Annotated in this window: 51 protein-coding genes and 1 pseudogene (1 of these 52 only partly in view); 12 read left to right on the forward strand and 40 right to left on the reverse strand. The window is 62.7% G+C overall.

All coding sequences use genetic code 11. From position 1 onward, the window contains the following. Nucleotides 1–1,065 precede the first annotated feature (1,065 nt). The gene (locus U5805_RS13970) at nt 1,066–1,224 is read right to left on the reverse strand and encodes a hypothetical protein (protein ID WP_322104068.1); all 159 of its coding nucleotides are present in this window, start codon (nt 1,222–1,224) and stop codon (nt 1,066–1,068) included. A gap of 36 nt (nt 1,225–1,260) precedes the next feature. After that, nucleotides 1,261–1,782 carry a nuclear transport factor 2 family protein gene (locus U5805_RS13975; protein ID WP_322104069.1) on the reverse strand — a complete coding sequence of 174 codons (522 nt, stop codon included), beginning with the start codon at nt 1,780–1,782 and terminating at the stop codon, nt 1,261–1,263. A 126-nt stretch (nt 1,783–1,908) separates the two neighbouring features. On the opposite strand from U5805_RS13975, the gene U5805_RS13980 reads away from it, so the two are divergent. Then, nucleotides 1,909–2,658, forward strand: coding sequence for a GntR family transcriptional regulator (locus U5805_RS13980; protein ID WP_322104070.1), 750 nt, complete (start codon nt 1,909–1,911; stop codon nt 2,656–2,658). Between the two features lie 9 nt (nt 2,659–2,667). Here U5805_RS13980 and U5805_RS31805 read toward each other — a convergent pair. From U5805_RS31805 to U5805_RS13990, 3 genes and pseudogenes are all read right to left on the reverse strand, one after another. Next, nucleotides 2,668–3,006 (reverse strand): annotated as a pseudogene (locus U5805_RS31805) (pirin family protein); the annotation flags it as partial. A gap of 105 nt (nt 3,007–3,111) precedes the next feature. Next, nucleotides 3,112–4,368 carry a hypothetical protein gene (locus U5805_RS13985; RefSeq protein ID WP_322104071.1) on the reverse strand — a complete coding sequence of 419 codons (1,257 nt, stop codon included), beginning with the start codon at nt 4,366–4,368 and terminating at the stop codon, nt 3,112–3,114. A gap of 97 nt (nt 4,369–4,465) precedes the next feature. After that, a complete protein-coding gene (locus tag U5805_RS13990) occupies nt 4,466–4,984 on the reverse strand; it encodes a nuclear transport factor 2 family protein (RefSeq protein WP_322104072.1) in 519 nt (172 codons plus the stop codon). A gap of 108 nt (nt 4,985–5,092) precedes the next feature. Between U5805_RS13990 and U5805_RS13995 the strand changes: the two genes are divergently transcribed. Further along, entirely contained in the window at nt 5,093–6,007 is a 915-nt protein-coding gene (locus U5805_RS13995; protein ID WP_322104073.1) for a LysR family transcriptional regulator, read from the forward strand. A gap of 631 nt (nt 6,008–6,638) precedes the next feature. Here the strand turns inward: U5805_RS13995 and U5805_RS14000 are convergent. After that, a complete protein-coding gene (locus U5805_RS14000; RefSeq protein WP_322104074.1) occupies nt 6,639–7,976 on the reverse strand; it encodes an MFS transporter in 1,338 nt (445 codons plus the stop codon). Between the two features lie 66 nt (nt 7,977–8,042). Next, on the reverse strand, nt 8,043–9,164 hold the full coding sequence (locus U5805_RS14005) for an FAD-dependent monooxygenase (RefSeq protein WP_322104075.1): 1,122 nt from the start codon (nt 9,162–9,164) through the stop codon (nt 8,043–8,045). A gap of 143 nt (nt 9,165–9,307) precedes the next feature. On the opposite strand from U5805_RS14005, the gene U5805_RS14010 reads away from it, so the two are divergent. Then, on the forward strand, nt 9,308–9,844 hold the full coding sequence (locus U5805_RS14010; protein WP_322104076.1) for a helix-turn-helix domain-containing protein: 537 nt from the start codon (nt 9,308–9,310) through the stop codon (nt 9,842–9,844). Between the two features lie 98 nt (nt 9,845–9,942). Further along, nucleotides 9,943–10,395 carry a MarR family winged helix-turn-helix transcriptional regulator gene (locus U5805_RS14015; protein ID WP_322104077.1) on the forward strand — a complete coding sequence of 151 codons (453 nt, stop codon included), beginning with the start codon at nt 9,943–9,945 and terminating at the stop codon, nt 10,393–10,395. 25 nt (nt 10,396–10,420) lie between these two features. On the opposite strand, the gene U5805_RS14020 is transcribed toward U5805_RS14015, so the two are convergent. The 3 genes from U5805_RS14020 to U5805_RS14030 all read right to left on the reverse strand — a co-directional run bounded on the left by U5805_RS14020 (nt 10,421) and on the right by U5805_RS14030 (nt 12,759). Continuing rightward, nucleotides 10,421–11,233, reverse strand: coding sequence for a helix-turn-helix transcriptional regulator (locus U5805_RS14020; RefSeq protein WP_322104078.1), 813 nt, complete (start codon nt 11,231–11,233; stop codon nt 10,421–10,423). Then, entirely contained in the window at nt 11,233–11,868 is a 636-nt protein-coding gene (locus U5805_RS14025) for a glutathione S-transferase family protein (RefSeq protein WP_322104079.1), read from the reverse strand. The genes U5805_RS14020 and U5805_RS14025 overlap by 1 nt, the downstream gene beginning before the upstream one ends. A 186-nt stretch (nt 11,869–12,054) precedes the next feature. Beyond that, a complete protein-coding gene (locus tag U5805_RS14030) occupies nt 12,055–12,759 on the reverse strand; it encodes a TetR/AcrR family transcriptional regulator (protein WP_322104080.1) in 705 nt (234 codons plus the stop codon). Between the two features lie 82 nt (nt 12,760–12,841). Here U5805_RS14030 and U5805_RS14035 point away from each other — a divergent pair, with 82 nt between their 5' ends. After that, nucleotides 12,842–13,582 (forward strand): 3-oxoacyl-ACP reductase family protein, encoded by a 741-nt coding sequence (locus U5805_RS14035; RefSeq protein ID WP_322104081.1) that lies wholly within the window; start codon nt 12,842–12,844, stop codon nt 13,580–13,582. A 348-nt stretch (nt 13,583–13,930) separates the two neighbouring features. On the opposite strand, the gene U5805_RS14040 is transcribed toward U5805_RS14035, so the two are convergent. Beyond that, nucleotides 13,931–14,572 (reverse strand): TetR/AcrR family transcriptional regulator, encoded by a 642-nt coding sequence (locus tag U5805_RS14040; RefSeq protein ID WP_322104082.1) that lies wholly within the window; start codon nt 14,570–14,572, stop codon nt 13,931–13,933. A 72-nt stretch (nt 14,573–14,644) separates the two neighbouring features. On the opposite strand from U5805_RS14040, the gene U5805_RS14045 reads away from it, so the two are divergent. Beyond that, entirely contained in the window at nt 14,645–15,373 is a 729-nt protein-coding gene (locus U5805_RS14045) for an SDR family oxidoreductase (protein ID WP_322104083.1), read from the forward strand. Nucleotides 15,374–15,775: 402 nt separating this feature from the next. Here U5805_RS14045 and U5805_RS14050 read toward each other — a convergent pair whose 3' ends face one another. From U5805_RS14050 to guaB, 4 genes are all read right to left on the reverse strand, one after another. Further along, nucleotides 15,776–17,101: a tyrosine-type recombinase/integrase gene (locus tag U5805_RS14050; protein WP_322104084.1), complete on the reverse strand. Its 1,326-nt coding sequence runs from the start codon at nt 17,099–17,101 to the stop codon at nt 15,776–15,778. Nucleotides 17,102–17,323: 222 nt separating this feature from the next. Further along, a complete protein-coding gene (gene guaA / locus U5805_RS14055) occupies nt 17,324–18,907 on the reverse strand; it encodes a glutamine-hydrolyzing GMP synthase (RefSeq protein ID WP_322104085.1) in 1,584 nt (527 codons plus the stop codon). Between the two features lie 208 nt (nt 18,908–19,115). Further along, nucleotides 19,116–19,835 carry a hypothetical protein gene (locus tag U5805_RS14060; protein WP_322104086.1) on the reverse strand — a complete coding sequence of 240 codons (720 nt, stop codon included), beginning with the start codon at nt 19,833–19,835 and terminating at the stop codon, nt 19,116–19,118. 6 nt (nt 19,836–19,841) lie between these two features. Continuing rightward, nucleotides 19,842–21,302 carry an IMP dehydrogenase gene (gene guaB / locus U5805_RS14065; RefSeq protein ID WP_322104087.1) on the reverse strand — a complete coding sequence of 487 codons (1,461 nt, stop codon included), beginning with the start codon at nt 21,300–21,302 and terminating at the stop codon, nt 19,842–19,844. A 342-nt stretch (nt 21,303–21,644) separates the two neighbouring features. On the opposite strand from guaB, the gene U5805_RS14070 reads away from it, so the two are divergent. After that, nucleotides 21,645–22,730, forward strand: a complete 1,086-nt coding sequence (locus U5805_RS14070; RefSeq protein ID WP_322104088.1) for a DMT family transporter — start codon at nt 21,645–21,647, stop codon at nt 22,728–22,730. Nucleotides 22,731–22,932: 202 nt separating this feature from the next. On the opposite strand, the gene U5805_RS14075 is transcribed toward U5805_RS14070, so the two are convergent. Then, nucleotides 22,933–23,265 carry an RnfH family protein gene (locus U5805_RS14075; RefSeq protein ID WP_322104089.1) on the reverse strand — a complete coding sequence of 111 codons (333 nt, stop codon included), beginning with the start codon at nt 23,263–23,265 and terminating at the stop codon, nt 22,933–22,935. Then, on the reverse strand, nt 23,262–23,699 hold the full coding sequence (locus U5805_RS14080; RefSeq protein WP_322104090.1) for a type II toxin-antitoxin system RatA family toxin: 438 nt from the start codon (nt 23,697–23,699) through the stop codon (nt 23,262–23,264). Before U5805_RS14080 ends, U5805_RS14075 begins: the two co-directional genes overlap by 4 nt. 102 nt (nt 23,700–23,801) lie before the next feature. Between U5805_RS14080 and smpB the strand changes: the two genes are divergently transcribed. Continuing rightward, the gene (gene smpB / locus U5805_RS14085) at nt 23,802–24,248 is read left to right on the forward strand and encodes an SsrA-binding protein SmpB (RefSeq protein WP_322104091.1); all 447 of its coding nucleotides are present in this window, start codon (nt 23,802–23,804) and stop codon (nt 24,246–24,248) included. 88 nt (nt 24,249–24,336) lie between these two features. Here the strand turns inward: smpB and U5805_RS14090 are convergent, their stop codons facing one another. The 3 genes from U5805_RS14090 to ppsA all read right to left on the reverse strand — a co-directional run bounded on the left by U5805_RS14090 (nt 24,337) and on the right by ppsA (nt 28,399). Then, on the reverse strand, nt 24,337–25,302 hold the full coding sequence (locus tag U5805_RS14090) for a stomatin-like protein (protein WP_322104092.1): 966 nt from the start codon (nt 25,300–25,302) through the stop codon (nt 24,337–24,339). A gap of 53 nt (nt 25,303–25,355) precedes the next feature. Next, complete coding sequence (locus U5805_RS14095) at nt 25,356–25,826, reverse strand: NfeD family protein (protein WP_322104093.1); 471 nt, start codon at nt 25,824–25,826, stop codon at nt 25,356–25,358. A gap of 173 nt (nt 25,827–25,999) precedes the next feature. Beyond that, a complete protein-coding gene (gene ppsA, locus U5805_RS14100; RefSeq protein WP_322104094.1) occupies nt 26,000–28,399 on the reverse strand; it encodes a phosphoenolpyruvate synthase in 2,400 nt (799 codons plus the stop codon). A gap of 400 nt (nt 28,400–28,799) precedes the next feature. Between ppsA and U5805_RS14105 the strand changes: the two genes are divergently transcribed. Next, on the forward strand, nt 28,800–29,615 hold the full coding sequence (locus U5805_RS14105; protein WP_322104095.1) for a pyruvate, water dikinase regulatory protein: 816 nt from the start codon (nt 28,800–28,802) through the stop codon (nt 29,613–29,615). A 79-nt stretch (nt 29,616–29,694) separates the two neighbouring features. Here U5805_RS14105 and U5805_RS14110 read toward each other — a convergent pair whose 3' ends face one another. The 16 genes from U5805_RS14110 to rpsB form a co-directional block, all read right to left on the reverse strand. Next, a complete protein-coding gene (locus U5805_RS14110; RefSeq protein ID WP_322104096.1) occupies nt 29,695–30,477 on the reverse strand; it encodes an RNA methyltransferase in 783 nt (260 codons plus the stop codon). Nucleotides 30,478–30,583: 106 nt separating this feature from the next. Next, nucleotides 30,584–31,366 (reverse strand): ribonuclease HII, encoded by a 783-nt coding sequence (rnhB, locus tag U5805_RS14115; RefSeq protein WP_322104097.1) that lies wholly within the window; start codon nt 31,364–31,366, stop codon nt 30,584–30,586. Then, complete coding sequence (lpxB, locus tag U5805_RS14120) at nt 31,363–32,532, reverse strand: lipid-A-disaccharide synthase (RefSeq protein ID WP_322104098.1); 1,170 nt, start codon at nt 32,530–32,532, stop codon at nt 31,363–31,365. Before lpxB ends, rnhB begins: the two co-directional genes overlap by 4 nt. A 3-nt stretch (nt 32,533–32,535) precedes the next feature. After that, complete coding sequence (gene lpxA, locus U5805_RS14125; RefSeq protein ID WP_322104099.1) at nt 32,536–33,324, reverse strand: acyl-ACP--UDP-N-acetylglucosamine O-acyltransferase; 789 nt, start codon at nt 33,322–33,324, stop codon at nt 32,536–32,538. A gap of 78 nt (nt 33,325–33,402) precedes the next feature. Beyond that, the gene (fabZ, locus tag U5805_RS14130) at nt 33,403–33,867 is read right to left on the reverse strand and encodes a 3-hydroxyacyl-ACP dehydratase FabZ (RefSeq protein ID WP_158949760.1); all 465 of its coding nucleotides are present in this window, start codon (nt 33,865–33,867) and stop codon (nt 33,403–33,405) included. A 322-nt stretch (nt 33,868–34,189) separates the two neighbouring features. Then, nucleotides 34,190–35,266 carry a UDP-3-O-(3-hydroxymyristoyl)glucosamine N-acyltransferase gene (gene lpxD / locus U5805_RS14135; protein WP_322104100.1) on the reverse strand — a complete coding sequence of 359 codons (1,077 nt, stop codon included), beginning with the start codon at nt 35,264–35,266 and terminating at the stop codon, nt 34,190–34,192. Nucleotides 35,267–35,293: 27 nt separating this feature from the next. After that, nucleotides 35,294–35,836, reverse strand: a complete 543-nt coding sequence (locus U5805_RS14140) for an OmpH family outer membrane protein (RefSeq protein ID WP_322104151.1) — start codon at nt 35,834–35,836, stop codon at nt 35,294–35,296. 83 nt (nt 35,837–35,919) lie between these two features. After that, nucleotides 35,920–38,226, reverse strand: a complete 2,307-nt coding sequence (gene bamA / locus U5805_RS14145; protein ID WP_322104101.1) for an outer membrane protein assembly factor BamA — start codon at nt 38,224–38,226, stop codon at nt 35,920–35,922. Nucleotides 38,227–38,297: 71 nt separating this feature from the next. Next, the gene (rseP, locus tag U5805_RS14150; protein ID WP_322104102.1) at nt 38,298–39,686 is read right to left on the reverse strand and encodes an RIP metalloprotease RseP; all 1,389 of its coding nucleotides are present in this window, start codon (nt 39,684–39,686) and stop codon (nt 38,298–38,300) included. A 103-nt stretch (nt 39,687–39,789) separates the two neighbouring features. Then, nucleotides 39,790–40,971: a 1-deoxy-D-xylulose-5-phosphate reductoisomerase gene (locus tag U5805_RS14155; RefSeq protein ID WP_322104103.1), complete on the reverse strand. Its 1,182-nt coding sequence runs from the start codon at nt 40,969–40,971 to the stop codon at nt 39,790–39,792. Between the two features lie 38 nt (nt 40,972–41,009). After that, entirely contained in the window at nt 41,010–41,819 is an 810-nt protein-coding gene (locus U5805_RS14160; protein ID WP_322104104.1) for a phosphatidate cytidylyltransferase, read from the reverse strand. Beyond that, nucleotides 41,813–42,595: a polyprenyl diphosphate synthase gene (gene uppS, locus U5805_RS14165; RefSeq protein ID WP_322104105.1), complete on the reverse strand. Its 783-nt coding sequence runs from the start codon at nt 42,593–42,595 to the stop codon at nt 41,813–41,815. Before uppS ends, U5805_RS14160 begins: the two co-directional genes overlap by 7 nt. A 60-nt stretch (nt 42,596–42,655) precedes the next feature. Then, nucleotides 42,656–43,216: a ribosome recycling factor gene (frr, locus tag U5805_RS14170; protein ID WP_322104106.1), complete on the reverse strand. Its 561-nt coding sequence runs from the start codon at nt 43,214–43,216 to the stop codon at nt 42,656–42,658. Between the two features lie 94 nt (nt 43,217–43,310). Beyond that, nucleotides 43,311–44,027: a UMP kinase gene (gene pyrH / locus U5805_RS14175; RefSeq protein WP_028204061.1), complete on the reverse strand. Its 717-nt coding sequence runs from the start codon at nt 44,025–44,027 to the stop codon at nt 43,311–43,313. 254 nt (nt 44,028–44,281) lie between these two features. Further along, nucleotides 44,282–45,163 (reverse strand): translation elongation factor Ts, encoded by an 882-nt coding sequence (tsf, locus tag U5805_RS14180; RefSeq protein WP_322104107.1) that lies wholly within the window; start codon nt 45,161–45,163, stop codon nt 44,282–44,284. 202 nt (nt 45,164–45,365) lie between these two features. Next, nucleotides 45,366–46,121 carry a 30S ribosomal protein S2 gene (gene rpsB, locus U5805_RS14185; RefSeq protein ID WP_322104108.1) on the reverse strand — a complete coding sequence of 252 codons (756 nt, stop codon included), beginning with the start codon at nt 46,119–46,121 and terminating at the stop codon, nt 45,366–45,368. A gap of 619 nt (nt 46,122–46,740) precedes the next feature. Between rpsB and map the strand changes: the two genes are divergently transcribed. From map to U5805_RS14200, 3 genes are all read left to right on the forward strand, one after another. Next, entirely contained in the window at nt 46,741–47,562 is an 822-nt protein-coding gene (gene map / locus U5805_RS14190) for a type I methionyl aminopeptidase (protein WP_322104109.1), read from the forward strand. 296 nt (nt 47,563–47,858) lie between these two features. Next, nucleotides 47,859–50,438 carry a [protein-PII] uridylyltransferase gene (locus U5805_RS14195; protein ID WP_322104110.1) on the forward strand — a complete coding sequence of 860 codons (2,580 nt, stop codon included), beginning with the start codon at nt 47,859–47,861 and terminating at the stop codon, nt 50,436–50,438. Between the two features lie 22 nt (nt 50,439–50,460). After that, the gene (locus U5805_RS14200) at nt 50,461–52,443 is read left to right on the forward strand and encodes a pseudouridine synthase (protein WP_322104111.1); all 1,983 of its coding nucleotides are present in this window, start codon (nt 50,461–50,463) and stop codon (nt 52,441–52,443) included. A gap of 81 nt (nt 52,444–52,524) precedes the next feature. Here U5805_RS14200 and def read toward each other — a convergent pair whose 3' ends face one another. The 4 genes from def to smc form a co-directional block, all read right to left on the reverse strand. Next, nucleotides 52,525–53,058, reverse strand: coding sequence for a peptide deformylase (gene def, locus U5805_RS14205; RefSeq protein ID WP_322104112.1), 534 nt, complete (start codon nt 53,056–53,058; stop codon nt 52,525–52,527). Continuing rightward, the gene (gene ligA, locus U5805_RS14210; RefSeq protein WP_322104113.1) at nt 53,055–55,106 is read right to left on the reverse strand and encodes an NAD-dependent DNA ligase LigA; all 2,052 of its coding nucleotides are present in this window, start codon (nt 55,104–55,106) and stop codon (nt 53,055–53,057) included. Before ligA ends, def begins: the two co-directional genes overlap by 4 nt. 349 nt (nt 55,107–55,455) lie before the next feature. Further along, nucleotides 55,456–56,745: a cell division protein ZipA C-terminal FtsZ-binding domain-containing protein gene (locus tag U5805_RS14215; protein ID WP_322104114.1), complete on the reverse strand. Its 1,290-nt coding sequence runs from the start codon at nt 56,743–56,745 to the stop codon at nt 55,456–55,458. A 153-nt stretch (nt 56,746–56,898) separates the two neighbouring features. Continuing rightward, nucleotides 56,899–57,409 carry the 3' portion of a chromosome segregation protein SMC gene (smc, locus tag U5805_RS14220; RefSeq protein ID WP_322104152.1) on the reverse strand. 3,008 nt of this gene lie beyond the right edge of the window, so the window shows 511 of its 3,519 coding nt (coding positions 3,009–3,519); its start codon lies beyond the right edge, outside the window; it ends in the stop codon at nt 56,899–56,901.

Genomic DNA, 57,409 nt, shown 5'->3' on the forward strand with positions numbered 1-57,409 from the left:
TTTGCAACGAACCATGCCGCACGTAATGCGGTGTTCAACTTTCTAAAGACACCTTCATTTTATAAAGTATAAATACTTTATAAACTAGGGATAACCCGCAGATCGTATCCGTCTGCCGGAGCGATTAAGGGAGACGTTGACAGCACCCACCAAAGCATGGGCAGCCACCGCTCGTCTCATTACAACCGTGGACTGGCCGTCCTTGCTGCATCGGATGACCGCCTTGTGAGCGAGATCGTGCGGAAGTACTACCGCTAGTGGGCATCTCGCTAGCGTCAGGCAGCATGGCCGGGCGGTCAAAATGATGGGCGTGGCGCAACGTCCCCGTCAGAGCGCACAAGTCGCACGGGGCGCTTCATCCGATTCTTTCTCACAGTATCGCGGGCGTTCAGACAGCCTCTCGCCGTGACGCCCACCGTTGCTGCGCAGACGAGTCGCACCGCACGTACGCTGGTTTCAGGCAAGAGGCAAGTCCAGTAGAACGGTGATCGAACAAGTGCGGCCACCCTTGAGAAGCGCGAGACATTTCTCGGCAAATAGAGCACAAAAGGAAAATTAGGGACGGTTCACTGGGGCGCATTATGCAATCGCTGCATAGCTACTGACACCGACGCGTACAGAAATGAAGAACAATTGTTCGCGAACGTCGCCGGTCACCTACTGCGAGAGATGTCAGGAGATCGTCACGATGAGCGGCGATATCATCACCGCGTGTCACGATTCGCTTCCACCCAGACTAACTGAAGCGCCGCCGCTCGGAACACCAACTCACGTCGTTGCGCCCTTTCGTGCGAAGCTGGCGGAGAGGATCGTTACAGGTGTTGGTGTAAGGCGTTCCCAATCGAATATCCTTTCGCGCGACACGACCGCCATGCCATGAAACGCGGAGTTCGTCGGACCTACGACCGCCGAGTACAACTCGTCCGAGAAGCGCAACGCTGCTGCGAGCCGCTCACCAGGGAACCTGATGGACCGCCGGGGTGACTTAGCGACGACACGATGTCGTCATGATTTATCCAGAGGCAATTGAACGGAATACTCAGCTCGCTGGTAAATCGGCTGTCGTCAGACACACGTGCTTGCAGCTGTCGCGTCGCGGCCATCCTCTGCCGGATCGATAGCCGTTTGCAGCGATTTTGCAGGCCGTTGGGAAATGCCGACGACGCGGACGGCTTGTGCAGCGCGCGCCACCAATCCGTCAGTCAGCGACAACAAAGTAGTCATTCGAGATTCGTGCGACGGTCAACTTCGGGTCGCGGCCTACCTGGAGACTGCGTCGTGTAGCAACGCGCGCGCGGGCTCGCTACCATCCAGGGGGTACAGCTTGCGGGCCTTGATTCGCCACCCTTCGGCTGTGCGCACGACGTGCCACTGGTTAGCAAGGACGCGGAAGATCCGATGTCCGCGAGAAAGTCCGTGGTTGGCCAATTCCACCTCATTACCCTGGCTGTCAAACTGCACAAGCATCAGGTACGAAGTCACCCAAGCCTCGTCGCCTTCCAATTCGATATGCGGAAGATTACCGAAGTGGGCCAATCCGCCGTCGAGGGCTGCCCGGTGAGCGTCGCTTTCCACTAGTGCCACCAATTGATCGCGGCCTACAGCGCCTGGCGCCGCAGGGCCCCGATCAAAGACCGCGTCCTCGGTGTACACCTTGGGGAAAAACGGTCCATATCCCGTATCAGCACTAAGGGGATGCGAGGCGATCAGATTGTAAATAGCGAGCTTGTCTTCAACGACAGTTAGACGCCGCTCCAATGAGGAAGAAATTTCGTGTGCCACGGTTGCCCCAGTTGCATAAAGCTGAGATTTTTATAAACTATAGCTATCTTTATAATCTCGTGCAAGTCAGTGCGATGCAAGTAGGGTTTCGCCCTTGAACCTGGTCCGTGTGGAAAAATTGAGAACATGAGCAAGCCCCGTCCTGAACTGTCCGTCGAGAAAGCCAGCCGTACTTCTCGCTCCTTGGGCCCTACCGGCCCTGCAAATATTCAACCTAAAGTGACACAGGCGGACAAAGCAACACAGATGATCTTCGACGATATCCTCCGCGATCGCCTTAAACCCGGCGAACGCCTCACGCCGGAGGCGCTCAGTGAGCGCTACAGCCTGGGGCTCAGCCCCGTGCGCGAAGCGTTGATACGGCTCTCTGTTGAGAAACTGGTTCAAGGTGGGGGCTACCGCGGCTTCGAGGTGCCCGAGATCAGCATTGACGAATTGATGGACATAGCGAATGTTCGTGCCGAACTTTCCTGCCTCGCCTTGCGTGAGTCCATGCGACGCGGGGACGAACGCTGGGAAGCAGGAATCATCGCTGCCTATCACATGATCGATCGGATTCCCGAGGCGCTGCGTGCCAGGCCGCAGGATTATGCGAATGCCTGGGAAGAACGAAACTGGGTCTTCCACGATGCACTAGAAGGTGCAAGCGGCTCGCCATGGCTTAATCATTTCATCTCGTTACTGGCCGTGCATAGCAAGCGGTACCGCAGTCGATTCTTCGACTACCAAAAGGATGCACTGCTGGCCCAGCAGGAACACCGTGCGCTGATGGATGCCGTTCTGACACGGGATGCGGACCGCGCATGCCAGTTGATGACGGAACATGTTCTCGGGCGTGTTCGAACATTCAGGAAGCTGATGCAGCGCAGCGAGTGACCAACGGGGCTACATGCGCCTCCCGTCACAATTCGGGGTACTCACAGGGTTGCGGATCCAACTCTCAAGCGGGCTCATTGCACCAGACAATGGCCCGACCTCGACCACCGCTGCCTCGTCATCGTCTTCCTTCCCGGACCCGCCCACAGCAGTTGTGCGCACCAAAATGAACGGTGCATCACCTGCCGCGAGCCGGTCCCGGTAGCCCATGCTGTCGCGGTTTCCGACGCTACCTTTGAGCAGGTAACTCACGACCTCGATACCCGCATGCGGATGTTGCCGGCCGCCAATTCCACGCTTACCCTGATGACGGTAGTGAACAACGAAGACAAACGGCTTACTTTCATCTGCTGCGTCTGTGGTAAGGCGTGCAGCAGACGCATATCACCATCATCGACGATCACTTCAGCCGGCCCGATGCGGGTGAGTAGGCGTCACGAACTCCCTGTGCGATCAGATTTTTTCGAAATCGCCACCAGCCATCATGCCTCCGTCAATGCGCAGTGTCTCGATGCGACCGTGCATTTCCAGCGCATTGACGCCCTGCCCGTGGGTGACCAGGCCGCCCGCGATCTCCACCTGGCGCGCCGAGCCTCCCGGCTTGATGCTCAACGCGATAGCTGAAAGCGTGACGACCACGCCTTTGACCAGCGAGTCGCCCGTACCGCCATAGGTCTCGATGCCGCGGCGTACCGCGATCCGGCCCACCGGCTGGCTGATCTGAATTCCCACGGCACCATCGGCATGCGTCACTACACGATCGAACTCGGCCGATTGCACGGTACCGGTATAGACGTTGAATCCGCGCGCGCCCTGGCCGAACGTCTCGATGGCGGCGTTGACCTGCAACACATTCACCGTGCCAAAATTGACGAAGCCAATGCCGCTAGGACCGTAGGAGGTGATCTTGTCCTCCGCGACCCAGCGATCCACCGTGCCCCAATTGTCCAGCACCATGTCGTTAGGTCCGTAGGTGGTCACCGGCCCGAGGTTGCGCACGCTGTCCACGAACGTGCCGTACACCGTGAACACACCGCCAGTGATGCGGTCCGGCGTGCCGGGCTTGATGCCGCCATCGCTAAAGACCTCACCGGTTTCAAGCCGACGCACCACCAGTCGGCCGCCCACGTCGCCCGCTCCGCTGACGAAGATGCCACTGCCGCGTACAGGTGCACCGGCACGGCCCGCCGACAAGCCGGTCAGGTCTGCGGTGATGGTGACGGCAGAGTCGGTCTGCTGGTTCCAGAGCGTAAAGGCGCCGGGTATGACTTCCACGCCGTAACCCTTGGGTCGTTCCTCGTAACTGCGTGCATCGGCTGCCTTGATGTTAATGTCATGGGCTTCGACATGGCCGCCACGCACTTTCTCACGTGCGAGCACTTGCACCACACCCGTAACGTCCAGATCGCGCATTGCCAGACGGCCAAGACTGTCGACGGTCGTGTCGTTGAAAATCGCGCGCCGACCCGGGTCGGTGACCAGGCGCAGATTTTCGACCTGGTTGTCTGCTGAAAGCTGCAGGCCGTCCTGGCCCGACATGAAATGCATCGATGCCCTTTGACTATCTCCGATCAGATTCTGGCCCGGGCGAAGACGTAGCGTCGGCAGGCCGTCCAGGTTCGCTACTAAGATGATGTGCACGACAGCGGCATCAGCCACCGCCGCAAGCAGTTCTTCATTCGTGGAAACCTGACGTTGTTCGGCACCCATACACTGTTCCCGATAAGTGAAACAAAAAAGAAGCGTAAATTCAGAAAACCATGGAGAAACAATCTCAACAGATAAGCCGTTCCTTACCCAACTTCGCTCAACCTTCTCCCTGCACCGGATCGGTGTTGAACGTATAGAGGACGATCTTCCAGACCCCGTCGATTTTGTGCAGCACAAACACTTCGCGGTTCAAATCCAGCACACGCTTGCCGTTCTCAACCACGGCGGCGCCTTTGTGATGATGCGTACGAACAACGGCCGTATCGCCATATACATTGATCGCGTCGTATGAAAATACCGTGGTGAATTTCGCGATCCTGAACAGCGCGTCATAGCCATGGGTCTTTTGCTGGCGCGTCGCATAGGTGCGCTTGTCGTTCCATTCCGCCACGCTGTCTTCCGCAAACAGATTCAGGATCGTGGCGGTGTCTCCGGCATTGAGTGCCGTCTCATAGCGATGAACGACATCGTAAACCTGCTGTTGTACTGCTCGCTCGGCGGGGTCCTGAGCATAAGGCAGCGCTTCCTCTGCGGCTGCATGTACGCCTGCAACGCCACTAAACGAAAGGACAAACACCAAAGCTGCCTTGACAGGCATGAAACGAAAAGCCTTCACGGACCACTCTCCTGAGAAATTTTGGGGAAACGTCCGGCGTAGCATAAGGAAAGAGTGCAATACTATAAACAGATAAAATCTTGATGGACTCTATCTGGAAAATAGATAATGTTGGACTCCCTCAGCCTGGACCAGCTTCGTGTTTTCATAGCGATCGCCGACTACGGCAGCTTCTCGGCGGCGGCGCGGCGGCTGTACCGTGCGCAGTCGGCAGTGAGCAATGCTGTTCTCAATCTGGAAAGCGTACTGGGCGTCAAGTTGTTCGACCGAAGCGGCTGGAGACCTCAGTTGACCGACCACGGGCACGCTCTGCTGGTCGATGCACGAGCCGTGCTCGCGCGCGCCGATCAACTCAAAGCCCGTGCGCTCGGTCTAACGCAGGGACTTGAGGCTGAGTTATCCGTCGTCGTGGATGTCATGTTTCCGACGATGCAGCTTTTGGATCTGGCGACACGCTTCCGGCACGCATTCCCTGACGTGCTCCTGCGCCTCTGTGTCGAAGTGTTGGGCGGCGTACCCGAGCGTGTTCTCTCAGGCGAATACGATCTGGGCATCCAGGGATCATTACCCGACATAACACCGGAACTGACCGGTCACGTCTTGCCCGAAATCGCTCTGACGCCCGTCGCCGCACCGGACCATCCATTGTCGTCCCAACGAAAAATCACGAATGACATGCTAAGGGAACATACGCAGATCGTTCTGACAGACCATAGTGGGCGAACGAAGGGACGTACCTTCTCCGTTTTCTCGGATCTCCGGATTCTCACTGCCGATCTGGGCTCGAAGCGTGCGATGCTGCTTGCAAATCTGGGCTGGGGGTTCATGCCTCGCAGCTTCGTGGAGGACGATCTGAGCAGCGCCCGGTTGAGCGAACTCGATCTGGCAGAGCGTCAACCACGTACCAGGAGCATGCCTTTAATCGCCGTCCACCGAACCGACATCTCCCTTGGTCCCGCGAGAAAATGGGTACTTGAGATGCTGCTGACCACGGACAAGAAACCGACTTTGCGACGCTCTTAAAAGTTTCTCAACAAAGTCAGTCCGCGATTTCGCGCCGACTTCCTATGTGGTATTGCCTCCGCCTACCTTCCTAGAGTCTGTTGCCCTAACCGCTGCTCGATTACCGGTTTCCACGTCTGTTGTTCAGGATTGAAACGGACCGAACAAATCGGGCAGGTCAGGTTAGCTGGCCGCTTACCTTGCCACACGCTCCCTCGTGGATCCATTGAAAGACGAAAACACTAGGGCAGCGTATCGACAACGCATCACGCAGCGGCACAGTCTCTGGACAATCCCGAAGTTTCACTTCCCGGAAAAATCACCGGGAGGTAAGTGGCGCGTTGCGATTGGCAGTGGCAGCCTTTCGCGAATAAATCCCGGCGCTTTTCCTGCGATTCGCCAGTGCATTCCCGGCGCATGTCGTGAACCTAAACTACTGCTCCTCGGCGAGACAAAACCAAACGGCTTCAGCTACGCTGCCGACGCCTGTATCTCTTGCGCCGGTTCGGCCTTCCTCATGCAAAGGGCCAAGAAGTTCCTGAAATGCCGTGTGAGCTTTATGACGGAGTAAGACTAGAAGCAGATCGACGCAATTTCCCAGTGCCGATTCGCGTGTCCTACGGCGCGCGACGGTCCTCGGCGTTGATGCAAATTATTTTGTTGTTGGGAGCCGAGATGGTTTGAGGCCAACAGCGATCAGGACCACTGCCGTCACCGTGATGAGTACGTCCACGGCCAGCGCGAGATGAATACCGCGCAGGAGGTCCGCACGAATGGCCATCGCGGCGGCCAGGGCCGGGATGCCGATGGTGGATGCAACGCGCTGGCTCGTTGTCATCAGGCCAGAGGCAAATCCTTTGCTGGCCTCGGGGACTTCCGAGGTAGCGGCCACAGTCGCTGCCACAACCGCCGTGATATGACCGAAGAACCCAACAAACAACGCCGGGATCAACAGCCACATCGAGTTCGGCTGAGATCCAAGCAGGATGAGCGGCGCGGTAAAGCCGCCCTGAACAAGCAACGCTGCCAGAAGCACAGGACGCGCACCACGCCGGGCGACGACCCGGCCGGCGACAATGCCCGCAACCACTGACGCGAGCCCCGGGACGCCGAACACCAGACCTGTCGCGAACGGCCCCAGATGCAGCACTTCTTGCAGATAGATCGTGACGAGGTAAATAAGGCCGGCCTCCATCGAGAAGATCGTCAACACCGCCACATTTCCCCAACGTACCGAGGGCCAAGCCAGCATCTCGATCGCGACCAAAGGCGCCGGTGTATGCCGCTCGATCCAAAGAAACAGGCCCAACAGCATCGCGCCGGCCGCGAGCGCAGCCGCGGACTGTTCCGTGAAGCCGAAGACAACTACGACGAGCCCCAGTGTCCCCGATATCGCGCCGGGGACATCCAGGCGAACATCGCCCCGGACATGCGCCGCATGAATCACAGCCGGCGTCACGACAAGGATGATAAGTGCGGTCGGAACATTGATCAGAAAGGCCCAGCGCCAACTCAACACACCGACGAGCATCCCGCCCACCAACGCGCCGAAAGTGAAGCCTCCCGACAGCAATGCTCCGTTCAAGCCCAGCGCCCGCGCGCGCTGCCGCTCGTCGGTGAACGTCGTGATCAGCAATGCCAACGCGGCGGGACCCGTCATCGCGGTTGCCACGCCCTGAAGCGCGCGGGCGGCAAGCAGGACGACCGCCCCGCTTGCGATACCGCCCAGCAGCGATGATGCCGCGAGCAGCGCAAGGCCGATAAGAAACATACGACGCAAACCATATAGATCGCCGAGCCGGCCGAAGAGAAGAGACAGCCCAGCGGCCGGTAGCGCAAAAGACGTAGCGACCCACGGGAAGTCGCTCACCTTGAGTCCGACTGCTCGTCCAACTTCAGGCAGCGCGACGTTCAGGATCGAGAAATCGGCGGACAGCATAAAGTTGGCACCGAGCAGGAGGACGATCACGAGCCGCTGTCGTCTCGTCATCGAAGGCGCGTGACTTCCTCGTCTCTGGGCCACGTCAGGCATTTCCAATGTCAAAATTTGCCTTCGTCATCGATTGCTGGATGCTTCCCCGCGTCTCGATGCCTGATGCGGCGCGAATGACTCGCTGAAGCCATAGCCGGAGCGGACGAGGTCGCGAGCTGCGGCGAGGCGCTTCGCCTCGTAATGGCGTAAAGCCTCGGCCGCGCCGCTCTTAGCCAACCTGTCTTGCAGTGCTTCGGCGAGAGCGAGCGCATCGAGCGCCGATGCATCGAAGCCTTTACCGGTCATCGGCGACGGCACATGAGCGGCATCGCCAACGAGACATACCCTCCCCCGTGCCAGGCGTTGTGGCATGTATTCGCCAATCGGCGTGCCAATCAGTGCACGTCGGGAAAGGCAGTCGAGAATGGCTTCACGCCACGGCGCGGGCCAGATTGCCCGGGCTTCCACGGCCAGCGCATGGAAAACGGCGTCAGGGATATCAGCAGCACGCAACGTTCGCTGCACGACGTCTCCAACGACGGCGCCGCTGGCCTGTAGGAGGCCATTACGGCCCGCGTCATACCAACCGAATCCCAGGCGTCGATGGCCCTTCGCAAGCGACCCGTCCGCGCCCGGCAAGTAATACGCGTTGAGGCAATAAGCTCTTGCTTCGAGAATCGCGAGTTGAGCCGGCCACGGCCGCGCGTGGACTACACATTCATCGACGATGCCAAGCCAGATCAGATAGCCGGCGAACACCGCATCAGGCTGATCAGGCGATACATGACGGCGAACGATGCTTGCATGACCATCTGCACCGACGACGACCTCGCCTCGCACAACCTCTCCGTTGTCCTTTACCGCCCATGCCGAGTGTTCGTCCTGACCGACCGAATTCACGCGCGCCGGCGCGTGAATTCGAATGTTGGGATCGGCATCGACCACTGCACGCAGGCCACTGTAGACGTCAGCCCACGCCTGAGGTCCCGAGGGAAGCGCGCGCCTTCCGTGGTTCCGACCGGTCAAGCGCTGCAGAAGGCCCTCGCCAACCGGCAACGCTGCGCCCGCTCGGGCCTTGGCGTCCGAGCGCTCCAGCAGCGTCACTGACATGCCGATACGGGATAGGGATAAAGCACTCATCAAGCCGGACAACGAGGCACCGACAAGCACCGCCGTACCGCCGGTTTGGTGCACCGGGTAATTCATCGGCATGACCCTGTAATATACGGAGGAACACTACGTTTAATATAACGTAGGCAACCTACGTTTAGCAAGGAGCTTCCGAGGTGCATTCAGCCCCACCCTCTAAACCCGGCCGTCGGCCGCGTTCCGATGGCGAACGCAATCGATTGAAATTGATCGACGCCGCCAAGCACGTCTTTGCCGAAAAAGGGGCCGCCGCCAGCCTTGAACAGGTCGCGCGCGAAGCGAACGTCAGCATCGCTTCGCTCTACCGCCACTTCCCGACGCGCGACGCCGTGATCTCGGCCGTTTATCGGCAGGAAGTAGATGCACTGATCGAAGCAGCCGATCGCTTGATCGCGCAACGAGAGCCAACGGCTGCGCTACACGAATGGTTGATGCTGTTCGTAGAGTTTCTCGACACAAAGCATGGCATGGCCGAGGCAATGGATACCTTGATGGGCGGGCCTGAGGACCTATACAGCAAGACGCCTGATCGACTTGCTTCGCCGATCACGGCACTCGTTACCCGTGCAGTCGAGACGGGTGCGTGCCAACGGGATATCGAGCCGCTCGATTTGCTTCGCGCGCTCTCCGGCGTGGCGACGATCAGAGCGAACGAAAACTGGAAGCGTTCGGCAATTCGAATGGTCGAGTTATTGCTCGCAGGCATGGCGACAGGGGCCGCTCGCTACGAGGACTAGCGTGCGTCGCTTTCCTTGTAAGCCATGTGCCTCCTTTGCTTCGAAGAGCCAGATACTATATAAATAGCGTACTATTTATTTTATATAGCATGCTATCTATGCCATCAAGTGAAGCATCCATCGGCTTTCTCGTTCATGCGCTCGCCAGAGCGCTGCGGCAGTTGGCCGATCGAAGACTCAAGCCACTCGGGCTGTCGTCGGGCCATTTGCCCGTCATCACTGCGCTGCGGAACAGTCCGCAGCTGTCTCAGAAAGCTTTGGCCCAATTTGCGGGGGTAGAACAGCCAACGATGGCGAACACGCTAGCCCGGATGGAGCGAGACGGAATTGTGGAGCGCCGTCCCGACCCACTGGACAAGCGCGGAAGTCTTGTTTCGTTGAGCCAACACATGCTCAAGCAGCTTCCGGAGATCGAGCGCATCGTGCGAGGCATCGACGCTGATGCATTGTCTGCAATCGCCCGCGCGGAACGCGAACGTCTACGACCCGTATTGCAATCGATCGTAAAAGGTCTCGATGCGCAACTTGCAGGGGAATCTCACGATGCCTAGCTCGCGCAGCTGTTTTGGTGAGCGACTATCGACGGGCATGCCCCCTGATGGCTGTAGGCGCAAAGCCAAATCGCTCGCGAAATCGGACAGCAAACCGCGAGGGAGAGTCATAACCCACATTGAGTGCGATACGGGTAACCGCCTCGTCGGTCGATTGGAGCAGGAGCATCGCGAGCGACATGCGGACATCGACCAGCAAGTCGCCAAACGTCGCCCCCTTCGCGGCAAGCCGCCGGCGTAGCGTCGCCTCGCTCAAGGCGAGTTGTTGTGCTGCCGCAGCCGCTGTCCAGCGCTCTGCCGGCGAGCTTTCGAACAGGCGGCGCAACCTAGTTACCAAGTCGGAGGGGGCCGAAGACGAGAAACGTATACCGAGGAGTGAGAGCCAGACCAGTACTTCAGTCTGCCGATGCTTCGCGACCTCGATAGGAATTTTGGGATCTTCAATCGCCTCTGTTGCACGATTGAACGCCGCAGCGAAATGGGCATCCATCGGTCGCAAGACTCTCGCATCTATCAGGGGGCGGGTATCGCGCGTGCTGTGTTCGAAGCATTCAATGATCGACATATCCCAGATGAGCCAACGTGCTTCGTAACGTCCCAGCTCGGATAGCCGATTGGTGACGTCGAAGCTCTGGCCACCGGCGAGTGCTACGGCATCTCCGCTCGCGAGCGACCAATGCCCTCGCGTCGACTCAAGCACCTTTTCCCCATGGCGCAACACGATCAGCGCCGGGCGATCGACGGTAATCCGACTAAATCGCAGCTCACTATGCTGAACGATGCCGGCGGTAATGCCTACGCCTGCACGCGCCGACAACAACTTACCTGTCCGATCCATCAAGAGAGCGGTACTGTGAAGCCCGGGTCAGCCATCTGCATCGCCCGTTGGAACGCCGGTCGTGCGGCAAGCCGCTCCAGATAAGCCAGAATATTGGGATAAGGGCTGATGTCGTGCGGCGAGAACACACGCATAGTCGTCAGCGGAAACAAGGTCATTATGTCGGCCGCTGTGAACTCGTCACCCGACAAGAACGGTACTTGCCCCAATCGCGCCTCGACCTGGTCGTAGGCGCGATTGAAGCGTGCACGGAGCCCCACCATCACATCGCCGGCAAGCCCGACCCTCTTCGCCATCGAATCAATCATCGCGGCCGGCATGAACGACCCGTTGGCGAAGTGGAACCAATAGAGGAAAGCCGCATAATCTTGGCCCCCAGGCGGAACAAACAGGCGACCCTCGCCATACGTATGGGCCAGATATTCGAGGATCGCAGCAGATTCCCCGAGCATCAACTCGCCATCGCTGATAACCGGCGATGTGCCAAATGGCGTAAGCGTCCGATATTCGACTGGCGCGAGCCGAGTGAGGGGATCGCGTTGGTATCGCTTCAGCTCGTATGGGATCTTGAGTTCCTCACAAAGCCAAACAATCCGATCCGACTGCGACAGTCCAAGATGATGAATGACGAGCATCGAGTTTTCTCCATCGACAACGACTCGGCGAATAATAAGCGCATTCAGGGCGGCAAACGACGCCGTCCCGATCGATTTCCGTGCTGATCCGCTCGTCTGTATGTCGCTTCTTCATCGACTTCTCCTTGCCGCCAAGATATGAGAACTGACTTGCCGTTTGGCTACACAGTCGGTCTCAGGTCACGCTTACGTACTGCGATCCGTACCGCGCAGATCGGTGAGCAAATCAGGCACGACTGGATGCCCGTCAACCATTGCATCCCATCCAGCCATTGCGATCTTGGCGACAGCGTCAAGCTCAGCCCGGCATGCGTCATTGCGGGCCTGGATCGACATTCCGCTCTGAACGGTCTGCACGAACCTTGCGAGATGAACGGCATCGACGTATTGCGGCAGATCTCCGTCGTTGACGCCTTTCTCGATACGGGCTTTTAGACGATCGAAAGTCCCGACGTTTGATCGCATAGCGTTGCCAAGCTTGGCGCGCCCCTCGCTTCCCACCGATGCGAGCGTCGCCATGCAGCCGCGAGGAACATCGCAAAGGGCCCCTGTGAGAGCCGCGGCCGAGTCGTAAAGAAAGGCCAGTACCGCCTCACGCGCGGTACTGGCTTCACGAAATCGATTCCATACCAGGCCGTCGAAGGTCCGAAAATAGAACTGCAGCGCTTCCACATACAACTCGTCCTTCGAACCAAAGGCAGCGTAGAGGCTTTTCGTCCCGATCCCCAAAGCCTCGGTCAGATCAGAGATCGACGTCGCCTCGTACCCTTTCGACCAAAACAGCCTCGTGGCCTGATCCAACGCCATCTCACGATCGAAGGTTCGCGGTCGGCCGCGGCTTCGCGCGGTTAGCGCAACTTCATTATTTGGAGTCAGCTTCTTTTTTTGCATCGATCGCTGCATAAATTGATTGACCTTGGTTTGTCGAGTCTATACGATTTCCACAACGATCACTGCATAAAAGGAACTGCTAATGATTGATCTGAGAGGAAAGCGTGCCCTGGTCACCGGGGGGGCGCGAGGAATTGGGGCGGCAATCGCGCTAAAACTGGCCGAAAACGGAGCCGACGTGGCTTTCACCTACCAGCGCTCAACCGACCGGGCGAAGGCGGTGGCGAAATCCATCGAAGATCAGGGACGCCGCGCACTTGCTATTCAAGCCGACAGCGCTGACCCCGAGGCCATTGAGAGAGCCGTGAGCGATGCCGTCGAAGCGCTTGGTGGACTCGATATCCTCGTCAACAGCGCAGCTATTGGCATTAGCGGAATGATCGCCGAGGTCAAGCTTGACGATTTTCAGGCGATGATGGATGTCAATGTGCGCGCGCCTGTGCTGTTTGCAAAGGCGGTCATCCCACATCTCGGTTCAGGCGGCCGCATCATCTCGCTCGGTTCGAGTTTGGCTGAGCGGGTTCCCTTTCCCGGCGTGACGGCCTACGCGATGTCCAAGTCGGCGCTTCTTTCCTTCACTCGTGGTCTTTCACGTGAACTTGGCCCGAAAGGTATCACCGTGAACCTCATCCTGCCGGGATCGACCGACACAGAAATGAATCCCGCGAGTGGCCCCTCCGCCGACTTCCAGCGCAGCCTGACGGCCTTGGGCCGTTATGGCGAACCGCATGAGGTCGCCAGCGCAGTAGTCTTTCTGGCCAGTTCCGCAGCGAGCGTAATCACGGGTGCAATCTTGGCCGCCGATGGGGGCGCAATCGCCTGAGCCTTACGATACGCCCGCTTGGCTCGTTTCCTGGCGAGGCGAAGCGGATGGGATCAGTGCGACGAAAGTGGGTGCCAGTACGTCTGGGGCCATGCCTTCCAACTGGTCTTGTACTTTCAGCGCACGCCGAACAGCAACGCGAGGCGGTCCGGACATTGATGACCGAGCGCGATGGGTATCACCCAGGCTTGCGGGCTGGTAGAGATTTCGCGGTCGCTGTTCCGATACGAGTGCGCCGAACCGGCGATGAACAGGCACTGATGGCGCGGATGGCGGTTATCGCAGCGCAGAAGCGTCGCTCCGGCTAGCGACGTATTCTCGTCTGCAGGTTGGTGATCAATAGCCGCACTATTGTCCGCCAACTGCTCTGACGGAATTAAGATAGGAAAGACACATTAGAACTAATTGTCCATGCACAGCGCGACTCTGCGCATCGGGCGGGTTGCGCTCAAATACGCTGCGGACAGTGCCGAAAATCACGCTCAAGAGCGTCAGATTGACGGTTTGCAGATCGGTGAAGGCCGCGTCAGATGCACTGGCGAACATCGCCGCAGTCACGGCATCGACATGGTGAGCAAACCCCTCAATCACCTGCTCGTTATCAATCTCCGCCACTGATCGATACAAAGCCCTGGTCACGTCGGGACGTTCCGTCTTGGCTTGCCAATAGGTTGTCACCAATGCTTCGACCATCTGGCGGATCGGTCGGCCATGGTGTGCCCGGCAGGCGTCCTCGATTTTTCCCGCCAGTGCTTCCAGATAGTGTTCGTTCAAGGCATAGAACAATGCCTGCTTGTGAGGAAAGTACTGGTATAGCGTGCCTACGGAAACGCCTGCCCGTTCTGCCACGCGCGTGGTCGTCAGTCGACGGGGGCCATCAACCAGCAAAACCTGAATGGTCGCCTCGAAAATCGCTTCCAGCGTCGCCGTCGCTCGCGCCTGAATCGGCTTTTTACGGGGACTTAGGTGAGCAGGCGGGTTCACTGCCATATGCGAATTCTCAAACTGAACAATCGTTCATATCCTACTCCTTTCCCCAACCTGGATCGAAAGGAACGACTCATGGCTAACAGCAACCGTGTCGCGCTTGTTACTGGCGCGAACAAAGGCATAGGTTTGGCAATCGCGCGTCGGCTTGCACAGGCTGGCGTCCACGTCATCGTCGGCGCTCGGGACGAGCGGCGCGGGCACACGGCAGCGGAGCAATTGATAGCGCAAGGTCTGAGCGCCCAGTCCGTACATCTCGATCTCGACGATTGGAAAAGCATTACTGATGCGGCAGCGACCATTGATGCAGAACACGGAGCGCTCGACATTCTCGTCAACAATGCCGGCATTTTCGATTTCGCTGATGCTCCGCCCAGCAAGGCATCGCTCGAAGCTGTCCGCCGGGTAATCGATATCAACTTTCTTGGTACGCTCGCAGTAACTCAAGCCATGCTGCCCTTGCTGCGCAAGGCTCACTCGGCGAGGATCGTGAATCTATCCAGCTCGCTTGGTTCCCTGACCTTGAACGGCGATCCCGCCTCGACCTACTATTCTCAACGGTTTATCGGATACAACGCCTCCAAAGCAGCGCTGAACATGCTGACGGTCCAACTCCATGAGGAACTGCGCGACACGGGAATTGCGGTCAATTCGGTAAGCCCCGGGTTCGTGAAGACCGACTTGACAGGCTATGGAACCATGACCCCGGAAGAAGGCGCGAAACTGCCTGTCAAGTACGCATTGCTCGGGGAGGACGCTATTTCCGGTAAATTCGTGGAACCAGATGGCGAGACGCCTTGGTAACCGGATTGACGTGGGAAATTGCGGAAGCCTGCTGAAAAGAAGATCAGGATATTTGGATTGATTTATAGTCAGGCTTCACAGCAACGTAGGTCAAGGGGCACCTTCTTTCTCACGTTAATTGCACGACGCACGGACTCGCGGGAGAGGCAAGTGGCGCTTCTTCTTCGATAGTGTTCACGTGTCCACCTATTCAAGTGGATACGATGCTCCCAAGACCCTCAACACAACTCAAGACGGGATGGCCGTGCGCTTACGCCGGAAGCCACCTGCCATTTGATGGTCGTTTTGGAGGTCGCAGAAAAACAAAACCCCGCAGAGCCTTGACTCTGCGGGGTTCCACCACCATTTCTGGCGGAGAAGGAGAATTCTAACTCGTCAGTCAATCACGCCGAGCCATTGAAACTATCTTTCTGCATATCGGTATGGCGGGTTCTCGACAGCGCAACGACATTGTCGTCCTACACCACGCGGATCGAATGTTGCGCGAGGCTTTTCTTTGATCCAGCGATCTACCATATCCGCCCACGCCTGAAGCATCGTTCTTCGCTGATCCGCATATTCCGCTTTGTTGTAGATCGCACGTACACCACGCTGTTCGTGCGCAAGGCATTTCTCTATCCAGTCTGTGTTGAATCCCGCTTCGTGCAACAGCGTGCTCGCCGTGCGACGTAGGTCGTGCACGGTGAATGCTTCAAACTCATCGCCCCTGTCATTGACCAGTTTCACCGTGCTATCGATCACCCGATTCAGGGTCGCCGCGCTGATCGGAGAGGCAGTCTCATATCTTCCTGGGTGCAGGTACAAGCTGGCCCCAAAGCAGGTCTTGAACGCCACGAGGATCTCCAACGCCTGTTCGCTCAAGTAGACTCGATGAGGCCGCCCAGCCTTCATTCGCTCTTTAGGGATGGTCCAGGTTGCAGCCTCAAAATCAACCTCGTTCCATGTGGCGTCGATAAATTCCGATTTACGAACAAGCGTCAGCAGCATGAACTTGACTGCGAGACGTAACGTCGACATGGTGGCTACCTGCTCAAGGGCATTGAAGAAGACATGAATCTCTTCCGGGTTCAGTGCCCTGTCTCGCGCTTTGAATGTAGCGATCGCACTGGGCCTGATGGACGCAGCCGGATTGTCGACCTTGATTCCCCTCGCCTGCACGAAGCGAAATACCTGCAGCACGATTTCCCTTGCGTGGATCGCCTGAGCGGCGGCACCACGCGCCTTGATCTTCTCGCAACGCGCCATCAGTCGAGCCGGCGTAATTTCCTCCAGCTTCAACTTGCCAAATTCCGACGCGAGATTGCGCTCGTATACGGACTTGCGCATAGAGCGCGTTGAATCGGCCAGAGCGGCTTCTGCGAAATACTTCTCCGCCCAGTTTCCAAACGTGAAGGCGTCGTTGGCTTGCACCCGCTTTTCGACTTTCGAGCGCGAGGGGCTGTTTCCTTGCTGGATTTCCCTGCGAGCTTGGGCAAGTAAAAGCCGGGCTTCCGCGAGGCTGACCGACATACCAAAACTTAACTGGTCCGCTTCACGCAGCTTCCGGGCCGATACTTGCGGGTCATACCGGCCAATAACCAAGGTTTCTCGGCGGCCATTGACTCGATAGTCGTACCGAAAACTCATTCCACCAGAAGGCATTACCGCGACGTACAGCCCTTGCTGGTCAGCCACCTTGTAGATTTTTTCGTCGGGTTTTAGCGCCCGTAGTTGCATATCGGTGAGCATACAGCCTCCTCGAACGTATACCGTCAACCGATACCGTCACAGCAGTTTGACGGTATCGGGCAAGGCCGTCCGAGGAGGGAATATCGATACCGTCAACAGTACCGACACCCCCGCCTGGCATTGCCCGGATCACCGCGGATCACACCGGACAATAACCTCATGTTTTTAAAAGGAAAAACACGAAAAACCGGAGCTCCCGGAACGACTTGGGAGCAGTTTAGGTCACTCCCACTCGATCGTCGCCGGCGGCTTCCCCGAGATGTCGTACACGACGCGATTAATCCCGCGCACTTCATTAATGATCCGGTTCGACACATGCCCCAGCAACTCATGCGGCAGATGCGCCCAATGCGCCGTCATGAAATCAAGCGTCTGCACCGCGCGCAGCGCGACCACATACTCGTAAGTGCGGCCATCGCCCATCACGCCCACGCTCTTCACCGGCAGAAACACCGCGAACGCCTGGCTCGTGAGGTCGTACCACGACTTGCCGGTTTCCTTGTCGACGGTGTTGCGCAGCGTTTCGATGAAAATCGCGTCGGCGCGGCGCAGCAGGTCCGCGAACTCGCGCTTCACTTCGCCGAGAATCCGCACTCCCAAGCCGGGGCCCGGGAACGGATGGCGATACACCATGCCATGCGGCAAGCCCAGCGCCACGCCCAGCTCGCGCACTTCGTCCTTGAACAGTTCGCGCAGCGGTTCGAGCAGCTTGAGATTCAGCGTTTCGGGCAATCCGCCCACGTTGTGATGGCTTTTGATTGTGTGCGCGGCCTTCTTGCCCTTGCCCGCCGACTCAATCACGTCCGGGTAGATCGTGCCTTGCGCAAGCCACTTCGCATCTGTCAGCTTGCCGGCTTCCGCCTGGAACACCTCCACGAATTCCGCGCCGATGATCTTGCGCTTCGCCTCGGGGTCGGTCACGCCCGCGAGCTTCGACATGAACGCCGCGCTCGCGTCGACATGAATCACCTTCACGCCGAGGTTGTCCGCGAACATCGACATCACCTGCTCGGCCTCGTTCAGGCGCAGCAGACCATGATCGACGAACACGCAAGTCAGTTGATCGCCGATCGCGCGGTGCAGCAGCGCCGCCGCCACCGACGAATCCACGCCGCCCGACAAGCCCAGAATCACGTGTTCCTCGCCGACCTGCCTGCGGATGTTCTCGACGGCTTCCTCGATGTAGTGACCCATTTCCCAGTCGGCCTTCGCGCCGCAAATGCCCAGCACGAAGCGCTCGAGCATCGCGCGGCCTTGCACCGTGTGCGTGACTTCCGGGTGCCATTGCAGACCGTAGAAGTGGCGCGACTCGTCGGCCATCGCCGCGATCGGGCACGATTCCGTCGATGCCATCAACTGAAAGCCGGGCGGCATTTCCGTCACCTTGTCGCCGTGGCTCATCCACACCTTGAGCATGCCGTGGCCTTCGCTCGTGCGAAAATCTTCGATGTCCTTGAGGAAGCTCGTGTGGTTGCGCGCTCGCACTTCGGCGTAACCGAATTCGCGCAGATGGCCGCCGTCGACCTTGCCGCCCAGTTGCTCGGCCATCGTCTGCATGCCGTAACAGATGCCGAGCACGGGCACGCCCAGTTCGAACACGGCTTGCGGTGCGCGCGGCGTGTCGAGGTCGGTGACCGAGTTCGGACCGCCCGAGAGAATGATGCCCTTCGGCGCGAATTCGCGAACGAAAGCGTCACTGACGTCGTACGGATGAATTTCCGAGTAGACGTGGGCTTCGCGCACGCGGCGCGCGATGAGCTGGGTGACTTGCGAGCCGAAGTCGAGAATCAGGATTTTGTCGTGCATGGCTGCGGACGAGACCTATAAAGAACGGATACAGAAAGCCGCGCGGTGATCACCGCGCGGCGTGAATTCATCGGAACCGAGGGCAAAGCTGCTGGACGAAACCGCCCGGTGACGGCGTTGCGCATTGGCGCGTTGTGCGAAGCATTGCTGCGGGCACGTGCAGGCGGGCACACCAAGGCTGACGACGCGAGAGCCGGTTCGGCACGCGCTAACCACGCAGCGGCGGCCTCGGTGCATCGGCAGCCTCGTCGCGCGCGGCAAGGCGCGACGCTTCGGCTTGCGCCGTGCCGGACGGCGGCGTGACGACCGGCTCGACGGGCGTCGTAGCTGCCGAACCCGAAGCGACGGGATCGACTGGCGTAACCCGCGTTGCCGCCGGCTCGACCGCCGTCTGCGCATCGCGCGTCTTACTCCACGGCATCGCGCGCAGAAAACCGGGCCTGGCGTACGCCACCGGTTCGTCGCGCCGCGCCTTCGCCAGTTCACGCGCTTCGCGCTCCTGCGCGGCGGCTTGCGCCGCCAGCACCCGTTCGCGCTTGCGCACCGCGCCCGCGAGCCGCGCGCCGCCGAAGCCCAGCACGATCAGCCATACGCCTACCGCACCGGCCGCGAGCTGGCCCAGCGTGGTGAGCTGCGGCATGTGCAGCCCGATCAGCCACACCAGCATCAGCACGCCCGCGATCCAGTTCACGTGCCCCACGGCCCGGGCGACGGGCACGGTCATCGCGCCGTCGAACGCCGCGCGCAGCGCGAGCCACGCCAGACCGAGCAGAGCGACGCCGAACGCCTGCCCAACGAGCGCCGGCTGCGCCTGCACGAGTTGCAGCGCGTTGTAGAGCAAGGTCCAGGGCGTGAGAACGAACAGCACGCCAAAACCCAGCAGCGTCAACGCATCGACAATCAGCAGCACGCGCAGCAGCGGCTTCATCGTGTGTTAGTCCACGTGGTAGTTGGGCGCTTCCTTCGTGATCTGCACGTCGTGAACGTGCGATTCGTTCAGACCGGCGCCGGTGATCTGCACGAACTCAGCCTTGTCATGCAGTTCTTCGATCGTGCGGCAACCGCAGTAGCCCATGGAGGCGCGCACGCCGCCGATCAGCTGGAACAGGATGGCGTTGATCGGGCCCTTGTAGGCCACGCGGCCTTCGATGCCTTCCGGCACGAGCTTGTCGATATTCGCCGAGTTGTCCTGGAAGTAGCGGTCCGCCGCGCCGTCCTTCATGGCGCCGACCGAACCCATGCCGCGATACGACTTGTACTGGCGGCCCTGGTACAGGAACACGTCGCCCGGCGACTCCTCGGTGCCCGCGAACATGCTGCCCATCATCACGGCGTTCGCGCCGGCTGCCAGCGCCTTCGAAACGTCGCCCGAATAGCGCACGCCGCCGTCGGCGATGCACGGCACGCCCGTACCCTTGAGCGCTTCCGAGACATTGGAGATCGCGCTGATCTGCGGCACGCCCACGCCTGCCACGATACGCGTCGTGCAGATCGAGCCGGGGCCGATACCGACCTTCACGCCGTCCGCGCCGTATTCGACGAGCGCGCGCGCAGCGTCGGCCGTGGCGATGTTGCCGCCGATCACCTCGACGTGCGGGAAGTTCTTCTTGACCCAGCGAACGCGTTCGAGCACGCCCTGGCTGTGGCCGTGCGCCGTATCCACGACGATCACGTCCACGCCCGCCTGCACCAGCAGTTCGACGCGCTCCTCGTTGTCCGGACCCACGCCGACGGCCGCGCCCGCGCGCAGCTTGCCATGCTCGTCCTTGCAGGCGGCCGGGTGCTCGGTCTGCTTGGTGATGTCCTTCACGGTCATGAGGCCGCGCAGCTCGAATGCGTCGTTGACCACCAGCACGCGCTCGAGGCGGTGGCTGTGCATGAGCGACTTGGCTTCGGCGAGCGGCGTGCCTTCCTTCACGGTGACGAGGCGCTCGCGCGGCGTCATGATCGAGCGCACCGGCTCGTCCAGACGCGTTTCGAAACGCAGGTCGCGGTTCGTGACGATACCGACGAGTTGAGCGCCTTCCACGACCGGGAAGCCCGAAATGCCATGCTGTTGCGAAAGCGCGATCACGTCGGCGACTTTCATTTGCGGCGGCACCGTGATCGGATCGCGCACCACGCCCGACTCGAAACGCTTCACCTTCGCGACTTCACGCGCCTGCTCGGCCGGCGTGAGATTCTTGTGAATGATACCGACGCCGCCCTGCTGCGCCATGGCAATCGCCAGACGGCCTTCCGTGACGGTGTCCATCGCGGCCGACACGAGCGGAATATTCAGGGAGATATTGCGGGTCAGCCGGGTTTTCAGGCTGGTGTCGCGCGGGAGAACGTCGGAGAAGGCGGGGACGAGGAGCACGTCATCGAACGTGAGTGCTTTCTGGATCAGACGCATGGCAAATCCTATAGGCGCAAAAGCAGATTATACGCGATAGCGCCCTGGAAATCATCAGTGCGAACAGGAGCTTAGCGCCGATTTCGAGACAATCTGGCCATGGTTCGGCCGCGCTTTGACCGCGCTTCGACCGCAATTTGGCCGCGATTTGGCTGGCGCTCGCAGGCCGCTTTCCAGAGCAGCGGGCATGGCGCGTGCAACGCGTCCGACCCGATTTCGCGAAAATGCTCCTTTCGCAGTCATGGCCGCGGTCGCATGCAGGATTGAACAAGACGGCCGCGCCACGCCCGCCTTAAGCTGCAAGTCATCGTTATTTGCCTATGGCTTCGGGGGTTCATCGCTATGCAGCGTGGTGTGTTGTACGGCGTGCTCGCCGGCGCGTTATGGGGCACCGTGTTCGTCGTGCCTCGCCAACTGGCGGAGTTTTCCCCGCTGCTGCTCAGTTCGGGGCGCTACGTGATGTACGGCCTGGTTTCGCTCGCCGCGCTCGTGCCGATGCTGCGCCGCGTCTGGCCGCGTCTCACGCGCGCCGATCTCGTCGCGCTCGTCAAGCTCGCGCTGATGGGCAACGTGCTCTATTACCTGTTTCTCGCGAGCGCCATTCATCTCGTCGGCATCGCGCCCGCTTCGCTGATCGTCGGCGTGCTCCCTGTCACCGTCACGCTGCTCGGCCGGCGCGACCACGGCGCCGTGCCGCTCGCGCGCCTCGTCTGGCCGCTCGCGATGATTGCGGCCGGCATTGTTTGCATCAACGTCGATGTCTTTACCGCCAGCGGCAACGCCGCCAGCCACGCGAGCGTGCTCACGCGCATCGCGGGCCTGGGCTGCGCGGTGGGAGCGCTCGTCTGCTGGACCTGGTTCGCCGTCGAAAACGCGCGCTATCTGCATCGCAACGCGCACTTCAGCGGCAACGAATGGTCGGTGCTGTGGGGCGTGGTGACGGGCGCGCTCGGCGGCGTGCTTTGGCTCGCCGTTCTCGCGCTCCCTTCGGGCTGGGTGCAGGACGCCGTGCCCGCCGCGCGCTGGACGACCTTCTGGCAACTCAACCTCGTGCTCGCGATCGGTGCGTCGTGGCTCGGCAACGGTCTTTGGAACGCCGCGGCCAAGCGCCTGCCGCTCACGCTTTCGGGCCAGATGATCGTGTTCGAGACGCTATTCGCCCTGCTCTACGGCTTCCTGTACGACCACCGGCTGCCGCGCGCGCTGGAAATGGCGGCCATCGCGCTGCTGGTCGCCGGCGTGAGCGGGTCGGTGCGTCAGCACGCCGGCGGCCCGCAAGACACGGCGCACGGCGACGGCATCGTTCCCGGCGACGAACCGCCCGCCATCGACGATAAAACGGGGCACGATAAAACGCCGGAGCATGGGAACGAGGCTTGCGCCGCTATGCGTCATGACTGCGCGCGCCGCAGCCATTCGGCTTCCTGAACGTCATTGCCACGCCGAGAGCCGGGAACCTGAGAGCCCGCAGCGCCTTCCCTAAAGGCCGAATGGGCGGACAGCACGCGCTGCCCGCCCGTTACGTTTCACCTTGGCGGCAGAAAAGTCGGCAAAGTCGGCTTGAAAATGCTGCCTGATGTGCCAATTAACGTGTTACTAAGGTGCCAACTAACGTGCTACTAAGGGTGCCTTAGCGCGAATCCTTGTTTTGCCACTTGCGCCCTTCGACCGACCCTTCCCTGCGGGTTTTGTCCACGCGGCGCTGGCGCGCAGTTTTCGGATCGACGATCAGGGGACGATAAATTTCCACGCGGTCGTGGTCCGCGAGCGCCGTGTCGAGCGGCTTGAGCTTGCCGTACACGCCCACCTTGAGTCTCGCGAGATCAATCTCGGGGTGACGCGCCAGAATGCCGCTTGCCTCGATAGCCTGTTGCACCGTCGCGCCTTCGGGCAGCGACACGGAAATCAGCGTCTGCGCGTCGGGCAACGCGTAGCAGACGTCGACGCAAAGCTGCGCGCTCATGGCTTGCCGTAGCGCTGATCGGCGCGCTTCACGAAGGAATCGACGAACGTGTTCGCGATGTGATGGAACACCGGCCCGATGATTTTTTCGAGGATGATGTTGGCGAATTCATAATGCAACGCGAACTCGATCTTGCAGGCATCGGCGCGCAACGGCGTGAAGCGCCAGTAGCCCGTGAACTTGCGGAACGGGCCGTCGGCGAACTCCATGTCGATGCGCTCCGGCCGTTTTTGCGTGTTGCGAGTGGCAAAGTGCTGCTTGATGCCCTTGAAGTTGATGTCGATCTTCGCCTCCATGCCGTTTTCGTCCTGGCGGCGAATTTCGATGCCGCCGCACCAGGGCAGAAAGTTGGGGTAGTCGGCCACGTCGGTGACGAGGTCGAACATCTGTTCCGCCGAGTGGCGAATCAACACGGTTTTCTGGACATCCGCCATAGATTGCGCAAAGCGTGGCAAGGGTGAAAGCGCGGCGGGCTTTCGCGAGCCCACTTTGCTAAAATCGTAATTTTAAACGAGTTGGGCGTTTCCCATTTTCCTATGAGCATCATCGACAACAGAAAAGCCTTCTTCGATTACTTCATCGAAGAACGCCACGAGGCAGGGCTCGTGCTCGAAGGGTGGGAGGTCAAGGCCATGCGCGCCGGGCGGGCGAACATCAAGGAGAGCTACGTCATCATCAAGGACGGCGAGCTTTACCTGATCGGCACGCACATCAGCCCGTTGCCCGAAGCCTCGACGCACATCCAGCCCGATCCCACGCGCACTCGCAAGCTGATGCTGCACCGCGAGGAAATCGACAAGCTGATCGGCAAGGTCGAGCAGCGCGGCTTCACGCTCGTGCCGCTGAATTTCCATTACAAGGGCGGCCGCGTGAAGTGCGAAATCGGCCTCGCCAAGGGCAAGAAGCTGCACGACAAGCGCGAAACCGAGAAACAGCGCGACTGGCAGCGCGAAAAGGCGCGCCTGATGCGCTCGCCGACCTGATCTTCCGCTTTCTCCGTGGAAAACCAACGGGCCGCGTTTGCGGCCCGTTTTGCGTTCTGCACCGCACCTACGTTGCCGCGCGGCTCGCTCAGGCGCCGCGGAGAGGCGAAGGCGGCGGCGCGCTGATCTGCCCTTCGGTCATGCCCGCGCGGTTCACGATCGTCATTGCAGACGCGATCAGCGAACTCATGTCGCTGAGATTGCCGGGCACGATGAGCGTGTTGCCCTGTTTGGCGAGATTCGAGAACGCGTTGACGTACTGTTCCGCCACCTTGAGGTTGACGGCATCCATGCCGCCTTGCGCCTGGATCGACGCGCCGATCTTCTGGATGGCCTGCGCGTTCGCCTCGGCCACGGCAAGAATGGCGGCGGCCTGGCCCTGCGCCTGATTAATGGCCGCCTGGCGCTCGCCCTCGGACTTCTGAATGGCCGCCTCGCGCGAACCTGCGGCCAGATTGATCTGTTCCTGCTTGCGGCCTTCGGACGCGGCGATCAGCGCGCGCTTCTCGCGCTCGGCCGTGATCTGCGCCTGCATGGCGTGCAGGATTTCCTTCGGCGGCGTGAGATCCTTGATCTCGTAGCGCAACACCTTCACGCCCCAGTTCGACGCCGCCTCGTCGAGCGAGGAAACCACGCTATGGTTGATGAAGTCGCGCTCCTCGAAGGTCTTGTCGAGTTCGAGCTTGCCGATCACCGAGCGCAGCGTGGTTTGCGAAAGCTGCGTGATCGCGAACACGAAATTGCTCGAACCATACGACGCCTTCATCGGGTCCGTCACCTGGAAGTACAGCACGCCGTCCACCTGGAGCTGCGTGTTGTCGCGCGTGATGCAAACCTGGCTCGGCACGTCGAGCGGAATTTCCTTGAGCACGTGCTTGTACGCCACGCGGTCGATGAACGGCAGCACGATCGAGAGCCCCGGCGTGAGCGTCGCGTGATAGCGCCCGAGCCGCTCCAGCACCCACGCGTGCTGCTGCGGCACGATCTTGATGGTCCGCGCGATCAGCACGACGACAATCACAAGCAAAATCAGGCCGACGACTGGGACTTGCATGCGGAACCTCCGTTCGCTTCGAAATGAGCAGGAATAGATAGTGAGGACAGTTTTCAGGCGTGATTCGCGGCATGTCCCGCGCCGGCGCGCCGCTCGCGCCTTGCGGCGAGCACGAGGCAATTGCCGCGTACGGCCGTGATTTCGTAGAGCGGCGCGTTTTCGGGTTCGCCGGGCGCGAGTTCGACGTCCCATTCGGCGCCGCGATACATCGTGCGCGCGCGGCCGTCATGCCACGCCGCCACCGTGAGCGTTTCGCCAATGTCGAGATTCACGCCCGGATCGGTCGAGGCGTCCGTGATGCGCCGTCGCCGTCCAAACCGCGAACGCCGCAGCGCGATCACCGCCACCAGCGCAACCACCGCCGCGACGATCAATTGCAGATCGACCGGCGCGCCCAGTGCGAACGCGGCCACGCCGGCGAGAAAACCGAGCGCGATCATCAAGAGGTAAAACGTGCCCGTCATCAATTCGGCGACGATGAGCACACCCGCGCCTATCCACCAGAACAATCCATGCGGACCCACGACGACCTCCTGTACGAAAACGCCCGGTAAACGAAAACACCCCGGAATGACCGGGGTGTTATAGCACGAAGCCGACGCTCTATTCCCTTGCGCGCGAAGCACACCGGAAGCGCGTCAAACTTCCGGTACGGCTAGGACTTGCGCCCTCGCGCCTCTTTGCGCTCGTGCCGCGCTTACTTCGCCTGCGACTTCGCCAGCGCCTGCCACGTCTCGACGATCGTGTCCGGGTTCAGCGACATCGAAGCAATGCCTTCTTCCGCGAGCCAGCGCGCGAAGTCCGGGTGATCGGACGGGCCCTGGCCGCAGATGCCGACGTACTTGTTCAGGCGCAGGCAGGTTTCGATCGCGCGCTTGAGCATGAATTTCACGGCCGGATCGCGCTCGTCGAAGTCGGCGGCCAGCAGCTCCATGCCCGAGTCCCGGTCGAGGCCGAGCGTGAGCTGCGTGAGGTCGTTCGAGCCGATCGAGAAACCGTCGAAGTACTCCAGGAATTCTTCGGCGAGAATCGCGTTAGACGGCACTTCGCACATCATGATGAGCTTGAGGTCGTTCACGCCGCGCTTGAGGCCGAACTTCTCGAGCAGACCGACCACGCGCTCCGCCTGCTTGAGCGTGCGCACGAACGGCACCATGATCTCGACGTTCGAAAGACCCATTTCTTCACGCACGCGCTTGAGCGCCAGGCATTCCATTTCGAACGCCTGCGCAAAGTCCTCGGCGATATAACGCGAAGCGCCGCGGAAACCCAGCATCGGGTTTTCTTCGTCCGGCTCGTAGCGCGAACCGCCAATCAGCTTCTTGTACTCGTTCGACTTGAAGTCCGAGAGACGCACGATCACCGGCTTCGGATAGAACGCAGCCGCGATCGTAGCGATGCCTTCCGTGAGCTTGTCGACATAGAACGCGCGCGGCGAGGCATGACCGCGCGCCACGCTTTCCACGGCCTTCTTCAGATCGGCGTCGACGTTCGGATATTCGAGAATCGCCTTCGGATGCACGCCGATGTTGTTGTTGATGATGAACTCGAGACGCGCGAGGCCAACACCGGCATTCGGCAATTGCGAGAAGTCGAAGGCGAGCTGCGGATTGCCCACGTTCATCATGATCTTCACGGGAATGGCCGGAAGCTCGCCGCGCTGCACTTCGCTGACTTCGGTTTCGAGCAGACCGTCGTAAATACGGCCTTCGTCGCCTTCCGCGCACGACACGGTCACGAGCGAGCCGTCCTTCAGCATGTCGGTCGCGTCGCCGCAACCCACGACTGCCGGCACGCCCAGCTCGCGCGCGATGATCGCCGCGTGGCAGGTGCGGCCGCCACGGTTCGTGACGATTGCCGACGCCCGCTTCATCACCGGCTCCCAATTCGGGTCGGTCATGTCGGCGACCAGCACGTCGCCCGGCTGCACGCGCTCCATTTCCGACGGATCGTGAATCACCTTGACGCGGCCCGCACCGATCTTCTGGCCGATCGCGCGGCCCGTGGCGAGCACCTGCGACTGGCCCTTGAGCTTGAAGCGCTGCTCGACCTTGCCCGCCGCCTGGCTCTTCACGGTTTCCGGGCGCGCCTGGAGAATGAAGATCTTGCCATCGAGGCCGTCCTTGCCCCACTCGATGTCCATCGGACGCTGGTAGTGCTTTTCGATGATGACGGCGTATTTGGCCAGTTCGATCACGTCTTCGTCGGTGATCGAGAATCGGTTGCGCTGTTCGTGCGAAACGTCCACCGTCTTCACGCGGCCAGGCTCGCCCGGCTGCGTGAATTCCATCTTGATGAGCTTCGAGCCGATCGAGCGGCGGATGATCGGCGCCTTGCCCTGGGCGAGCGTGGTCTTGAAAACGTAGAACTCGTCGGGGTTCACGGCGCCCTGCACGACAGTCTCGCCGAGGCCATAGCTCGACGTGATGAACACGGCATCCTTGAAGCCCGATTCCGTGTCCAGCGTGAACATCACGCCCGCCGCGCCACGGTCCGAACGGACCATGCGCTGTACGCCCGCCGAGAGCGCGACTTCGGCGTGGGTGAAGCCCTTGTGGACGCGATAGGAGATGGCGCGGTCGTTGTAGAGCGACGCGAACACGTGCTTGAGTCGATCGAGCACGTCTTCGATGCCGACCACGTTCAGGTAGCTTTCCTGCTGACCGGCAAACGAGGCGTCGGGCAGGTCTTCCGCCGTCGCCGACGAACGCACGGCGAACGACAGCTCGGACGGCGAGCCGTTTTGCAGCGTTTCGAAGCCGGCGCGGATGTCCGCTTCGAGCTTAGGCTGCAACGGCGCGTCGACGATCCATTGACGGATTTCCTTGCCCGCTTCGGCCAACGCCTTGACGTCGTCGACGTCGAGCGTTTCCAGGCGAGCGGCGATCCGTTCGGTCAGGTCGTTATGTTTCAGGAAGTCGCGGAAAGCGAGCGCCGTCGTCGCGAAACCCGTGGGCACACGCACGCCGGCCTCAGCCAACTGGCTGATCATCTCGCCGAGCGAGGCGTTCTTGCCGCCCACGATCTCGACATCGGTCATCCGCAACTGCTCGAAAGGCACTACATAAGCCTGATCCTTGGCAACGGTGTTAGTCATACAAGCCCCTAAGTGTGAAAAAAATTCACGATTGCGCAAGTGGGCTCGAACGCGGGCCGCTCATTGGAAACGGCTTCGCGTCTTGCGCAACCTGTTGGAGAAGCAATCGCCCAGCCGGTCAGCCAAAAGCCGGTTGAACGGAAAAGCGCGAAAATGCGCTCGATTGCGAGAATTTAGATCGAATCGCTGCGAATTAACGCCAGAATGCGCCACGATGGGCGCCCGTTTGGCGCGGTTGCACTGCAATTGCTTATCCAACAGGTTGCCGCTATTCTACCGTGCCGACCGCGAGTTTGTGCCAGTCGGCGAGAATTGCGTCCCGCAGGCAGCCGCGGGCGTTGTTCGGGCCAACGCGCCCGTCCCTGAGCGGCTTAGCAGCTCACGTACCCAGCCTCATCCGATGCCGCCCACCGTATTCATCGTTTCCGACGGTACCGGGATCACTGCCGAAACCTTCGCGCATTCGATCCTCTCCCAGTTCGACCAGAAATTCCGTCTCGTGCGCGTGCCGTTCGTCGATTCCAGCGACAAGGCCTACGCGACGGCCGAAAAGATCAACGAAGCCGCCGTGCAGGAAGGCCGCCGCCCGATCGTGTTCACGACGCTCGTGGACAGCAATTCGAACGAGATCGTCAAGCGCGCGAACGCGCTCGTGCTCGACATGTTCCAGACCTTCGTCGAGCCGCTCGAACAGGAGCTGGAGCTGAAGTCGAGCCACGCGATGGGCCGCGGCCACCAGAACGCGGACACCGACGAATACAAGAACCGGATCGAGGCCATCAACTTCTCGCTTGCGCACGACGACGGCCAGTCGGACCGCAATCTCGCCGACGCCGACGTGATTCTCGTGGGCGTGTCGCGCAGCGGCAAAACGCCGACCAGCCTTTATCTGGCCATGCAGTACGGCGTGAAGGCCGCGAACTATCCGCTCATTCCCGACGACTTCGAGCGCGGCAAGTTGCCGAATTCGCTGCTCGCGCATCGCGGGAAGATTTTCGGGCTCTCGATCGATCCGCAGCGCCTGACCGAGATTCGCAACGAGCGGCGTCCGGGCAGCAAGTACGCGGCGCTCGAAAACTGCCGCTACGAAGTGAACGAAGCCGAAGCCATGATGCGCCGCGAAGGCATCAAGTGGCTTTCGTCGACGCACAAGTCGATCGAGGAAATCGCCACGACGATCCTTCAGGAAATTCGCATCGACAAGCCTTCGTATTGAAGCGCGCCCATTGCGCGGCACACGTCAAAAAAAGCCCGCATACGCGGGCTTTTTCATGGCGAACGCCTGAACGCGACGCTCAGCGCCGCCGCTGCTGGCGGCATTGTTCGAACACGCAAACGGCCGCCGCCGCCGCGACATTGAGCGACTCCATGCCGCCCGGCTGCGGAATCGTCACGCGCAACGCCGCCGCGTCGCGCCATACCTGCGACACGCCCGCGCCCTCGTTGCCGAACACCCACGCGAGCGGGCCGGCAAGATCGCTTTCGTCGATGGCCTGAGCGCCGTGCGAATCGGTGATGACGACGGGCACGGCGAGCAGGTCGATCAGCGTTTGCGGCTCGACGTTCTCGAAGACTTGCAGCAGAAAGTGCGCGCCCATTGCCGAGCGCAGCACCTTCGACGACCACGCGTAAGCGGTGCCCGGCGTGCAGAACACGCGCTCGATGCCGGCCGCCGCCGCGCTGCGCAAAATCGAGCCGACATTGCCCGCGTCCTGCAAGCCGTCGAGCACGAGACAGGTCGAATGGACACGCTCGGGCAGCGTCGGCTCGGGCATCTCCACCAGTAGCAGCAAACCCGCGCCGTGAACGACATTCGATAGCTGTCCGAACAAGGTATCGGGCAGCGTGATCACGCGTCGTTCGTCCACGCGCGCGACGATCGCCTGCGCCTCTTCGTGCGCCAGCGCGCCTTCGGTCACCACGCAATACTCGGGCTGTGCGCCGCCGTCGAGCCACGCGCTCGCGAGATGAAAACCTTCGAGCAGCGCCTGATGCGCGCGCCGTTGCTGATGCGTCGAGCCGGCCAGCGCCTTCAGGCGCTTGTAGAGCGGATTGTCGCGCGAGGTAATGGCTTTCACGGGCAGGCCTGGCGTTGAATGGGTTGTCGATGGAAAGAAAAACGGCGCCGCACGAGGCAGGCGCCGGCTTATCGTGCCGCGTCCCGAAGCGGTCGGGATCGGCGCATCATGCGGGCGCGAAGGCGTCGTCGCCGAAATCCGCGGCTTCGGTCACGAGCACGGTCGCGCCCGGCATGGCGATGCCGTGCAGCGTATAGGCCTCGCGCACCGGCGCGAACGAGCGGCGGTGATGCTCGCACGGACCATGGTCGCGCAACGCGGCAAGGTGCTGTGGCGTGCCGTAGCCCGCATGCGCGTCGAAGCCGTAATGCGGAAACGTTTCGTGCAGTTCGAGCAGCATGCGGTCGCGCGTGACCTTCGCGATGATCGACGCCGCCGAAATGCTGGGCACGAGCGCGTCGCCGCCGATCACGGCTTCACTGCGCACGGTCATCACCGGACAGCGGTTGCCGTCGATCTTCGCGAGCGTGGGCGCGATGCTCAGGCCCTCCACCGCGCGCCGCATGGCCAGCATCGTCGCGTGCAGGATGTTGAGCGTGTCGATTTCCTCGACCGTCGCCGACGCCACGCACCACGCGAGCGAGCGCTCGACGATGCGCTCATAAAGCGCGTCGCGCGACCTGGCCGTGAGCAGCTTCGAATCGTTGAGGCCGCGAATCGGCCGTGCCGGGTCGAGAATCACGGCGGCCGCGACGACCGGCCCCGCGAGCGGACCGCGACCGGCTTCGTCCACGCCGCAAATCACGTCGTCGGGCGATTCGAACAGCAAGCCCGCCTGCTTCGCGAGCTTGCGGCGCGCGGCGATCTTGAGCGCGGCCTGCGACTGCGGCTTTTTGGCCGCGCGCTTCGCGGCGGGCGCATTCGTGCCCTTTTCAGCGCGCTCGCTCATGCCAGTCCCCTGCGGCTTTCGACAATGCGCGCCACCACTTCGGCCGCGCGCTCGGCTGTGTTCTGACGCAGCGCGAGATGCATCTGCGTGAACACTTCCGTGAGCGTGCGCCGGTTTGCCTCGTCGTGCAACTGCGTGAGCGTGGCGTCGGCGAGCGCTTCGGGCGTCGCGAAATGCTGGAGAATTTCGGGCACGACGAAGCGGCCCGCGAGAATGTTCGGCAGCCCGACGTACGGCAGATAGCCCTGGCGGCGCATGATCTGGCCCGTGAGCCAGGGCACCTTGTACGAGATGACCATCGGCTTCTTGAGCAGCGCCGCTTCGAGCGTCACGGTGCCGCTTTTCACGAGAATCGCGTCGGCGGCGGTCATCGCGAGCTGCGATTGACCGTCGATGATCGTGAGCGCGAGACCTTGATGCCGATTCGCCAGTTCCTGCAATTGCGCGTGGATGGCGGGCGTTGCGGCCGGCATCACGAAGCGCACCGACGGCTCGCGCTGCTGCATGATCTGCATCGCGTCGAAAAACGTCGGGCCGATCAGGCTAATCTCGGAGCGGCGGCTGCCGGGCAGCACGGCGATCACCGGGCCGCTTTCGGGCAGGCCGAGCGTGCGGCGCGCGCCGGGCACGTCGGGTTCGAGCGGAATTTCGTCGGCGAGCGGATGCCCCACGTACGACGCGGCCACGCCCGCCTTTTCCAGAATGGCCGTCTCGAACGGGAACACGCAGAGCATGTGATCGACGGCTTTCTGGATCTTCTTGATCCGGCCGCCGCGCCACGCCCAGATCGACGGACAGACGAAATGGATCGTCGGAATGCCCGCCGCGCGCAGCGCATGTTCGAGCCCGAAATTGAAGTCGGGCGCATCCACGCCGATGAAAACATCGGGCGGCTCCGCGAGCAACTGGTGCTTGAGTTCGCCGCGAATGCGCAGAATTTCGGGAATGTGCTTGAGCGCCTCGACGTAGCCGCGCACCGAGAGCTTTTCCATCGGCCAATGCGCGTCGAAACCGGCCGCCATCATGCGCGGGCCGCCGATTCCGTAATACTGCGACGTTTCCGGCAGCCGGGCCTTGAGCCCAGCAAGCAGCGAGGCCGCGAGCAGGTCGCCGGACGGCTCGCCGGCAACCATCGCGAGGCGCCGCGGACGCGTTTGCAGCGCCATCGGTCAGCGAATGATGCCGCGCTGCGACTGCTCGACGAAATCGAGCAGCGCCTTGACGGGCGCGTCGCCGTCGCCGCCCGCCTGCGCGAGTTCGGCGAGCTGCACCTTCGCCTCTTCGAGCGACAGGCTGTTCTTGTAGAGCGTGCGATACGCCGCGCGCAGCGCCGAAATGGCGTCGGCCGAGAAACCGCGGCGCCGCAGGCCTTCGACGTTGATGCCGTGCGGCACGGCCTTGTTGCCGGCCGCGATCACGAACGGCGGCACGTCCTGCACGAGCGCCGAAGCGCCGCCCACCATCGCATGCGCGCCGATGCGCACGAACTGGTGGACGCCCGTCATGCCGCCCACGATCGCGTGGTCGTCCACGATCACGTGGCCCGCGAGCTGCGCGTTGCTCGACATGATGACGTTGTTGCCGAGGCGGCAATCGTGGCCCACGTGAACGTAGGCCATGATCCAGTTGTCGTCGCCGATGATCGTCACGCCGGTGTCCTGCACCGTGCCCGTGTGCAGCGTGGTGAATTCGCGGATCGTGTTGCGGTTGCCGATCACGAGCTTCGTGGGCTCGCCCTTGTACTTCATGTCCTGCGGCCGGCCGCCGATCGACGCGTAATGGCCGATCGAATTGTCCTCGCCGAGCGTGGTGTGCCCTTCGAGCACGCTATGCGAACCGATTCTGGTTCGCGCGCCGATGGTGACGTTCGCGCCGATCACGGCATAAGGGCCGATTTCGACCGATTCGTCGACTTGCGCGCCCGGCTCGACGATCGCAGTGGGATGGATCCGGCTCATTCGTCCTTGCTCTCCGATTCTGTTACCGCCCCGCGGCGCCTCGACCCCGAGTCGCCCGGCGGCATGCGGCAGCGCTGCTTATTGCGCCGCGTCCATTTTCTTGACGGTACACATGAGTTCCGCCTCGCACGCGACGGCGCCCTCCACTTCGGCCACGGCCTTGAACTTCCAGATGCCGCGCATATAGCGCTCGAACGTGACGTTCAGGATCAACTGGTCGCCCGGCTCAACCACGCGCTTGAAACGCGCGCCGTCGATACCGACGAAGTAGTACAGCGTGTTCTCGAAATCCTGCTCCTCTTCCGAGAACGTGAGCAGCGCGGCGGTTTGCGCCAGCGCTTCGAGAATCATCACGCCGGGCATGACCGGGCGCTGCGGGAAATGGCCCGTGAAAAAGGGCTCGTTGACCGTCACGTTCTTCAACGCCTTGATGCTCTTGTGCGGCTCCAGTTCCAGCACCCGGTCGACCATGAGGAACGGGTAGCGATGCGGCAGCAACGTGAGGATCTTGTGGATGTCGAAGTTGAGTTTTTCGATGTTCATGATGGTTCTGCTCACGCAGATATGAATGCGTGTGACTGTCGATTTCGATATTCGAGGCGCCCGGCGTGCCCGATTTCTTCAAACTGGCCCGCGCTGACGCGCAGTATGCGCCACCGCGGGATTCCCGTGCATGCGGATTGGCCCGGCCACATGCTGCGTTTCGTGGCTTGCGCGCCGGGTCGGCCGATTGGGTCACCGGCACGCTCGCGTGCAGCGGCGGCTTTGCGGCGCCTTCATGCGAGGCACCGCGCACGCACATGAAACGGCACAGCGCGTCCCTGCGCCGCCTGCCGCCGAAGGAATCCGGCGGAACCGCCGACGCTCATTCGCCGTCTTGCGGCTTGTTTCCGGCTTCGGCTTCGAGCGCCTTGATGCGATCGCGCAATTTGTCGATGTTGCGCAAAAGCGCGGCGCTCTTGTTCCAGTCGGCGTGATTGACGGCCGGGAAAGCGCTCGTGTAGATGCCGGCCTTCGGCAACGACTTCGACACGCCCGACTTGGCCGTGACGATCACGTAGTCGCCCAGCGTGACGTGCCCGGCAATGCCGACCGCGCCGCCGATCATGCAATGGCGGCCGATGGTCGTGCTGCCCGCGATTCCCGCGCAGCCCGCAATCACCGTGTACGCCCCGATCTTGCAGTTGTGGCCGATCTGCACGAGATTGTCGATCTTGACGCTTTCTTCGATGATCGTGTCGGCCATGGCGCCACGGTCGATCGTGGTGTTTGCGCCGATCTCCACATCCGGCCCCGTGCTCACGCCGCCCACCTGCGGAATCTTGACCCAGGTGCCCGTGCGCGCCTCGCCTTCGCCCACGAAATCGGGTGCGAAACCAAAGCCGTCCGAGCCGATCACGGCGCCCGAATGCACGATGTTGCGCACGCCAAGCTTGCAGCCGTGGTACACGTTCACGCCCGGATAAAGATGCGAGCCTTCGCCCACCTGCGTGCCGCGGCCGATGAACACATTGGCGTCCAGGCGCACGTTCTCGCCGATCACGGCGCCCGCTTCCACGATGACGTTCGGGCCGATCACCGCGCTCGCGGCAACCTGCGCGCTCGCGTCCACGTGCGCGCTGGCATGCACGCCCGGCTTCGCTTTCGGCGTGGCCAGGTCGATGAACGCCTGCGCGACGCGCGCGAAGTAAGCATACGGATTCGGTGTGACGATGAAGTTGCGACCTTCGCGCGACGCGAGTTTTTCGAGGTCGCCGGGGCTGATGAGCACCGCGCCCGCGCGCGTCGTGTCGACCTGCGCGAGATACTTCGGATTGGCGAGGAACGCGAGTTGTTGCGGCCCGGCCTGGTCGAGCGGCGCGAGCGAGCCGACGCGTTGCGCCGCGTCGCCTACGACTTCGCCGCCGAACTGCCGGACGAGTTCCTCAAGCGTGAATGCCATGCGCGTGCTGCTCCTGCTTAAGTTGCATCAATTGCTGCTGCTGTTCGACGACGACGCAAGCGCCTTGAGCACCTGGTCCGTGATGTCGATGCGCGGGCTCACATACACCGCTTCCTGCACGATCAGGTCGTAGTGCTGCTGCTCGGCAATCTGCTTGATCACCTTGTTCGCGCGGTCGAGCACCGCCGCTAGTTCCTCGTTGCGGCGCTGGTTGAGGTCTTCGCGGAACTCGCGCTGCTTGCGCTGGAAGTCGCTGTCGAGCGCGGACAGGTCGCGCTGCTTTTGCGCGCGGTCGGCGGGCGCCAACGACGGGCCGTTCTTGTCCAGCGCGTCGGACATCGACTTCAGGCGCTGCGCCATGTCCTGCAAATCCTTGTCACGCTTGGCGAACTCGGCTTCGAGCTTGGTCTGCGCGGCCTTCGCCGGAGCGGATTCGCGCAGGATGCGATCGGAGTTCACCGCCGCGATCTTCGCCTCCTGCGCCTGCGCCGCCGTCGCGCCAAAAGCGAGAAGTGCCAGCGATACCGTCATCGCTCCAATCGCCCGTCTGGAAAACATACCCGTTAGCAAAGTCATCCTCTCGTTTCTTGGGTTCCGGCGCCGCGCTTCGCGACGCCGGGCGATACAACGGTCAAACAGTCGGCATGCCGTGGTCAGAACGCCGTCCCGATCTGGAACTGGAATTTCTGGTACTGATCGCCGTCATGCTTGACGAGCGGGAAGCCCAGGCTCAGCTTGAGCGGGCCGATGGGCGAAATCCACGCGAGACCGAAACCGTAGCTGTAACGCAGGCCGTTCGAGCCGATGCTCGTGCCTTCGTCGCCCCAGACGTTACCACCATCGACGAACGTAAAGACGCGCAGCGTGCGGTCGTAGCCCGTGCCCGGCAGCGGGAACGTCAGCTCGATATTGCCCACCACCATCTTCGAACCGCCGATCGGGTCGTTCGTGGTCTTGTCGCGCGGACCCAGCGAGCTCGGCTCGTAGCCGCGCACCGAACCGATACCGCCGGCGTAGTAGTTCTTGAAGATGGGGTACGGCTTGCCGCTCAAGCCATTGCCGTAACCGCCCTGGAGATTCAGCCCCAGCACGAAGCCGCGCGCGAACGAGTAGTAGTACTGCGCCTGCACGTCGGCCTTGTAGTACTGCGTCGCGCCGGCCGGCGTGCCGTATTCGGCGTTGGCCTGCGTGAAGTAGCCGCGGCTCGGCACGAGTGCGCTGTCACGCGCGTCGCGCGACCAGCCGATCGTGAGCGGCACGTTGTTGGACACGCGGCCGAACTGGTTCACGTAGTCCTTGTAGCTCTGCGGCGTGGCGTCGTCCACATCCAGACGGTCCTGCTCGAAGCCCGCGCCGAAGTACACCGTGTCGACTTCCGAGAACGGGATGCCGAACTTCAGGTCGCCGCCGGCCGTGACGATGCGGAAGCTCGAATCGGTCGAATAGTAAAGCGGCTGATACGTGCGGTAGTAGACGTCGGTAATGCGCTTGATGCCGTCCACCGTGAAGTACGGATCGACCTGCGTGACGGCCAGCGTGCGGTACGTCTTGGCGGTGTTCACGTTCACCGAAAGCGAGGTGCCCGAGCCGAACACGTTGTCCTGCGAAACGCCCGCCGAAAGCACCACCTTGTCCGTGGACGAGAAGCCCGCGCCCAGCGTGATCGCGCCGGTCGGCTTTTCGGCCACCTTCACGTCCACGTCCACCTGGTCCGCCGTGCCTTCCACGGGCACCGTGGTCACGTCGACGTCGGTGAAGTAGCCGAGGCGGTTGATGCGGTCCTTCGAGAGCGCGAGGCGGTTCGAATCGAACCAGGAGCTTTCGAGCTGGCGCATTTCACGGCGCACGACTTCGTCGCGCGTGCGCGTGTTGCCCACCACGTTGATGCGGCGCACGTACACGCGGCGGCTCGGATCGACCTGCAGCGTGAGGTCGACCGTGTGGTTCGCCTGATCGATCTGCGGCAGCGCATTCACAGTCGCGAACGCATAACCGTATTCGCCGAGCTTGTCGACGATCGCCTTGGTCGTGGCCTGAAGCTTTTCAGCCGAGAAACGATCGCCGGCCTTGATCGTGATCAATTTGCTGAGTTCGGCCTCGCGGTCCAGCAGATTGCCGGCCAGATGAATGCCCGAAATCTTGTACGGCTCGCCCTCGTGCAGCCCGATCGTGAGGTACATGTCCTTCTTGTCGGGCGAGATCGAAACCTGCGTCGAGTCGATGTTGAATTCGAGGTAGCCGTGATTCAGGTAGTACGAGCGCACGTTCTCGAGGTCGCCCGTGAGCTTTTCCTTCGAGTAGAGGTCGTTCTTCGTGTACCACGAGAACCAGTTCGGCGTGGAGAGCTGCATTTCGCTCAGGAGCGTGCCGCTGCTGTACGCCTTGTTGCCGATAAAGTTGATCTGGCGAATCTTCGCACTCGGGCCTTCGACGACCGAGAACAGCAGACCGACGCGATTGCGGTCGATCGGCGTGACGGTGGTCGTGACCTCGGCGGCGTAGAAGCCGCGCGTGAGGTACTGGCGCTTGAGCTCCTGCTCCGCCTTGTCGACGAGCGCCTTGTCGTAGTAGCGGCCTTGCGAGAGGCCCACCGCGCGCAGCGCCTTGGTGAGATTGTCCTTGTCGAACTCGTGGATGCCGGCGAAGTCGATCGTGCCGATGGCGGGGCGCTCCTGCACCTGCACCACCACCACGCCGCCTTCGGTGGCGATCTTCACGTCGTTGAAGAAACCCGTCGCATAGAGCGCGCGGATGGCCTCGGACGCCTTGTCGTCGGAGAACGTGTCGCCCTGCTTGATCGGCAGATAGGCGAACACCGTGCCAGGCTCGACGCGTTGCAGCCCTTCGATGCGGATGTCCTGAACCACGAAAGGCGTCGTTGCTGCGTGGGCAACGAGTCCATGCGCGGCGATCGCCGCGGCCGCAACCGTTTTTGGAACCAAGCGATGAGGTCTAAACAACGTGCTTCCCCAGTATGTATAGCTGCATCACGTCGGGCGGCCCGCCCGCCCTCGGACGCCGCCAGACATCTTTAAAAATGGATTAACCGAGCCAGGTCGTTGAACAACGCGATCGCCGACAGCGCGACGATGCAGGCCAGCCCCGCTCGCTGGAGCACGAGCTGCCAGCGATCCGATACGGCTTTGCCCGTTACGGCTTCAACCAGATAATATAACAGATGACCCCCGTCCAATACCGGAATTGGGAGCAGGTTGAGCACGCCAAGGCTAATACTGACAAGGGCGAGGAACGAAAGAAACGCAGAAGGCCCAAGTCGCGCGCTTTTTCCCGCATAGTCAGCGATTGTCACCGGGCCGGACAGATTCTTGAGCGACGCTTCGCCCGTAACCATGCGGCCGAACATTCGCAGCGAATACACGGCGATATCCCACGTGCGACGGGCGCCCAGCCGCACGCTTTCGAGCGGCCCGTAGCGCACGTCCACCGAAGGCGCCTGCGCGGAAAGCGCCGCGCCGATACGCCCCACTTCCTCGCCGGTCTGCTCGTCGCGCTGCAACGCGGGCGTGATCGCCAGCGTGAGCGTTTGCGGCGCGTGCTGCGCAACATCGTCGCGCACAACCGTGAGATGCACCGGCTTGCCCGCGTGCGCCTTCACGTAGTCGATGAAGGTGCCCGCGCTATCCACGGGCCGGCCGTCGATCGCCTTGAGCCGGTCGCCTTTGAGCAGCCCCGCATGTTGCGCCGCACTATCGGGCTCGATGGCCGCGATCTTGAGCGTGCCGCCGCCCGCGTCCAGGCCGAGCTTCGACATGAAATCGTTGTCGAGATCCTTGCTCGTGAGCTGCGAAAGATCGAGCGGAAAATCGTAGGTGCCGCCGCCGTCGCGCGCCGCGAGCACGACACGCCCCTGATCGAACGCCGCCGAAAGCAGCTTCCAGCGCAAGTCGGACCAGGAGCGCACCTTCTGCGTGTCGCTGCCGTTCGCGTCCGCCACCGAAAGAATGGTTTCCCCGCCCTGGAAACCGGCGCGCGCCGCCGCCGACTGCGCGGGCGGCGCCGCGACGATGGCCGCGGGTTCGGTCACGCCGCTCGCATAGACCACGCCGAACAGCACGACGGCCAGCACGAAATTGGCGATGGGACCGGCCGCCACGATCGCGATGCGCTTGAGCACCGGCTGGCGGTTGAACGCATGCGGAAGATCGTGCGCCGGAATCGTTTCCGCCGCTTCGCGCTCGTCGAGCATCTTCACGTAGCCGCCGAGCGGCAACGCCGACACGGTCCACTCGGTGCCGGTCTTCTTGCTGACCCATTGCACGAGCGGCCGGCCGAAGCCGATCGAGAAACGCAGCACCTTCACGCCGCACAGCCGCGCCACGCTGTAGTGCCCGTACTCGTGTACGACCACCAGCACGCCGATCGCGACGATGAAGGCGACCAGTTCGGTAAGCAGGTTCATGAGCGCCTCCTTGGCGGGACGCAGCGCGCCGGTGCGGGAACGGCCCCAGGCGAGGCGGGCCGTGCGGGCCGCGCAGCGCTGCGGGCGGCCCAGGTGCGGCCGGTCAGGCCGGCACCGGCAGGCTGTCGATGAGGGTATTCGCCGCGCGGCGCGCCGCCGCGTCGGCTTCGAGCACGACTTCGAGGCTCGACGCGTTGTGGTTCGAAAGCGCGCCCAGCACGGCGTCGACCGTTTCCGCGATCGCCGTGAAACGGATGCGCCGGTTCAGGAACGCTTCGACCGCGACTTCGTTCGCCGCGTTGAGCGTCGTGCTGGCCACGCCGCCCGCCGCGAGCGCCTTCATCGCGAGCGCGAGGCATGGAAAACGCGTGTAATCGGGCTTTTCGAACGTCAGCGTCGCCACTTGCGTGAGGTCGAGCTGGGCCACGCCGGAATCGATGCGATCGGGGTACGCGAGCGCGTGCGCGATGGGCGTGCGCATGTCGGGATTGCCCAGTTGCGCGAGCACCGAACCGTCGACATACGAAACCATCGAATGAATCGTGCTTTGCGGGTGAATCAGCACGTCGATGCGATCCCCCGGCAGATCGAACAGATAATGCGCCTCGATCACTTCGAGGCCCTTGTTCATCATCGTGGCCGAATCGACGGAAATCTTGCGGCCCATCGACCAGTTCGGGTGCTTGCACGCTTCTTCGGGCGTGACGTTCGCGAGCGTCGCGGGTTCGCGCGTGCGGAACGGGCCGCCGGACGCGGTGAGAATGATCTTCGTCACGCCTTCGCGCTGGGCGTTCTCGCGCGGAAAGCACTGGAACACCGCGTTGTGCTCGCTGTCGAGCGGCAACAGCACGGCGCCGCTTTCGCACACGGCGTCGATGAAGATGTCGCCCGACATCACGAGCGCTTCCTTGTTCGCGAGCAGGATATGCTTGCCGGCCTTCGCGGCGGCGAGCGTGGGCGCGAGGCCCGCCGCGCCGACGATGGCCGCCACCACGGTGTCGCAGCCGTCGCTCCTCGAAACTTCGACGAGCGCCTGCTGGCCGTAGGTGACGACGGTTCTGGAGCCGGCCGCGCGCAGCTTGCGCTCGACCTGCGCGGCCGTTTCGGCGTCGCCGACCACGGCCACTTCGGGCGCGAAGCGCAGACACTGTTCGACGAGCTTGTCGCCGTTGCGATGCGCCGTGAGCGCGTAGACGGCATAGCGCTGCGGATGCCGCGCGACCACGTCGAGCGTGCTGTCTCCAATCGAGCCCGTGGAACCGAGCAGTGTGAGTCGTTTTTGCATATTCAATTCTCTAGCCGAGCGCTTCGAGCCAAGCGCCTTTAACCCAGCAGCAGCATGGCGAGCGGCAGCACCGGCAGCAACGCGTCGATGCGATCGAGCACGCCGCCGTGGCCCGGCAGCAACTGGCTCGAGTCCTTCACGCCAGCCTGACGCTTGAGCATCGATTCGAACAGATCGCCGATCACGCTGAACGCGACCAGCACAGTCAACACGAAAAGCGCGCGCCCCACGCCAAGCCGGGCCGCGAGCGCCGAATACAGCGTGGGCTCGAACGCGTGCAGCGCGATGGCGAGGCCCGCCACGATCATCACCGCGAGCCAGCCGCCCAGCGCGCCTTCCCACGTCTTGCCGGGGCTGATCGCGGGCGCGAGCTTGTGCTTGCCGAATGCCTTCCCGGCGAAGTATGCGCCGATATCGGCCAGCCAGACGAGAAGCAGCAGCGAAAGGACGAAGGCGACGCCCGCCGCGCGCGCCGAAACGAGCGCGTGCCAGCACGCCGCGAACACCACGAGCCCGACAATCAGCAGAAAGGCGCGCCACACGCCTGCCGCGAGCACGGGCTTGCGCAGCAGCACGTACGGCCCGGCGACGATCCAGAACACGCCGGACGCTTGAAAGAGCGGCCGCGGCGTGGGCAAATGGGTGCTGAGCGCGACGACGGCGGCCGCGATGACCGCGTAGACGATCGAACCGGTCGCGCCCGCCTTCAGCAGTCGCGCCCACTCCCATGCGGCGAACACGACCACGAGACCGATCAGCGCACCGAACCAGGCGAGCGGCGCGAACAGCGTGACCGGCAAGAACACGGCCAGCAGGACGATTGCCGTGACGACACGGGTCTTTAGCATGAAAGCGAGTCGGCGTTCTGCGACTTGGCGACGACCTGCGCGCTGGTGCGCCCGAAACGGCGCTCGCGCTCGGTGTAGGACGCGATGGCGCGATTGAGCGCTTCGGCGTCGAAGTCAGGCCAGAACGTGTCGGTGAAATAGAACTCGGCGTAAGCGAGCTGCCAGAGCAGGAAGTTGCTCACGCGCTGCTCGCCGCCCGTGCGGATGAAGAGATCGGGCTCGGGCGCGTAGGCCATTGCCAGATGCTGCGAAAGCGTGTCTTCGGTGACGGGCACCGGCTGGCCGCTCGCCGCCGCTTCCTCGACCAGCTTGCGCGTGGCCTGGAGAATGTCCCAGCGGCCGCCGTAGTTCGCGGCGATCGTGAGCGTGAGGCGCGTGTTGCGCGCGGTCTTGGTTTGCGCGCGGCGAATCAGGTCCTGGATGCGCTCGTTGAACATGGCGACGTCGCCCACCACGCGCAGGCGAATGCCGTTGGCGTGCAGGCGCGCGATCTCGCGTTCGAGCGCGGTGACGAAAAGACGCATCAGGAACGACACTTCGTCGGTCGGGCGGCGCCAGTTCTCGGAGCTGAAAGCGAACAGCGTGAGGTATTCGACGCCGCGCTCGACGCACGCCTCGACGGCCGAGCGCACGGCGTCCACGCCGCGCGTATGGCCCGCGACGCGCGGCAGGCGGCGCTGCGTTGCCCAACGGCCATTGCCGTCCATGATGATCGCGATGTGGCGCGGCACTGCCGCCACGTCGGGCACTCGAACGGTTGAACTGGAATAGGTCATGGCCGATGAACTCAAACTACTGAAAAAGGGAAATCCCGACGCAGCGCAAAACCTGACGGCTTAGACCGTCATGATCTCGGCTTCCTTCGTCTGCACGAGCTTGTCGATCTCAGCCACGAAGCGGTCCGTCAGTTTCTGGACGTCGTCGCCGCCACGGCGCTCGTCGTCTTCCGAAATTTCCTTGTCCTTCACGAGCTTCTTGAGCTGCTCGTTGGCGTCGCGGCGCAGATTGCGCACGGCCACCTTCGCCGTTTCGCCTTCGTTCTTGACGACCTTCGTCAATTCCTTGCGGCGTTCCTCGGTCAGCGCGGGCATCGGCACGCGGATCAGATCGCCGTGCGTGGCCGGGTTCAGGCCGAGATCCGACTCGCGGATCGCCTTTTCGATGACCTGGACCATCTTCTTTTCCCACGGCTGCACGCCGATCGTGCGCGCGTCGACGAGCGTGAGGTTGGCCACCTGCGAGATAGGCACGGGCGAGCCGTAGTAGTCGACCTGGATGTGATCGAGCAGGCCCGTATGGGCGCGGCCCGTGCGGATCTTCGCGAGATCGCTCTTGAACGCTTCGATCGAGCGCTGCATTTTCTGCTCGACGCCCTTCTTGATGTCAGCCACAGCCATTTTGATACCTCCGAACCTTCATAACGGAATGAGCCCGCCGGCGCGCAAAGTGGGCGGCGCGGCCCATGTTCGATCTTTCTCGTGAGACGAGAGTTTACACGTGGACGAGCGTACCTTCGTCTTCGCCCAGAACAATACGCTTGAGCGCGCCCGGCTTGACGATCGAAAACACGCGGATCGGCAGCTTCTGGTCGCGGCACAGCGCGAAGGCCGTGGCGTCCATCACCTGCAGGTTGCGACCGATTGCCTCATCGAAGCTGATCGTCGAATAACGCGTGGCCGTGGGGTCCTTTTTCGGGTCGGCCGAGTACACGCCGTCGACCTTGGTCGCCTTGAGCACGACTTCGGCGCCCACTTCCGAGCCGCGCAGCGCGGCGGCCGTATCGGTGGTGAAGAACGGGTTGCCCGTGCCCGCTGCGAAGATCACGACCTTGCCCTCTTCGAGCTGGCGGATCGCGCGGGGACGGATGTACGGCTCGACGACCTGATCCATGCGCAGCGCCGACTGCACGCGCGCCTCGATGCCCGCGTGGCGCATGGCGTCCTGGAGCGCGAGCGCGTTCATCATCGTGGCGAGCATGCCCATGTAGTCGGCCGTGGCGCGGTCCATGCCGGCCGCGCCGCCCGCGACGCCGCGGAAGATGTTGCCGCCGCCGATCACGACCGCGAGCTGCGTGCCGAGCCGCACCACTTCGGCCACGTCCGCCACCATACGTTCGATCGTGGCGCGATTGATGCCGAAGGCATCGTCGCCCATCAGGGCTTCGCCGGAAAGTTTGAGCAGGACGCGTTTATAGGCGGGTGTGGGCATGGAGGTATCCAGGATCGCGCGCAAAGGGCAATAACTTGAAACTGTAGGGGTGAAATACGGCTTCGGGCAAGCGCCGCCAGAAATAGCGAAGATTTCCAGCGCCGCGCAGGACGGGGATTGCCCTGCGCGGCGCCGCTACGCTGCCCACCGCGACGGAAAAGCTCCGTCCCGGCTTGCTACGGTAGAAACTACGATGCTACGACTGCGGTACAGCCTGCTCCCGCAACAGCGCCGCGGGAGCAGAACGCGCGGACTTATTGCTGCTTTGCAGCAGCGACTTGCGCGGCCACTTCGGCGGCGAAGTCGTCCTGACGCTTCTCGATGCCCTCGCCGACGACGAACAGTGCGAACTTCTGCACCGAGCTGCTCGCGGCCTTGAGCATCTGCTCGATCGTCTGCTTGTCGTTCTTCACGAACGGCTGGTTCAGCAGCGAGACTTCCTTCAGGTATTTCTGGACCGAACCTTCGACCATCTTCGCGACGATTTCAGCCGGCTTGCCCGACTCGGCGGCCTTCTGCTCGGCGATGCTGCGCTCCTTGGCGATCAGCTCGGCCGGCACGTCGTCCGACGACAGCGAAACGGGCTTCATGGCCGCGATGTGCATCGCGACGTCCTTGCCGACCTGCTCTTGCGCGCCCGTGTACTCCACCAGCACGCCGATACGCGTGCCATGCAGGTACGAAGCCAGCTTGTTCGACGTTTCGAAACGCGCGAAACGGCGGATCGAGACGTTTTCGCCGATCTTGCCGACCAGCGCGAGGCGCACTGCGTCGACCGTCGAGCCTTCCAGCGGCAGCGCCGACAGAGCGGCGACGTCGGCCGGGTTTTGCGCGGCGACCAGTTGCGCCACCGTGTTCGCGAACGCGAGGAAGTCGTCGTTCTTCGCGACGAAGTCGGTTTCGCAGTTCAGCTCGACCACGGCTCCGGCGTTGCCCGACACGTACGAGGCGATCACGCCTTCAGCCGTGACGCGCGAGGCGGCCTTGCTCGCCTTGTTGCCGAGCTTGACGCGCAGCAGTTCTTCGGCGCGCGCGAGGTCGCCGTCGGCTTCCGTCAGCGCCTTCTTGCATTCCATCATCGGCGCGTCGGTCTTCGCGCGCAGTTCTGCCACCATGCTTGCGGTAATTGCCGCCATCATTCGCTCCTTGAGTCTGTCTGGTACACGCCGCCCGCGTTTCGACGCGGGCGGCAGGAATTCGTTTCCGCGATCGTGCCTGGAATTGCCTTGAGCGCTTCTACACGATCACCGTGCCGCCGATATGACGCGGCCACGAAAGCCACGGCTTAAAAAAAAGGGGCCCATGATAAGCCCCTTTTCTTGCCGGACACGGGGCAGCTTACGCCTCCGAGTTGACCTCGACGAACTCGTCGTCGCCGTCGGTGCCGCGAGCGGCTGCCACCACTTCGTTGACCGCGTTCGCGCGGCCTTCGAGGATCGCGTCCGCCACGCCTTGCGTGTAGAGGGCGACGGCCTTGCTCGCGTCGTCGTTACCCGGGATCACGTAGTCGATGCCTTCCGGCGAGTGGTTCGTGTCGACCACGGCGATGACGGGGATGCCCAGCTTGTTCGCTTCCGTGACGGCAATCTTGTGATAGCCGACGTCGACCACGAAGATCGCGTCCGGAATGCCGCCCATGTCCTTCACGCCGCCGATCGACTTTTGCAGCTTGGCGATTTCGCGTTCGAACAGGAGCGCTTCCTTCTTGCTCATCTTTTCGAGCTCGCCCGCTTCCACGGCCGTTTCCATGTCCTTCAGGCGCTTGATCGAAACCTTCAGCGTCTTGAAGTTGGTCAGCATGCCGCCGAGCCAGCGCGCGTTCACGAACGGCATGCCGGCGCGCTGCGCTTCCTGGGCGATCGTGTCACGCGACTGGCGCTTCGTGCCGACGAACAGGATCGTGCCGCGATTCGCCGCCAGTTGACGCACGTACTTCAGTGCGTCGTTGTACATCGGCAGCGTCTTTTCGAGGTTGATGATGTGAATCTTGTTGCGATGACCGAAGATGAAGGGGGCCATCTTCGGGTTCCAGAAGCGCGTTTGGTGACCGAAGTGGACACCGGCTTCCAGCATTTGGCGCATGGTAACTGCCATGAGAAATTCTCCGCTAGGGTTGGGTCTGAAGCCGGCTGCCGTATCGGTGCGCCACCCCGCTGCTTTCCAGCGGGATCGACGCGCCCGACACCCTGGGTGCGCCGGCTCGCGAGTCAAGCCACCTCTTCCTTACGCTCCGTTTGCCCCGGATTGCCGAAAGCAAATTCGAAAGCTAAGGCGAGTGACTTAGCCCAAGAGTATAGCATGCATAAGTGGGGTCTCTCAAGACGGCTGTTACCCGCACGGCGCGGGGCAAGCGCATTGGCGTCGCGCGCCGGCCGCCGCTGCCCATAGCGCCGGAACCGGTCTCGCAACCGCGATCCCACAGTGCAATCCCGAAAGCGCGGTCGCGACGCCACGCGCACGCCGCAGGCAGGGTCAAGACGCCGCGATCGGCGTACATCGGCGTACAATAACGGCTTCGACGGCGGATAGATGGGTCACAGAGCACGCAGTGACCCATTTTCATTTGGGCCCGAACGCTACCCCAGCCGGGTCAGGTCTCGGCCCCGACCGCTCCACCGCTTCCCGCTTCGCGAATGGCGGCGCCTCGACGAACGCCTTTTCGTCCGGCGAACCCAAACGACAAACCCTTTAATATCAAGGGGTTAAACCGATTATGACTGTCTCGATCAAGAACGAATTCGACATCGCGCAAATGCGCGTCGCCTGCCGACTCGCGAGCGAAGTGCTCGATTACATCACGCCGTTCGTTACGGCGGGCGTCACGACGGGCGAACTCGATCGTCTCTGCCACGAGTACATGACCCACGTTCAGGGCACCGTGCCCGCGCCGCTGAACTACCAGCCGCCCGGCTATCCGCCCTATCCCAAAGCGATCTGCACCTCGGTCAACGACGTGATCTGTCACGGTATTCCCGGCGACAAGGCGCTCAAGAACGGCGACATCCTCAACATGGATATCACCGTCATTAAAGAAGGCTACTTCGGCGACACGAGCCGCATGTTCATCGTCGGCGAAGGCTCGATTCTCGCGAAGCGCCTCGTGCAGACCACTTACGAATGCATGTGGCTCGGCATCGACCAGATTCGCCCGGGCGCGCATCTCGGCGACATCGGCCACGCCATCCAGCGTTACGCCGAAAGCCAGGGCTACAGCGTCGTGCGCGAATATTGCGGCCACGGCATCGGCACGGTGTTCCACGAAGATCCGCAGGTGCTGCATTACGGCCGCCCCGGCACCGGCATCGAACTCGTGCCCGGCATGATCTTCACCGTCGAGCCGATGATCAACGCCGGCCGCCGCGACATTCGCACGATGCCCGACCAGTGGACCGTCAAGACGAAGGACCGCAGCCTTTCGGCGCAGTGGGAGCACACGGTGCTCGTGACCGAGACCGGCTACGACGTGCTCACGGTTTCCGCAGGCACGCCGGCCAAGCCCGCGATCGTCGCGCAGATGGCGGGCACGGCGGCGTAAGCGCACGGCCCGGAGCCCCGACCGGCGCAGCGCGGCAAAATATTGCAGGACGAATCTTGCAGAACGATTCCCGCCGGGCTGCTCCGGCGCGCAACCGCAGGGCACCGAACGGGCACCGCGCCTGGCATCACGCTTGGCACCAAGGCGAACGCCGCGGCGAATTTCGCGCGAACGCGGCGCCTTGCGATTCCCGGCGAAGCGACCGCGGCGAATGACCCGCACGAGCGCGTCCCCTCACGGGCCTGTCCGGTAGCGAACAGCCGTCTTCCTCAACGCATCAACCATCACCTGAGCTCATGAGCGTTCCTGCTGTCGCCGTCCCCGATACGTCGTCGCTGAAGACCGACTACAAGGCCGCCAAGGCCCAGTTGCTCGAGCGTTTCAAGACCGCGACCAACGTCGATGCGCTGATGCGCGCCCTCGCCCGCGCCACCGACGACACGCTGTGCCGCGCCTGGCGTCTGTGCGAGCTGCCGGCTTCGCTCGCGCTCGTGGCAGTGGGCGGTTTCGGGCGCGGCGAACTCGCGCCGTATTCCGACGTCGACATTCTCGTGCTGCTGCCCGACGACGAGGCGCTCGCGCCGCTGGAGGAACGCATCGAGCGCTTTATCGGCCTCGCGTGGGATCTCGGGCTCGAAATCGGCAGCAGCGTGCGCAGCGTTTCGCAATGCCTCGAAGAAGCGGCCAACGACGTGACCGTGCGCACGTCGCTGCTGGAGGCGCGCCGTATCACCGGAAGCACGACGCTGTTCGGCGATTTCGCCCAGCGCTACCGCGACGCGATGGACCCGCGCGCATTCTTCCAGGCGAAAGTGCTCGAAATGCGCCAGCGTCACGCGCGCTTCCAGGACACGCCCTATTCGCTCGAACCGAACGTCAAGGAAAGTCCCGGCGGCCTGCGCGACCTGCAACTGATCGTGTGGATCACCGAAGCGGCGGCGTTCGGCAATAGCTGGAAGGAACTCGATCAGCGCGGCCTCATCACCGAACGCGAAGCGCGCGAGCTGCGCCGCAACGAGACGTTTCTCAAGGCGCTGCGCGCGCGTTTGCACGTGATCGCCGGACGCCGCCAGGACATTCTCGTGTTCGACCTGCAAACGGCCGTGGCCGAGAGCTTCGGCTTCAAGGCGAGCGGCACGCGGCGCGCGAGCGAACAACTCATGCGCCGTTATTACTGGGCCGCGAAAGCCGTCACGCAGCTTTCGAGCATCCTGATCCAGAACATCGAGGCGCAACTTTTCCCGAGCACGAGCGGCATCACGCGCACGCTCTCGGATCACTTCGTCGAAAAGCAGGGCATGCTCGAAATCGTCAGCGACGACGTGTTCGAGCGCGAGCCGCACGCGATCCTCGAAGCGTTTCTGCTCTACGAGCAGGTGCCCGGCGTGAAGGGACTTTCCGCGCGAACCATGCGCGCGCTCTACAACGCGCGCGAGACAATGGACCGCGACTGGCGCCGCGACCCGGAAAATCGCCGTCTGTTCATGGAAATCCTCATGCAGCCGGCCGGCATCACGCACGCGCTGCGGCTCATGAACCAGACCAGCGTGCTGGGGCGCTATCTGCTCAACTTCCGCCGCATCGTCGGGCAGATGCAGCACGACCTCTATCACGTCTACACGGTCGATCAGCATATCCTGATGGTGCTGCGCAATATCCGCCGCTTCGCCGTGGCCGAGCATGCGCACGAATATCCGTTCTGTAGCCAGTTGATCGCCAATTTCGAGCGCCCGTGGGTGCTCTACGTGGCGGCGCTGTTCCACGACATCGCCAAAGGCCGCGGCGGCGATCACTCGGAACTCGGCATGGCCGACGCGCGGCGTTTTTGCCGCGAGCACACCATCGAGGGCGAGGACGCCGAGCTGATCGTCTGGCTCGTGCAACAGCATTTGACGATGAGCCAGTTCGCGCAGAAGCAGGACATCACCGATCCCGAAGTGGTGAAGCGTTTCGCCGATCTCGTGGGCACGGAGCGGCGGCTTTCCGCGCTGTATCTGCTGACCGTGGCCGATATTCGCGGCACCAGCCCGAAGGTCTGGAACAACTGGAAAGGCAAGCTGCTCGAGGACTTGTATCGCTCGACGCTCGCCGTGCTCGGCGGCGCGAAGCCGGACGCGCATTCGGAGCTCAAGACGCGTCAGGAACTCGCGCTCGCGCTGCTGCGCCTCGAAACGGTGCCGGAAAACGCGCATCGCGCGCTTTGGGACAAGCTCGACGTGGGCTACTTCCTGCGCCACGACGCCGCCGATATCGCGTGGCAAACGCGCGTGCTTTATCGTCACGTCGAAACGCCGACACCCGTGGTGCGCGCGCGTCCCTCGCCGATCGGCGAGGCGCTTCAGGTACTCGTCTACGCGAAGGATCGCCCCGATCTGTTCGCGACGATGTGCGCCTATTTCGACCGCAGCGGCCTTTCCGTGCTCGACGCGCGCGTGAGCACGACGCGTCACGGCTACGCGCTCGACAACTTTATCGTCGCCGATACCGAAGGCGACGTGCATTACCGCGACATCGCCAATCTCGTTGAGCAGGAACTTGCCGCGCGCCTGAGCGCAACGGGCAACGCGCTGCCGGAACCGTCGAAGGGACGGCTTTCGCGGCTCTCGCGCACGTTCCCGGTGACGCCGCGCGTGGACCTGCGCGCCGACGAGCGCGGCCAGTACTACATCCTTTCCGTGTCGGCGAACGACCGGCCGGGCCTTCTTTATTCCATCGCGCGCGTGCTTGCCGAGCGTCAGGTCGGCGTCCATGCGGCGCGGATCAATACGCTCGGCGAACGTGTCGAAGACGTCTTTCTGCTCGACGGTGCGGGGCTTTCCGACAACCGCCGGCAGATCGACGTCGAAACCGAATTGCTGCGCGCGATAGCAGTGTGAACACCTTGAAATACCCAGATCCATGCGAACCAAACTGACAGCCAAACATCCGCGCCCGACCGCCCCGGAACGCGCACCCGTCCGCCGCGGCAGCACGACGGCGCGTAAGCCGGTGCGGCCGGCCGAGGTGCGCCCGGCCGAGGGGCGCCCGGCTTCCGCCACGAAGACGGCGGCCGGCAAGCCCGCCCGTACGGGCGAACGCCCGGCGCGACGGCCCGAGGGCGATGAGCGGCGGCCGTTTCGTTCGCGCGAAGAAGGCGGGGAGCGTGGCTTTCCGCGTCGCGAAGCCGATGATCGCCGCCCGTTCCGCTCGCGTGGCGAAGGCGGCGAGCGCGGTTTTCAGCGTCGCGAAGGCGATGATCGTCGCCCGTTCCGGGCGCGTGAGGAAGGCGGCGAGCGCGGTTTTCAACGTCGCGAAGGCGATGATCGTCGCCCGTTCCGGGCGCGTGAGGACGGTGGTGAACGCGGTTTTCAGCGTCGCGAAGGCGATGATCGTCGCCCGTTCCGGGCGCGTGACGAAGGCGGCGAACGCAGTTTTCAGCGTCGGGAAGGTGACGAACGTCGCCCGTTCCGGGCGCGTGAGGAAGGTGGTGAACGCGGTTTTCAGCGCCGGGACGAAGGTGGCGAACGTCGCCCGTTCCGTTCGCGTGACGAAAACGGCGAGCGCGGTTTTCAACGTCGCGAAGGTGACGAACGTCGCCCGTTCCGTTCGCGCGACGAAGGCGGCGAACGTAGCTTCCAGCGCCGGGACGAAGGCGGCGAGCGTCGCCCATTCCGTTCGCGTGACGAAGGCGGCGAACGCAGCTTCCAGCGTCGCGAAGGTGACGACCGCCGCCCGTTCCGTTCACGTGACGACGGCGGCGAGCGCAGTTTCCCGCGTCGGGACGAAGGCGGCGAGCGCAACTTCCCGCGTCGGGACGAAGGTGGCGAACGCCGCCCCTTCCATTCACGCGACGAAGGCGGCGAACGCAGCTTCCAGCGTCGCGAAGGTGACGACCGTCGCCCGTTCCGTTCACGCGACGAAGGCGGCGAACGCAGCTTCCAGCGTCGCGACGAAGGCAGCGAACGTCGCTTCCCACGCCGCGAAGAAGGCGATAACCGCCGCCCGTTCCGCGCCCGCGACGAAAACGCCGAAAGCCGCATCGCGCGCCCGATCCAATCTTCGGCCCCCCCCTCGCGCGGTCCCGCCGAAGCGCAAACCGAAGCCGCCGCTCCCCGCCGCGCCGCGCGCGAGGAGATCGACGGCGAGAACACGCTGCGTCTTTCCAAGCGCATGTCCGAACTCGGCCTTTGCTCGCGCCGCGAAGCCGACGAATGGATCGAGAAAGGCTGGGTCTACGTGGACGGCGAAATCGTCGACACGCTCGGCGCCAAGGTCACGCCCGAACAGCGCATCGAGATCGATCCGGCCGCCCTGCGCGCCCAGGCCCGTCAGGTGACGATCCTGATCCACAAGCCCGTGGGCTATGTCTCGGGCCAGGCCGAGGACGGCTACGAGCCGGCCGCGATGCTCGTCACCGCCGAAAACCACTGGGACGGCGACCGCTCGGGCATCCGCTTCTCGGCGCAACATCTGCGCACGCTCGCGCCCGCCGGCCGCCTCGACATCGACTCGACCGGCTTGCTCGTGCTGACGCAAGACGGTCGCGTCGCGAAACAGTTGATCGGCGAAAGCTCCGATGTCGACAAGGAATATCTCGTACGCGTCACCTACGACGACATCGAAACCGAAGTCGACCGGCACTTCCCGCAAGAATCGCTCGAAAAGCTGCGCCACGGCCTCTCGCTCGACGACGTGCCGCTCAAGCCCGCGCAAGTGGACTGGCAGAACGGTGAGCAATTGCGCTTCGTGCTGCGCGAAGGCAAGAAGCGCCAGATCCGTCGCATGTGCGAACTGGTCGGTCTGAAGGTGGTGGGCCTCAAACGCGTGCGCATGGGCCGCGTGCAGTTGGGCGCGCTGCCGCAGGGGCAGTGGCGCTATCTGGCCGCTGACGAAGCGTTCTGACACCGTCGCGCCATTGCCAAACAAAAAACGGGAGCTTCTGGCTCCCGTTTTTTTGCCGCTGCTTCCTTGCCGCTGCGCGAATCAATCGTCGCTATTCGGATCGAGATCCGGGAACAGCACTTCGGTAAAGCCGAACTTCGAAAAGTCCGTGATACGCATGGGATAAAGCTTGCCGATCAGATGATCGCATTCGTGCTGCACGACGCGCGCATGAAAACCTTCGGCCACGCGTTCGATCGGCGTGCCGTACTGGTCGAAGCCGTTGTAGCGGATCATCGAAAAGCGGCTCACTGCGCCGCGCATGCCCGGCACGGAAAGGCAACCTTCCCAGCCCTCTTCCATGTCGTGCGAAAGCGGATGAATGACCGGATTGATCAGCACGGTTTGCGGCACGGCCGGCGCCTCCGGATAACGCTCGTTCTGGTCGAACCCGAAGATCACCACCTGCAAATCCACGCCGATCTGCGGCGCGGCCAGTCCCGCGCCGTTCGCCGCGTGCATGGTGTCGAACATATCGGCAATCAGTTCGTGCAGTTCGGGCGTGTCGAAATGATCGACCGGCCGGGCGATGCTGAGCAGGCGCGGATCGCCCATTTTGAGAATTTCGCGAATCATGTCGTTTGCCCCTCCAGGAGCTTGCGCATTCCTTCTTCGTCGAGCACCGTCACGCCGAGTTCCTCGGCTTTCGCGAGCTTGCTGCCCGCGTCGGCGCCCGCCACCACGTAGTCCGTCTTTTTCGACACCGAGCCGGCCACCTTCGCGCCGGCCGCTTCCAGCATTTCCTTTGCCTGTTCGCGCGAGAGCATGGGCAGCGTGCCGGTGAGCACCACCGTCTTGCCGGCCAGCACGCCGACCGGCGCCTTGGGCGCAGGCGGACCCTCCGCCCATGTGACCTTGCCCGGCGCGCGCAGTTGCTCGATTACAGTGCGGTTATGTTCTTCCGCAAAGAATTCGTGCAACGCCAGCGCGACGATCGGCCCCACGTCGTTCACTTCGAGTAGCTGTTCGATCGACGCGTCCATGATCGGGTCGAGCGAGCCGAAATGCTTTGCGAGATCGCGCGCCGTCGACTCGCCCACGTGCCGAATGCCCAGCGCATAGATAAAACGCGCGAGCGTGGTGGATTTAGCCTTTTCGAGCGAATCCAGCAGGTTTTGCGCCGATTTGTCGGCCATGCGGTCGAGTTGCGCCAGCGTGCCGAAACCCAGATTGAACAGGTCCGCGGGCGTGCGCACCAGATTCTGCTCGACCAGTTGATCGATGATCTTCTCGCCCAGACCGTCGATATCGAGCGCGCGGCGCTGCGCAAAGTGCCAAAGCGCCTGCTTGCGCTGCGCGGGACAGATCAGGCCGCCGGTACAGCGTGCAATGGCTTCGTCGGGCAAACGCTCGATATGCGAGCCGCAGACAGGGCATTGCGTCGGCATCACGAACTCGCGCGCGTCGGCCGGGCGCCGGTCGAGCAACGCGCTCACCACTTCGGGAATCACGTCGCCGGCACGCCGCACGATGACCGTGTCGCCGATACGAATGTCCTTGCGGCGCACTTCGTCCTCGTTGTGCAGCGTGGCATTGGTCACCGTCGCGCCGCCGACGAACACCGGCTCCAGCCGCGCCACCGGCGTGATCGCACCCGTGCGGCCGACCTGCACGTCGATCGCCACAAGCTTCGTGAGCGCTTCCTGCGCGGGAAACTTGTGAGCGAGCGCGAAGCGCGGCGCGCGCGACACGAAGCCGAGCGCGTCCTGCTCGTCGCGGCGATTCACCTTGTAGACCACGCCGTCGATGTCGTACGGCAGTGCGTCGCGCTTCTCGCCCACGGCGCGGAAAAAATCGAGCAGCCCTTGCGCGCCCGTCACCACGGCGCGCTCGCTGTTGACCGGCAAGCCAAGCTCGCTGTACCAGTCGAGCAATTCGCTGTGCGTGGCGGGCATCGGCTCGCCTTCGAGCACGCCGATGCCGTACGCGAAGAACGACAGCGGACGCTGTGCCGTGATCTTCGGATCGAGCTGGCGCAAGCTGCCCGCGGCGGCGTTGCGCGGATTCGCAAACTCTTTCTGACCCGCGTCGCGCTGGCGCTGGTTCATGCGCTCGAAATCGCGGCGGAACATCAGCACTTCACCGCGCACGTCGAGCACCTTCGGCACGCGCTTGCCCTTCAGGCGCAGCGGCAGCGAACGGATCGTGCGCACGTTCTCCGTGACATTTTCCCCGGTCGTGCCGTCGCCGCGCGTGGACGCCTGGACGTACTGGCCGTCGACGTAGCGCAGCGAGATCGCAAGGCCGTCGAACTTGAGTTCGCACGCGTATTCGACGCCGGCTTTGTCGAGCGTGTCGGCGACGCGCTTGTCGAACGCAACGATGTCTTCGTCAGCGAAACCGTTGTTGAGCGAGAGCATGGGCACGTCGTGAACCACGGGCTCGAAGCCGCCCGCCACCTCGCCGCCCACGCGCTGCGTGGGCGAATCAGGCGTGATCAGCTCGGGGTGCGCGGTTTCGAGCTGCTGAAGCTCTCCGAACAGCTTGTCGTATTCCGCATCGGGCAGCTCAGGCTGGTCGAGCACGTAATAGGCGTGATTTGCGCGCTCGATTTCGGCGCGCAACCACGCCGCGCGCTGCTCAGCGCTGGCTTTTTCGGACGGACGAGCGGGATGACGGACCATGCTGGTGACGGCTTCTTGCGGTGATTTCGGACATCAGATTATCTCAGGAAGCCGCGCGAATCGCATCGGCCGAACGGCCATGTTCGTGCGCCGCCACACAACGCCCGCGAACCTCCTGGCCGAACGGCCAACGTTGGCCGCGAACCGTTGACGAGTGCCGCGCGCGATGCGATTTTTGCGTGCACCGCAATACGTCTGCCGCCGGCGTCACACACTGCCCCGTATAACCGCCATGAACCCGATCTTGCCCGCGCTTTTCCACGTGCCAGCACGTCAACTCGCGCACAACAAAAAAGCGCGGCGCATTCGCTGCGCCGCGCTTTTGGGCCAAACCGGGTGGAGGCTCGCGTTACTGGCTAAAGAGCCGCCGCGTGGCCGCCGACCCCGCCGGAATGCCCGCTTGTTCGAGCTTCGCGTAAAGCGTCATCAACTGCTTGTCGATGGATTGCAACACCGATTCCGGCAGCGGGCGGCGCTGGTCGTCCACCACGCGCCCGCCGATGCGCTCGGCGAGCGAACGCGCGTAATCGCACATCAGGCGGAACGGCAGGATATCTTCGTCGGCCACGGGCACGTCGAGAATCAGCGTGATGAGTTCGCCGCCGTTGTAGGTGAGATCGTCGCGCAGGAAGTTGGTGTCGCCAAACTGAAGCATGAACACCGGGCTTTGCCTCGCGTCAAGCTTCACGAAACGCGTGCCGTCGCGCGAGAGCAGCAAGCCGTCTTGCGCCGCCACGGCCTGAACGTAGTTCGCGGACCACGGCGCGCCGTCCGACATCACGTTGATCGAAAGCTGCGCGTCGCACTGCGCGGCAAAACCGTCCAGTTCGCGTGCCATCGCCACGGTTTCCATCATGTCGGGGAATTCGGGCGCGCCGTCGATCGCATCGGCGAATTGCTGCACGCCGGTCACGAACTCCGAAAATTCGAGCTCGTTGAGCGGCCCGCTGCGGTTCGCGAGCTGTGCCGCGGCGCGCAGTTCCTCGTAGCGCACGCCGTTTTGCAGCAGCTCCCAGCCGTCGCTGCCCTCGGGCTTGCCTTCGATATGCACGGGCTTGCTGCCCGCGCGACGCAAACGCTGCGCAAGCGGAATCACGCGCTCGCCCGCGACCGAGGCGCCCAGCCTGACCGGCACGATGCAGTCGATGCGGCGATCCACCACCGCGGGCGGCGCCGCCGAAATCGTGGTCGCGGCGGGCATCACGGGTTCGAGGCGCTCGGCTTCGCCGGTCTCGCCACCGGTTGCGGGCGCTTGTGCGTCCGCCGCCGGAGACGCCTGAGTCGCGGCTTCGGCGCTCTCGTCAGCGCTTGCCTCCAGGGGAGTGAAGCCGTTCGGCGTGGTCGTTTCGGCCTGAATGTCGGCGGGCGTGTCGAGCGGCGCGGCCGGGGCGAAACCCGGTTCGACGCGCTCGGCTTCCGGGCCTTGCGCGAGCGACGGCTCGCGCCGCGAAGGTGCCCGCGCCGGCTCGATGAACGGGCTCGGCTCCTGGAGTTCGTCGCGCTGGGCTTCGACCGCTTCCTCGGGCATCGGGCGCGGCATACGCCGGCGCACCCTCGCGCCCTGCCACGCGTTGTACACCACCACGCCCCCGACCACCACAGCGCCCGCGCCGATCAACCCGAGAGTCAACTCGTCCATGCATGCTCCATCAGCAATTCTTTTTCGACGGCGCGCGCATCGTGCGCCCCGTATGTGTGGCGTTCGCGAATCGCACGGCGGCTGCCTCGTACACGGTTGAGTGCGGCGGCGCCGGCCGCGTGTCGCGCGCCGTCCTTAAACCGTAACAAACGATCAAACCGTATTCTGGGCGAAACCGGCGGCGGTTTCCATGTCGACCGCCACGATGCGCGAAACGCCCTGCTCCTGCATCGTCACGCCGATCAACTGCTGCGCCATTTCCATCGCGATCTTGTTGTGCGAGATGAAGAGGAACTGCGTCTTGTCCGACATCGCGCGCACCAGGTTGGCGAAGCGCTCGGTGTTCGCGTCGTCGAGCGGCGCGTCCACCTCGTCGAGCAGACAGAACGGCGCCGGGTTGAGCTGGAACATCGCGAACACGAGCGCCGTGGCCGTCAGGGCCTTCTCACCGCCCGAAAGCAGGTGAATCGTCGAATTCTTCTTGCCTGGCGGCTGCGCCATCACCTGCACGCCGGCATCCAGAATTTCATCGCCGGTCATGATGAGCTTCGCCTGGCCGCCGCCGAACAGGCGCGGGAACAGTTCGCCGAAATGACGGTTCACCTCGTCGAACGTGCCTTGCAGCAGCGTGCGCGTTTCCTGGTCGATCTTGCGGATCGCGTCT

The organism is Paraburkholderia sp. J41 (assembly GCF_905220235.1).
Classification (GTDB): domain Bacteria; phylum Pseudomonadota; class Gammaproteobacteria; order Burkholderiales; family Burkholderiaceae; genus Paraburkholderia.

Excerpts from the sequence above, each read along its gene's own strand:
- U5805_RS13970 (WP_322104068.1), bottom strand. The coding sequence starts at position 1,224 with ATGACTACTTTGTTGTCGCTGACTGACGGATTGGTGGCGCGCGCTGCA.
- U5805_RS14020 (WP_322104078.1), bottom strand. The coding sequence starts at position 11,233 with ATGGATCGGACAGGTAAGTTGTTGTCGGCGCGTGCAGGCGTAGGCATT.
- U5805_RS14030 (WP_322104080.1), bottom strand. The coding sequence starts at position 12,759 with ATGCAAAAAAAGAAGCTGACTCCAAATAATGAAGTTGCGCTAACCGCG.
- ligA (WP_322104113.1), bottom strand. The coding sequence starts at position 55,106 with ATGGTCCGTCATCCCGCTCGTCCGTCCGAAAAAGCCAGCGCTGAGCAG.
- U5805_RS14060 (WP_322104086.1), bottom strand. The coding sequence starts at position 19,835 with ATGAAGCCGCTGCTGCGCGTGCTGCTGATTGTCGATGCGTTGACGCTG.
- rpsB (WP_322104108.1), bottom strand. The coding sequence starts at position 46,121 with ATGGCAGTTACCATGCGCCAAATGCTGGAAGCCGGTGTCCACTTCGGT.
- map (WP_322104109.1), top strand. The coding sequence starts at position 46,741 with ATGACTGTCTCGATCAAGAACGAATTCGACATCGCGCAAATGCGCGTC.
- U5805_RS14075 (WP_322104089.1), bottom strand. The coding sequence starts at position 23,265 with ATGAGCGCGCAGCTTTGCGTCGACGTCTGCTACGCGTTGCCCGACGCG.
- frr (WP_322104106.1), bottom strand. The coding sequence starts at position 43,216 with ATGGCTGTGGCTGACATCAAGAAGGGCGTCGAGCAGAAAATGCAGCGC.
- U5805_RS14025 (WP_322104079.1), bottom strand. The coding sequence starts at position 11,868 with ATGCTCGTCATTCATCATCTTGGACTGTCGCAGTCGGATCGGATTGTT.
- lpxD (WP_322104100.1), bottom strand. The coding sequence starts at position 35,266 with ATGGCATTCACGCTTGAGGAACTCGTCCGGCAGTTCGGCGGCGAAGTC.
- U5805_RS14195 (WP_322104110.1), top strand. The coding sequence starts at position 47,859 with ATGAGCGTTCCTGCTGTCGCCGTCCCCGATACGTCGTCGCTGAAGACC.
- lpxA (WP_322104099.1), bottom strand. The coding sequence starts at position 33,324 with ATGAGCCGGATCCATCCCACTGCGATCGTCGAGCCGGGCGCGCAAGTC.
- rnhB (WP_322104097.1), bottom strand. The coding sequence starts at position 31,366 with ATGAGCGAGCGCGCTGAAAAGGGCACGAATGCGCCCGCCGCGAAGCGC.
- U5805_RS14105 (WP_322104095.1), top strand. The coding sequence starts at position 28,800 with ATGCCGCCCACCGTATTCATCGTTTCCGACGGTACCGGGATCACTGCC.
- U5805_RS14215 (WP_322104114.1), bottom strand. The coding sequence starts at position 56,745 with ATGGACGAGTTGACTCTCGGGTTGATCGGCGCGGGCGCTGTGGTGGTC.
- smpB (WP_322104091.1), top strand. The coding sequence starts at position 23,802 with ATGAGCATCATCGACAACAGAAAAGCCTTCTTCGATTACTTCATCGAA.
- uppS (WP_322104105.1), bottom strand. The coding sequence starts at position 42,595 with ATGACCTATTCCAGTTCAACCGTTCGAGTGCCCGACGTGGCGGCAGTG.
- pyrH (WP_028204061.1), bottom strand. The coding sequence starts at position 44,027 with ATGCCCACACCCGCCTATAAACGCGTCCTGCTCAAACTTTCCGGCGAA.
- lpxB (WP_322104098.1), bottom strand. The coding sequence starts at position 32,532 with ATGGCGCTGCAAACGCGTCCGCGGCGCCTCGCGATGGTTGCCGGCGAG.
- U5805_RS14035 (WP_322104081.1), top strand. The coding sequence starts at position 12,842 with ATGATTGATCTGAGAGGAAAGCGTGCCCTGGTCACCGGGGGGGCGCGA.
- U5805_RS14160 (WP_322104104.1), bottom strand. The coding sequence starts at position 41,819 with ATGCTAAAGACCCGTGTCGTCACGGCAATCGTCCTGCTGGCCGTGTTC.
- guaB (WP_322104087.1), bottom strand. The coding sequence starts at position 21,302 with ATGCGTCTGATCCAGAAAGCACTCACGTTCGATGACGTGCTCCTCGTC.
- U5805_RS13980 (WP_322104070.1), top strand. The coding sequence starts at position 1,909 with ATGAGCAAGCCCCGTCCTGAACTGTCCGTCGAGAAAGCCAGCCGTACT.
- U5805_RS14200 (WP_322104111.1), top strand. The coding sequence starts at position 50,461 with ATGCGAACCAAACTGACAGCCAAACATCCGCGCCCGACCGCCCCGGAA.
- rseP (WP_322104102.1), bottom strand. The coding sequence starts at position 39,686 with ATGAACCTGCTTACCGAACTGGTCGCCTTCATCGTCGCGATCGGCGTG.
- U5805_RS14070 (WP_322104088.1), top strand. The coding sequence starts at position 21,645 with ATGCAGCGTGGTGTGTTGTACGGCGTGCTCGCCGGCGCGTTATGGGGC.
- U5805_RS14155 (WP_322104103.1), bottom strand. The coding sequence starts at position 40,971 with ATGCAAAAACGACTCACACTGCTCGGTTCCACGGGCTCGATTGGAGAC.
- U5805_RS14045 (WP_322104083.1), top strand. The coding sequence starts at position 14,645 with ATGGCTAACAGCAACCGTGTCGCGCTTGTTACTGGCGCGAACAAAGGC.
- U5805_RS14090 (WP_322104092.1), bottom strand. The coding sequence starts at position 25,302 with ATGCAAGTCCCAGTCGTCGGCCTGATTTTGCTTGTGATTGTCGTCGTG.
- U5805_RS14040 (WP_322104082.1), bottom strand. The coding sequence starts at position 14,572 with ATGGCAGTGAACCCGCCTGCTCACCTAAGTCCCCGTAAAAAGCCGATT.
- guaA (WP_322104085.1), bottom strand. The coding sequence starts at position 18,907 with ATGCACGACAAAATCCTGATTCTCGACTTCGGCTCGCAAGTCACCCAG.
- fabZ (WP_158949760.1), bottom strand. The coding sequence starts at position 33,867 with ATGAACATCGAAAAACTCAACTTCGACATCCACAAGATCCTCACGTTG.
- U5805_RS14005 (WP_322104075.1), bottom strand. The coding sequence starts at position 9,164 with ATGAATTACCCGGTGCACCAAACCGGCGGTACGGCGGTGCTTGTCGGT.
- U5805_RS13985 (WP_322104071.1), bottom strand. The coding sequence starts at position 4,368 with ATGGGTGCCGAACAACGTCAGGTTTCCACGAATGAAGAACTGCTTGCG.
- tsf (WP_322104107.1), bottom strand. The coding sequence starts at position 45,163 with ATGGCGGCAATTACCGCAAGCATGGTGGCAGAACTGCGCGCGAAGACC.
- U5805_RS13995 (WP_322104073.1), top strand. The coding sequence starts at position 5,093 with ATGTTGGACTCCCTCAGCCTGGACCAGCTTCGTGTTTTCATAGCGATC.
- U5805_RS14015 (WP_322104077.1), top strand. The coding sequence starts at position 9,943 with ATGCCATCAAGTGAAGCATCCATCGGCTTTCTCGTTCATGCGCTCGCC.
- U5805_RS14080 (WP_322104090.1), bottom strand. The coding sequence starts at position 23,699 with ATGGCGGATGTCCAGAAAACCGTGTTGATTCGCCACTCGGCGGAACAG.
- U5805_RS14000 (WP_322104074.1), bottom strand. The coding sequence starts at position 7,976 with ATGACGAGACGACAGCGGCTCGTGATCGTCCTCCTGCTCGGTGCCAAC.
- def (WP_322104112.1), bottom strand. The coding sequence starts at position 53,058 with ATGATTCGCGAAATTCTCAAAATGGGCGATCCGCGCCTGCTCAGCATC.
- ppsA (WP_322104094.1), bottom strand. The coding sequence starts at position 28,399 with ATGACTAACACCGTTGCCAAGGATCAGGCTTATGTAGTGCCTTTCGAG.
- U5805_RS14050 (WP_322104084.1), bottom strand. The coding sequence starts at position 17,101 with ATGCTCACCGATATGCAACTACGGGCGCTAAAACCCGACGAAAAAATC.